Below are 57,671 nucleotides of genomic sequence, written 5' to 3'. Positions count from 1 at the left end.
AAATCCTCGTCACTGTCCTCATCCTCCAGACTGAAGCTGGTGCTGGTTCGGGCTCCTTTGAGATAACTCAGGCTCAGGTCATCTTCGGTATCCGCTTCGACGGCGCTACCTAAGGATGGCATGTCCTCATCATCCTCCATAAAAGAGAACGAGGCGTATTGGCGCTCAGGAGTCGCCGGCGCTGGCGTTTCATCGCTGTTTTCCTCCAGCCAGCTGTCTTCAGTAAGAACCGGAACATCGTCTGAATCCGTACTGTCTGAAGAATCATCAAGGTCATAGGAAAACGCAGCAACGGCGGGGTCTTCCTCGACGGGAAACTCTTCTGAGAAAGTGGGCTCCTGCGCCACAGCAGGATATTCAGTCAGAACAGAGTCCACTTCAAATGTTGGCTGCAGAGCACTGTTTGCCCAGTCATATTCAAACTGGGGACTGCCTTCGGCGTCAGTATCTTCAGCATTTGCCGTCGAAGCTCCCAGGCTTTCCTGCAGCAAGGCATTGGCTGGGTCCTCATCGGCTTGGTAGGCAAAGATACCGCTCTCAGGCATGCTATCGTCAGTCTCTGCAGCTTCATCTGCAGATTCGGCCTGCTGCCATTCAGAATCCTCTTCAGTGGCTGATGCTGTGGGAGAAATGCCGTCTGTAAGAGCTTCTTCGTCTTCTGAAGTCTCAGTAGCCTCAGGGGTTTCCTGAGCAGTGAAAAATGCAGCCGCTGGATCTTCGTCAGCACTGTAGTCAAAGGCACCCGCTTGCTCTTGCTTATCATCAGCTTCGACGACGTCAGAAGTATCGAAAGGCTCCTCTGCCAGTGGAAGCTCCGCTTCGTTGAACCCATCAGACGTTTCGTCATCGAGGGTGGCAGATGCATCTTCTTCAGTAGTCAGAGCATGCAGTGCTGCGATTTCTGGTGCAGGCTGAGCGGGCTCTGAGGGCTCACCTGTCCATTCAAACTCCCACTGTTCATCTTCGCTCGCAGTGGCAGGCTCCTCAGCAAAGGTTGCTGTCAGAGCCGGTGCGTCGGATAACTGAGGCTCTTCCTCTACGGGGTTGGATGTTGAGAGAGCATAAACTTCAGTCAGTTGATCCGGTGTTTCAGCCTCAGTATTCACTGCAGATTCAGCCTCGTACTGTTCTTCTGCCTCGACTGACTCGGCCTCTTCAAAGTCATAGCTGAAGGGGCTGGAAGTGGACTCTTCTTGCGTACTTTCAGTTACTGCACTGGCTATTATTTCTGGTGCCTGGGCTTCTTCATCTGCAGCTGTTGTGCCTGACCATTGGAACGCCAGTTCGTTGTCGTTATCTGCCGCGGCATCGTCTTCTGCAAAAACAGGTTCGTCAGGCATTGCCGCTGAGGTCAGATCACGGCTTTCCTCGTCGAAGGAGGGGGCATCATTAACCTCATCATCAGCCTGTGTAGTCATGCTACTGAGAAAAACATCGCCAGCTTCATCGGAGAAGCTGCTTTGCGAAATCGCGGAGAACGATTCGATAGCCTCGTCTTCCTCCTCGGCGTTTGACTGCTGCCATCCGGAAAAATCGGTCTCTTCCTCACCATAAGCAAAGGGATTCTCTTCCTCGACTTTAGGGAGCTGATAGCTTTCTGGTTCAGAGAACTGTGATTCACTTTCTTCAAAGTGGCTTGAGACCGAAGCCGCAGCGAAACCAGCACTTGCACCAAGAGCCCCCTGACGGGCGAAATTGCCTGCATTCAGAAAATAGCTGGCTGGGACGGCCTGACTCTCCGAGCGGTCATAGACCTGAGGTTCGGCGGATTTCTGCTTGAGTTTGCCAAAGAGACGCTTTTTAGGCTTGGCTTCAGCTGTTGGAGCTATCGCCTCATGGCTTGTTGCCTGAGGGGGGGCATAAGGAGTGGAAGCTGCAATCGGTACTTCCTGAAAATCGACCACGCCGCCGCGACCCACCATACGGCTCAGAATTTCTGCCAGCACATTAGAGGTTTCCAGCTGGTGCGAGCTCAGGTGATGGAATTCCAGATCCACACCAAGACACAGCTCTTCAAGCTCTTGTATCTGGTTATTCTCAGGCAATACCAGAATGCCTTTCAGCTCACCGCTTTCCCCATGAACAATAGCCAAATCAATATAGGCAGGATGCTCAAGCGTCGACGGCCAGGGCGTAAAAGCATACTCAGGAGACAGGGCAGGGATGGCCTTGAAGGGTGGTTTTAATAGTTGATTGGTTTGTTGCCAGAGGAAGAGCTGGCTGGCTTTCAGCGGATAGCGGTTTAGCTCGCTGAGCTGCCTTTTGGGTTTGCGCGAGGATTTATTGCGCTTGAGAAACCAGACAACCAGAAGCAGGGCAACCAGGCCACCGCCAGCGTACATCAGTAAGGTTGGATCAAGCAGGATATCCATAACCAACTCCAGTGTAAAAAACCAATAAAGGGCGGATGACCGCCCTTTATCAATAACGTTGCAGATCAGGGTCTAAAGAGACCATGACTAGGCGTTTGTTTCAATGCTCAAGGATCGAATCCAGTGCTTTAATCAGTGCCTGACATTCTGCATCGGTTCCAATGGAGATGCGAAGGTACTGGTTAATACGCGCCATGGTGAAGTGTCTGACAATCACCGATTGCTCACGCAGGCCGCTGGCAATGGCTTTGGCATCATGCTCAGGGTGGCGAGCAAATACAAAGTTGGTGTGAGAAGGCAGTACCTCAAAGCCGCGCGAGCGAAGGTCGGCAACCAGCTGTTCACGGGTAGCCATCACCTTTTCACGGACTTTCTGGAAGTAGGTTTCGTCTTCATAGGAGGCCACGGAGGCTGCTGAGGCGATACGATCAATGGGGTAGGAATTAAAGCTGTTCTTTACCCGGTTCAGGCCATCTATAAGATCTTCGTGACCAATCGCCAGACCCACGCGCATGCCAGCCAGTGAGCGGGATTTGGATAACGTCTGCGTCACCAGCAGGTTGGGATAGCGTTGCGTCAGGGGGATAACACTTTCTGCACCAAAATCGACGTAGGCCTCATCGATGATGACGATTGAGTCAGGGTGCTGCTGAAGCAGCCATTCGATATCTGACGCTGGAATAGAAATGCCCGTCGGTGCATTCGGGTTGGCGAAAATAATGCCACCGTTAGCTTGGGTGTAATCCTGAACATTCAGCGTGAAATCCTCCCGCAGGGGAACTTCTCGTGCCTCAATTTCGTAAAGGCCACAGTACACCGGATAAAAGCTGTAGCTGATGTCTGGGTACAGAATCGGCAGGTCATGCTTTAGCAGACCCTGAAACACCAGGGCCAACACTTCATCGGAACCATTGCCGATAAAGACGTTATCAGCGCCTACACCATGATAGCTGGCGATGGTCTGACGAAGAGCGCTGCTGGAAGGATCAGGATACAGGCGAAGATGTTCGTTCGCTGCATGATGGATGGCATCAAGTACTTTTGGAGAAGGCGGATAAGGGTTCTCGTTTGTATTCAACTTCACCAGATTAGTGACCTTGGGCTGTTCACCGGGTACATAGGGTGTAAGTTGGGAGACGATGGGGCTCCAGTACTTGCTCATTTTCTACCGATCCAACTGGGGAATGAGAGGGAAGGTAGATGCTACTCGGCGTGCCGGGGGACTGTCCAGCGCGCCGAGCGGTATTGCCAAGTGGGGGAGTTGAAGGAAGCCAAGTCGGCGGGAAAACTCAGGTATTGCCTGAAAAAACAGCCACTTCTTCATCGGTTAAATAGCGCCATTCGCCCGGTTCGAGGTCTTCATCCAGAATGATGTCGCCAATCTGCGCACGATGAAGCGCCTCTACTTTATTGCCCAAGGCAGCGAACATGCGTTTCACCTGATGATAGCGACCTTCATAGATGGTCAGGCGCACATGTTGTTCATCCAGTAGGGTGGCTTCACAGGGCAGGGTTTCCGTCTCTTCGTTGCGAAGCAGAATGCCTTTTCGAAGCTGATCCAGATGATCCTCTGTTACCGGATCGGCCAGCGTCACTTCATAGACTTTGGCTTTTTGGTGCTTCGGTGAGGTGATCCGATGTGACCAGCTGCCATCATCGGTGATCAACAGCATGCCGGTGGAATCCAGATCAAGACGGCCCGCGCAATGCAGTCTTTCAACAAAAGGCTCATCGATAAGATAAATGGCTGAAGGGTGTTCAGAAGCGTCATCCGTACTGACGTAGCCCGCCGGCTTATTCATCATGATGTAGCTAAAACCTGCTTCACCGAATTCATCGCCCATCCAGACGACTTTGTCTTCACGGTGAATATGCATGCCCTGATCTTTAACGACATCACCATTAACCTGCACCGGCTGTTCGCGCAGCGCTTTTCTCAATTGGCTGCGGCTAAGGCCGGTGTGGTGCGCCAAAAATTTATCGAGACGAATAGGGTACTTCATAGATTTCACAGGGTCTCGACAGGTTCTAGGGTTGAAAGCTCAAAGCGGATCATCTGCCAGTCCTGAGGCTGGGTGTCAGGTTCGATCCAGAGCCCCCAGCCGAAGCGATCCCAGTCACCAAGCACAATGCGCTCGGCGTCATTGCTCAGAGGATGGCGTGCCGGGCGATGAGTGTGGCCGTGAATCATCACAGCTGCGTTGTGGCGTGCCAGGGCGTTATCCACTTCTTCAGGCGTCACATCCATGATGTCTTCCGCCTTATTGGAGCTGGCTTCTTTACTCTGCTCACGCAAAGACTGGGCAAGCTTGATGCGCTCAGGTAATGGCATTGCCAGAATCTGGGCTTGCCACTGTGGCGAACGACTCTGTGCGCGGAATGCCATATAGGCTGCATCGCGAGTGCACAGACTGTCACCGTGCATAATCAGCACAGGGACATGGTTAATTTCGGTGGCGTACTCTTCGGGGAGCAATTCCGCCCCAGTCAGCGACGCAAAGCGCTCGCCAATCAGGAAATCCCGATTGCCGTGCTGAAAGTAGACCTGGCAGCCCGCCTCTTTGAGTGCACGCAGGCGCTCAAGCACAGGTTGCTGCCAGGGCTGAATGCCGTCATCCCCGATCCAGTACTCAAACAAGTCTCCCAGAATAAAGAGCTTGCTCAACGACGCCCCCTGAGTATCAAGAAGTCTGAGTAGCGCTTCCGTGAGTTCAGGGCGGTTAGGTTGCAGGTGCAGGTCAGAGATGAACAGCGTAGTCATTAGGCGATCTCAGCAGATTCGATGATGACGTCGTCAACAGGGACGTCCTGATGGCCGCCTTTGAAAGTCGTCGCGACTGCTTTGATTTTGTTAACCACTTCCATGCCTTCGGTCACTTTACCGAATACGCAGTAGCCCCAGCCGTCCATGGTTTTGGCACGATGGTTCAGGAAGGTGTTATCAGAAACGTTAATAAAGAACTGGGCGGAAGCAGAGTGTGGGTCCATGGTACGTGCCATGGCGATGGAGCCAACAGTGTTGGACAAACCGTTATCGGCTTCGTTCTCGATAGGCTTGTTGGTCTCTTTCTGGGTCATGCCTGGCTCAAAACCGCCACCCTGAACCATGAAACCGTCGATGACGCGGTGGAAGATCACACCATTATAGAAGCCGTCTTTAACGTAAGCTTCGAAGTTCGCTGCGGTTTTTGGGGCTTTGTCATGATCCAGAGCGATCGTGATGTCGCCGTGATTGGTATGCAGGATTACAGTGCTCATGCGTCTTACACCTGTCAGATTGTTACTTGTTGCGCCCCGGAGGGGACCAGTGCGGCACTTTATCCCAAGGCCCAAAGTAGTGCAAACCTCGGCAACCTGCGCCAGCCTTGAAGTATAGCCTGCTCTCTATGGATGCTGAGTTGTATGGATTCCAGTGACGCCTTACACTAGGATGCTTCCTATCTGCGTCGGCGAGTGGCGCCGCGCCTCAACGAATTCAATAACTGGTGCTATGAGCAGCAACGAATCCAATGCGCCTAACCATTTCCTGAGACAGATTGTCGATGCGGATTTGGCCTCAGGCAAACATACCAAGATCATTACCCGATTCCCGCCCGAGCCCAATGGCTACCTGCATATCGGTCATGCCAAATCCATCTGCCTGAACTTTGGTTTGGCGCAAGCGACGGGTGGCGAGTGCAACCTGCGCTTTGATGACACCAACCCTGAAAAAGAAAGTCAGGAATATATCGACTCCATTAAAGAAGATATTCACTGGCTGGGTTTTGGCTGGGCAGGCGAGGTGCATTACGCCTCTGACTATTTTGACCAGCTCCATGCCTGGGCAATCGAATTGATCGAGAATGGTAAAGCGTTTGTGTGCCATCTCACTAATGAGCAGATGCGTGAGTACCGCGGCTCTCTGACTGAGCCAGGTAAACCCAGCCCTTATCGTGATCGCCCGATAGAGGAAAGCCTTGCTGAATTCGCCCGCATGCGTGCTGGTGAATATAAAGAAGGTGAAGCGGTTCTGCGTGCCAAGATTGATATGGCATCGCCTAACATCAATATGCGCGATCCGATCATCTATCGTGTGCGTCATATTCATCATCATCAGACCGGTGATAAATGGTGTATCTATCCCACCTATGACTTCACCCACGGTCAGAGTGATGCCATTGAAGGTATTACGCATTCTATTTGCACGCTGGAGTTTGAAGATCACCGCCCGCTGTACGAGTGGTACCTGAACAATATCAGTGCACCTTGCAAGCCACGTCAGTACGAGTTTGCTCGCCTGAACCTGAATTACACAGTGACCTCCAAGCGCAAGCTGAAGCAGCTCGTCGATGAGAAGCATGTTGACGGCTGGGATGACCCGCGGATGCCGACTATCTCTGGTCTGCGTCGTCGTGGATACACGCCGGCTTCTCTGCGTGAGTTCTGTGAGCGTATTGGTGTTACTCGCAGTGATGGTGTGGTGGATGTCGGTACACTGGAATTCTGTATCCGTGATGATCTCGACAGCGCCGCCAAGCGTGCAATGTGTGTCATCGATCCGGTCAAAGTCGTCATCACCAATTTTGATGAGAATACGGTCGAGCAGATCGAGCTGCCTAATCATCCTAAAGATGAAACCATGGGAGTACGTTCTGTTCCGTTAACCCGTGAAATCTTCATCGAGCGCGAAGACTTTGCGATGGAAGCTCCACGCAAGTGGAAGCGTATGGCACCAGAGCAGTATGTTCGTCTGCGTGGTACCTATGTCATCAAGTGTGATGAACAGATTTTTGATGAACAAGGTAATCTGGTTGAGTTGCGCTGCAGCTATGATCCGGACTCAGCGGGTATTAAGCCTGAGTATAAGGTCAATGGTGTTATTCACTGGGTATCTGCCACTCATAACGTGCCTTGTGAAGTGCGTCTCTATGACCGCCTCTTTACTGAGCCTGATCCTGAGGGTGATAAAGAGCGTTCATTCCTGGACGTGATTAATCCCGAGTCGCTGAGCGTCTTCAGTAATGCGGTGGCCGAAGTCACTCTGGCAGATGCTGAGCCAGAGACTCGCTTCCAGTTCGAGCGTCAGGGTTACTTTGTTGTTGATCGTTTTGATCAGAAAGAAGGTCGTAAGGTCTTCAACCGTACCGTTGGCCTTCGTGACTCCTGGGCCAAGGAACAGCAAAAGAACTAAGCAAATGGGCGGCGACGCTCTGGCTAAATAACGAAAGAGGCATGCTTTGCGTGCCTTTTTCGTTAACTGTATTTTGAAACAGCTTTATCTTCGTTCATTTCAGTAGCAGGGGAATTTCGGTGCTGCAGGTATACAACACCCTCACCAATCAGAAAGAAGCCTTTAAACCTATCGAGCCTGGCAAGATCCGCATGTATGTTTGCGGTATCACCGTGTATGACTACTGTCATATTGGTCATGCTCGGGTCATGGTTTCTTTTGATGTGATTACCCGCTACCTGCGTTTTCGTGGTTTTGATGTGACCTATGTGCGCAACATCACGGATGTGGACGATAAAATTATCGTGCGAGCGGCTGAAAACGGTGAAAGCGTTGATGCGCTGACGCAGCGTTTTATCGATGCCATGCATGAAGATGAAGATGCCCTGTCTGTGCTGCGTCCGGATAAGGAACCACGAGCGACCGCTCACATCGAAGATATTGTTGCCATGGTTCAAACCCTGATCGGGAAAGGTTATGCCTACCAGGGAGCTTCTGGTGATGTTTATTACCGTGTCGAAAAGTTTGATGGTTACGGCAAGCTAACGAATCGCAATATTGAAGACATGCGCTCCGGGGCTCGTGTAGAAGTTGCTGAAGATAAAGAAAGTCCTCTGGACTTCGTGCTCTGGAAAATGGCCAAACCTGGTGAGATTAGCTGGTCCTCGCCCTGGGGTGAAGGGCGTCCTGGTTGGCACATTGAGTGCTCTGCCATGTCGACTTGCTGTCTGGGTAACACCTTTGATATTCATGGTGGTGGCCCGGATCTTCCGTTTCCGCATCATGAAAATGAGATTGCCCAGTCTGAGGCCGCGACCGGACAACAGTATGTGAACTATTGGATGCATGCGGGTGCCGTTCGCGTTGACAAGGTGAAAATGTCCAAATCGCTGGGCAACTTCTTTACGATACGCGATGTATTGGCTGCTAATAACCCGGAAATTGTCCGTTATTTACTGACTTCAACCCATTACCGGAGCCAGATCGACTACAGTCCGGACTCTCTCAAAGAAGCGCGCCAGGGACTAGAGCGCTTCTACAATGCCCTTCGTGGTTTGGACTATAACGCTAATGGCGTTGATGTTGAGGCTCAGTATCTGGAGCGGTTTACTGAGGTCATGGACGATGACTTCAATACCCGTGAAGCGTTATCGGTAATGTTTGATATCGTTCGTGAAATCAACCGCTGCCGTAAGGCCGAGGAAAACGAGCGTGCCACTTCACTGGCTGGTCAACTGGTTCGTTTGGGAAGTGTATTGGGGCTGCTTCAACAATCCCCTGAAGCCTTCCTGCAAAGTGGTGCTGAAGAAGGGCTTTCCAGCGACTATATCGAAGAACAGATTCAGGCCCGGGCAGAAGCCAAGAAAGCGAAAGACTTTGCCAAAGCGGACGCCATTCGACAGGCGCTGCTTGAGCAGGGCATTGAGCTAAATGATAGCCGGGAAGGTACGACCTGGCAGCGTGCCTGAGACTATTCCATAGTCCGTAAAGCCCGCGCCCAGCGGGCTTTTTAATAAGGTCGGGTGGCTGGTTTTCGAGATGCTTTCGAACTCAGCGAAGTCATCGTGTAAGGCTATACAGGCTTTGATCCTTTAAGTACCTTGACGTATGTGACGGTATGTCTCGTACTACTGAAAATCTGAGCCAATATGGATCATAATTTGATCTCTTTAATGTGTTCACATAACCAATAACAGGCTTGCAGGCCATGGCAATGAAGTTACTGAAAAGCTGCGTACTCATCGGTTTGACGACTCTTTTTTCCGGGTGTGTCACGGTTATGCAAGGCAATATCAAAACTGTGGCTAATCCTTATGAGCCTATTAAGCCCAATTCGGTATTGGTGCTGGATGCTAATCTGGAAACGAAAGCCTATCTGGAGAATCTCAAGCTGGCTTTCCTGATGCGTGGTTATAAAGCGGCATACCCACGAGAGACGCTGCCAGCTAAGGTTTATCCGGATTATCAGGTCGATGTGGACGCAAAAACCGAGTCCCAGATCATTCAGAGCCAGGAGCCTATTTATGGCAATGTGAATACTGGTGGCTGGGTTCAGGACTGTAGAAAAGAGAAGGGAGCGACCCGATGCATAAGCCGGCCTGAAACGCGGTGGGATGTTGTTGGCTATCGCCCGGTTAATGAGCAGGTCGATAACTATACCCTTACCATGAACTGGTTTCCGTTAAAGTCGGGACAGACTAAAGCTTCTGCCAAGCAGGAGTCAGTGCTGCAGGTTACGGCCCAAACTACACAGAAGGGCTGTGATCCAAATCGGATTTACGCGTTTTTGATCCAGCAGGCGGTAAACCGATTCACCCCGGAAAGAAACAGCGCCAGTAACTTCAAGGTAGAAATGCCAGAGGGCTATTCCTGTCGCTAAAGCCTCTGGCGTCATTAACCAATTCTTACTCGTAATAAAAAGGCTTCCTGATAAGAAAGCCTTTTTATTTCTACCTCTAGCTAATCTAGGCTAAGGCCACCTTCAGCCAGGCGGAAACATCCTCGGTCATTGGGCCCATTTCAGGATGATTCAGTTCCAGTGCATGCAGTTTGGTAATCAGTGCCTGAGGCTGATATTTCTCGCCTTTAAGGGACTCTGCCCAGAGTAGCCAGGGGTCGGGCTGAAGGGTGTCAGTAAATAGTTTGACCTCAGTGATATGACCTTTATTGACGTTGAGATAGAGCTCCACTCCTCCCCAGTTGAAGCGCTCAGAGAGCTCATGGTCGAACTCAAGCGCCTGGCCGAAGTTCCACTCCCAAGAGCTTTGCTGAGCAAAGCGTTCGGCAAAACCTTCAAGTGCGAGGGGGTGATCCGGAGAAATCATCTCCGGTTCGACGCGACTATTGCAATACGCGAAGAAGGCCTCCGTTAGCGCTTCGCAAATCATGTCATGGGTCAGTGCAGGCTTTTTATCAGTCAGGTTACCGACACGGGCACGTACTGAGCTGATGCCTTTGGCCTTCAGCTTCTTAGGATCCGGGGTAAGGTAGTTGGTGAGACGATCCAGGCTGGCATTCACGAGCAGGGTGCCGTGATGAAAACCCCGATCCGGCGTTTCACGGTAAGCCGATCCGGAGATTTTGCGTGGTCCGTCGGCAAGATCGAGCAACAGGTCATTACGCCCTGAGGCATAACTCTCCAGCCCTAAACTATGCAACGCTTTCAGAACAATGCCGGTTGAGGTGTGTCTGTCATATTCAGGCTTGCCTGCCATAAAGGTGAAGTTGGTATTGCCCAGGTCATGAAAGACCGCACCACCACCACTTTGCCGGCGAGCCAGCTTAATATTGTCAGCCTCCATTTGGCGGGTATTACATTCTTTCCAGGCGTTCTGTGCCTTGCCAATGACCACCGTGTCGGCGTTACTCCACAGAAAGAGCACACGCTGCTGAGGCTCCATCAGACGGAAAATGCTCTCTTCAACAGCAAGGTTAAACCAAGGGTCTGTTGAGTCTGAGATCAGCAGGCGTGTGGTTAGTGACATAAGTTAAAGCCTCCGCTCCTCAGCAAGGTAAACTCTGCTGCAATGCAAGCCAATAAAATAAGAACAGTTTCAGTGCTGGCGTTAAGCCTTACTCAAACTTGGCCCAAATAGGGCAGTGGTCCGAAGGCTTCTCCATGCCACGACTTACATAATCGATACCGGTACCGACTAATTTGGCTGCCATAGGGGGCGTTGCCAGAATGTGATCAATACGAAGACCCCGCTTCGGCTCATCCTCAAAGCCCTTGCTGCGATAATCAAACCAGCTGTACCAGCTGTTATCGTCCGGATTTTGCATCCGCCAGGTATCCTGAAAACCCCAGCTCATCAGACGCTGATACCATTCGCGCTCTTCAGGTTGAAAGCTGGTTTTGCCGGTTTTCAGCCAGCGTTTGCGGTTAGGTTCGCCGATGCCGATATCCGTATCCTCAGGGGAAATATTGAAGTCCCCCATGACAATAATGTTCTGATCGGGATGGTGCTGGGTTTCTAGATAGTTCTGCAGCTGCGAATAGAAGGCGCGTTTAGCTGGGAACTTTACCGGATGGTCAACCGCTTCACCCTGCGGAAAGTAGCCATTGAGCACGGTGGCTTCGATGCCGTTGGCATCAACGAAAGTGCCGATGATCATGCGCTTTTGAGCATCTTCCGTATCGTCCGGAAATCCTTTCTGTAAGGATTTGGCGGGAAACCTGCTTAGAAAAGCGACGCCATAGTGGCCTTTCTGGCCATGGTGATAGATGTGATAGCCCAGTTTTTCTACATCACTAAGCGGGAATTGCTCATCCGCAACCTTGATTTCCTGAAGCCCAATCACATCGGGTTGATGAAGCTCAATAATTGCTTCCAGCTGATGCAATCGAGCGCGAATACCGTTGATGTTAAAAGAAATGATATTCATGGAGTCGTTCGGATCCTGAGCTGTTGCTTGCAGACGTTATAGCCTTCGGTAAGCCAGCGGTATTTGGCTTAAGAGAGAAAGAGTCTGCTTCTAATGAATAATATTTACTGTGGCGACTAGTGTAACCGATTCGGATCTCTCTGCCAGAGATGGGGATGATCAGAATGGTTTGCCTATTTATTAGGCGCTGAAGGCTGTTTGGGCGCCATTCTGCACCGAAATAGTGAGTAACGTTCAACTTTGGCAAGGTTTATCGCTTTTCTACCAAGGGTTTTGTTTCAGACCCTTGCAACCGGATAGTAAAGCGTTGAAGATGAGCACGTTTTGTTCGTCTTCCACAGGGATTCGGGAACCGGGTGTCGTCTCTTCAGGTCGTCTTAGTATGAAAAAGAAAATCGCGTTAGTAGTACTCTCAACAATTTTGGCAGGATGCATGGGCACGGGCACCAAAGAAGAGCCCAAAAAGGAAGTGGCTAAAAAGCCTGAGCCTATTCCTGCTGACGAAGTAAGAATGGTCATGGCGGGCGACTATAAAACCGTCTATCGCAAAGTGCTGCCTTTTATGCGCGGCTGCAATACTGGTCGTATCAGCCATCTGGATGCGCTACTGGTTAAAGACTCTGGCGGCTTTGGTCAGATCGTCATTAACGACTCCATCGGACCGGTAGTAACTGCGCGCTTTGAGCAATATGACAAGTCCCAGACGCAGGTTAAGGTCAAATTTGCCAGTTTGAGCTGGGAGCCTGTGGCGAAAACTGTTTTGAAATGGGCGGATGGTACTCAGCCAATTTGTCCAAAAAAGATTAAATAACGGCGAGTTTTCAAACACTCACCGAAAAGTCTTCTGGCGCTGACGTCAGCAAGTCGGTAAAAAAGGGAACATTCTTTGTTCCCTTTTTTATTGGTTCAGGCGTACCAGGAGTTGTAGATGCAAGACCCGTGGGTTTATGAGGCGATTCGTAAAATTGAGGCAGACTTCCAGCGCTCTGCTGACACTCACCTCATCAAACTGGACTTACCCTGGCTGGAACATACTCCTTTATACCTGAAGGATGAAAGTACTCATCCCACAGGCAGTCTGAAGCATCGTCTCGCCCGTTCCCTGTTTCTCTATGGCCTCTGTAATGGCTGGATTCGTGAAGGCACACCAATTATTGAATCCTCCAGTGGTAGCACGGCCATTTCTGAAGCCTACTTCGCCCGATTGTTAGGTCTGCCTTTTATTGCCGTGATTCCGGAAACGACCGCGTCACGAAAGATTCGTCAGATTGAGTTTTATGGTGGCAAGTGTCATCTGGTTTCGGGCCCTAAAATCTATGAAGAGTCACACCGGCTAGCGGCAGAGTTAAAGGGTCATTACATGGATCAGTTTACCTTTGCTGAACGTGCAACTGACTGGCGAGGCAATAACAATATCGCCGAGTCCATCTTCCGCCAGATGGAACAGGAGGAGTTTCCAATCCCGGCTTGTATTGTCATGAGTGCAGGTACAGGAGGCACTTCTGCGACGATTGGTCGTTATCTGCGATATCAGCGGCTTTCAACGCAATTGACGGTTGTCGATCCTAATAACTCCGTCTTCAAAGGCTACTTTGAGACCGGCGATAGCTCGCTGACATCAGCCAAAGGCTCCTGTATTGAGGGTATTGGACGTCCGCGGGTTGAGCCGTCATTTATCCGCACCGTCATTGATGAAATGCGTCATGTCCCGGATGTGGCATCCATCGCGACGATTCGCTGGCTGGAAAAAATCCTTGGCCGCCGGTGTGGTGCCAGTACCGGAACGAATGTATTCGGCGCCTTGGAAGTAGCTCATCGCATGCAGCAGCAGGGACTTAAAGGTTCCATTGTTACCCTGATCTGTGACAGCGGCGAGCGCTATCCCGATACCTATTATGACGATGTCTGGGTGCAGCAGCACATTGGAGACATTGCCCCTGTTCTGACCAGACTTGATGAGTTTGAGCAGACGGGTGAATGGCGTCTCTGACAAGATTATTCACCACACTTCACCAGGGAAGGTAGCCATGAAGTCTTTCGATCCGGAACTGATCAATGCCATGGCAATGCGTACGCCAGCGGTGGTGCTTTATAAAGACGCTAATCTGGTCATTACGCGTGTCAGCGAAAGCTTCCTCGAGCTTTTTAAGTTCCGGGAAGCGGAGGTCATCGGCAAAACTGCTGATGAAATCTTTGAGAATAATGATGCCCGCTATCATGAGGCCGACCTTCGCATTCTGGCCGAAGGTGAAACACTGTTACTTGATGAGCACTTTGTTCACCCTCTGACAGGTAAGGACGTTTGGCTAAGTACCGAGAAATTTCCCGTCTATGATGCAGAGGATGTTTTGGTGGGTATCTGCTCCATTAGTCACGATGTGACGGAGCGTCGTGTTTTTAAGCAGCTGACTCACAGTATCACCCAGGCGGTGTCCCGCCGTTATGGTCAGGATTTCTTTGAACAAATGGCCCTCAACATGCGTGATGCACTGGGGGCTTCTCACGTTTTTATCTCACGTATTAAGCCTGAAGAGTCTGCGGGAATGATGCTGGCGCTCTGTAATCAGCAAGGGCTAATGACTCCCTTTAGCCATCCCATCGCGGGGACACCCTGCGCTGAGACGCTGACCACCAGCTTCTGCGTTTATAAAGATGAAGTTCAGCAGCGCTTTCCAGAAGATGAATCGCTGGGTCGCTATGGCGCACGAGGCTACGTGGCAGCGACCTTGCTGGATCAGCAAGGAGATTATATCGGAGTGATGGGGGCGTTGTTTAATACGGCGTTACCCTCAGAGGACATAGCCACCACCCTGATGGGCTTTTTTGCCGACCGTGTTGCTTCGGAAATGGAACGCTATGAAGCGGTTGATGCACTCAAAGCATTGAATTATGAGCTTGAGCAACGTGTGCAGGAGCGTACCAGCGCCCTCGAAGCTGTTAATAGTGAACTTGAGGCGTTTGCTTATTCGGTTTCCCACGATTTGCGAGCGCCGCTTCGTGCACTGGATGGCTATAGTCATGCGTTACTTGAAGATTATGAGACTCAGCTGGATGACACCGGTCAACTATATTTGCAGCGCCTGAGAAATGCCGCACAGCAAATGGGTGAATTGATAGATGCCTTGTTAGAACTCTCGCGGGTTGCCCGATCGTCCATCCGCCGCGAGCAGGTTAATCTGTCTGAGATGGCACAAGAGTTGGTAACCGATCTGGAGCTGGAAAACCCTGAACTTAAAGTGACTACTCAAATCGAGCAAAACCTGGTGGTAGAGGGAGATCCGGCGCTACTTCGCAGTGTAATGCAGAATCTGCTGACGAACGCCTGGAAGTATTCTTCTAAAAGCAGCCAGCCTGAAATAAAAGTTGGGAAGCGCATCGAAGACGGGGTAACCAACTTTTATGTGGAGGATAACGGGGTAGGTTTTGAACCCTCTCAGGAGCATCGGTTATTTAAGCCTTTCCAACGCCTTCATGACCGACGTGACTTCGATGGAATTGGCATTGGGCTTGCCACAGTAGCCCGGATTATCAGGCGCCACGGCGGACAAATACGGGGTAGGGGATTTCCTGATAAGGGTTGTTGTTTTTCCTTTACATTGTGTAAGGAATCGATTTAGTCTTGATACAAATTTGGACGCTGGCGCTATCTGGCTCAGCGCTGTCAGGATCCGTGGACTAACATGACGGGGCATCCAGGATCAGCCGTGGAAATGGAGCAAGACATACATGTTGCGTGACGGCGTGATTTTACTGGTTGAGGACAACCCTGATGATGAGCTGCTGGCGCATCGCGCTTTTAGTAAGCACCAACTCGAACACAAGGTGATTACTGTCCGTGATGGCCAGGAAGCGCTGGACTATCTCTTCAGAGCGGGTGACTTCAGGCAACGTTCCTTGCTCGATGAACCTGTACTGATTCTGCTGGATCTGAACCTGCCTAAAGTGAATGGACATGAAGTCCTGCGGCGCTTTCGTGAGAAAGTACGAACCTGTCCCGTAGTCATGCTCAGCACCTCGAACGAGCAGGCGGATATCACCGCCTCGTATCAGTTGGGGGCCAATAGTTTTGTCAGAAAGCCCGTAGACTTTGCTGACTTTGCACAATCCCTGGGAGATGTGCTCAGTTATTGGCTGGATACCAATCTCACTCCTTCAGGAGGCTAATGAATATGCAGTCTTTGGCCATTTTGCTGATTGAGGATTCTCTGGATGATGAGCTCCTTTTGGAGCGCTACCTGCGAAAGCAGGGCTACATCACCGAAATACGCCGCGTCTCCCGTTGGGATGATGTGCTCGCCGTTTTTGAGGAAGACTGGCGACCTGATCTGGTGCTGACGGATCACAGCCTGCCGGGCTATCAGTCAGTCGATATCATAAAGCTGGTCAAAACGCGTTGTCCTGATCTGCCCGTCATCGTGATCTCGGGAAGTATTGGTGAGGAGATGGCGGTAGAGACCCTGAAAGCGGGTGCTGATGACTATGTGCTCAAGGATAATCTGACCCGCCTTTCCGCGGCGATTGAGAGAGTATTGCGTGAAGTTGCCAGTAACCGTGCCCGTCGCTCTGCAGAAGAGCGTCTCCATTATATGGCCTACCATGACTCTCTGACCGGGCTCTATAACCGCTTTGCATTTGAGCGCGAGCTTGATCAGCTCAGTAAAAAGCTCAGCCCATCTTCCGTGCATACCCTGGTGTTTATTGATCTGGATGACTTCAAAGTCGTTAATGACTGCTGCGGGCATCTGGCGGGCGATCAGCTGTTGGTTCAGGTAGCGATGCTGCTTGCTCATCACCTTCCTAAAGAATTTCAGCTCTGCCGGGTGGGTGGGGATGAGTTTACTATTCTGATGGAAAACACGGCCCTGATGGACGGGCTTAAATTTGCCAACAAACTTCAGGATGAGATCAAGCAATTCCGCTTTAACTGGGAAAATCGCCTTTTTACCATTGGCGCGAGCATGGGCGCGGTGGAAATAACGGCGCAGCTTGCGGAAAGCCGCTCGATTCTCAGTGCCGCAGATATGGCTTGCTACTCGGCAAAGGATGCTGGCAGAGGACGAGTCCATGTCTATCAGGAACAGGATAGCTCCATTCTGACCATGCGTGAGCAGCTGGGTTGGGTACAGATTATTAATGAGGCACTGGAGCGTGATCAGTTCATGGCCTACTGGCAGCCGATCATTCCAGTGAGTGACTCCAGCACCGAACCCGCGTTCTATGAGTTTCTCCTGCGCCTGGAGCATGAAGGTAAGATTATTCCGCCTGGTGCCTTTATTCCGGCCGCTGAGCGCTATCACCTGATGAACCAGCTGGATCGTCATATGGTGACACTCTGCTTTGGTCATATCTCTGATCATCAGTCACAACGTCATCGCTGTCTGTATTTCATTAATCTCTCAGGGGCTACTCTGAGCGATGAAAATTTCCCGGATTTTGTAGCCGAACAGCTGATTCTTCATAGCGTTCCCGCTGAAAGCCTGTGTTTTGAAATCACAGAAACCGCCGCGATTTCGAACTTTCAGCAAGCCTCTAGGCTGATTGCCAGTCTGCGTGAACTGGGCTGTCATTTTGCGCTGGATGACTTTGGTTCTGGCATGAGCTCTTATGGCTATCTGAAAAACCTGCCGGTGGACTTCATCAAGCTAGATGGCAGTTTTGTCCGCGATATCTGTGAAGATCCCATGAGTGAAGCCATCGTGGACTCCATCAATCGTATCTGCCACGTGGCTGGGCTTAAGACGATTGCAGAGTTTGTTGAGAATCTCGAAATCTATAATCGACTGGCTAAACTGGGCGTGGATTACTGCCAGGGCTACGCCATCGCCAAGCCAGCTCCTATCGATGCGGCGCCTGAGTACCTTTACAAGGTAGCCAATGAACGCTGATCCAGGCATGTGATAAGACAAGGCGCGTGTTTTGTTTTAGTGATTTAGTGCGATACACAGAAGAGCGGCTCAATCGAAGAAATACTGTCTGACAGAATAGAAAAGGGCGGTGATGTTCCGCCCTGAATTAGCCAGATATGAATAATCTGGCTTCGTTGAGATAAGCAGATTGTCTTGGTGAAGTAGCTCTAAATAGTGTTGATATGCATTGCTGGATCACGATGGATGGCCGAAACGCCTCCCAGACCGCTCCAATAGTCTTCACGGCCAGCACGCCATCCTGTCATCCAGTTGGCTCGCTGATCCAGATTGTTCAGCTGACAGTTATCTCGGGACTTGCCCGCAATGCCTGCCTGATAGCCGCGTGAAAAGATGCGGTTGGAGGTGTCGCGTTTTTGTCTTTTCATATCCGTGTGACCTCATTTCATGTTTTCAGCAGAGCGATTTCATCGCGATGCACAACATTGCGTGTGATCAGAAAAGCAGATGATCAACTTTGCATCTGATCGGGCTGAACTGTGACTCAGTCAGTGGCAATGCGTTGAAGACGTCTCCGCAGCACAAAGCCTTAACAACGTTGTCATTGTTTTTTAGCAGTACTGTAAAAGGCTTGTCGAATACTGAAGGGTTATAAAAAAGTCTAAGATGCGAATTATGGGTGCTGAAACCTGGCGTAAATCCAACAAAATCAGGTGGTTATAACGCTCTTTTCAATGTATTGCCTGGCATGCATATATCGAGAAAATTATTCACGTAGTGCATGAAAGCTGCTGAACTCTATTCACCTTCGTTTCCGCAGATTACCCAAGCCCTTGAATCGGGGAAAAATTTCATTCCTTGGTCGAAGCTGCCTGCTTGGGTAGAATACGCGGCTATGACTTTTCTGGCAGCACACTGCCACTGACCCGCAGGTTACCGCGTTTATGTCCGACCTTTCTCGTTACCTTGTTACCTGTCCGAAAGGGCTTGAGTTACTGCTGGAAGCCGAAGTGCAATCCCTGGGCGCGACCAGCGCTCGCCAGACAGTAGCTGGAGTTTTCTGCGAAGGTGATCTGGAAGTCGGCTACCGGTTATGCCTCTGGTCACGTTTTGCGAACCGCGTGCTACTGATTCTGAATGAGTGGGAAGCGGATAATGCCGATGACCTGTATGCCGGCGTGAAAGCCGTCGACTGGATTGAGCATATGTCGGCAGATGGCACTTTGGCGGTCGATTTCCATGGCAAGGCAGCAGACATTCGCCACAGCCACTTTGGTGCTCTGCGCGTTAAGGATGCCATTGTTGACCAGATGCGTGAGCAATTCGGCAAACGTCCCAGTGTGGATGCCAAAACACCGGATCTTCGTATTTCTGCCAGTCTGTTTAAGCAGAAAGCAACGGTGAGTATTGATCTGTCCGGTGACAGTTTGCACCGTCGGGGCTACCGTCAGCAGGCCGGTGCGGCGCCGTTGAAGGAAAACCTGGGCGCGGCAATCCTGCGCCGTGCGAACTGGGAAGAGATCGCCAGCGCTGGCGGTCGGTTGATTGATCCCATGTGCGGCTCCGGTACCTTGCTGATTGAAGCTGCGCTGATGGCAATGGATATCGCACCCGGGCTTGGCCGTTGGCGTTTTGGCTTTAACCAGTGGAAGAAGCATGACGGAGCCCTGTGGCAACAGCTGCGGGAAGAGGCGACTCAGCGTAAGCGGATTGGGCTTGAAAAAGGCTGCGGCGAGATCCGCGGTTACGATGATAACCCTCAGGTGATTCGTACTGCTGAAGCGAACATTCAGCGCGCCGGTCTGGAAAAGTTTGTGCGTGTGAGTGTGAAGGATGTCGCCCATCTGGTGCAGCCGACCCATATTCAGGACGAGGTGCCGGGGCTTGTGATTTGTAACCCACCCTACGGTGAGCGTCTGAGTGATGTGCCCGTGCTGGTTCATCTCTATCGTTCGCTGGGTGAGCGTTTAATTAGCGAGTTTCCGGGCTGGTATGCCGGTATCTTCACCGGTAACCCCGATCTTTGTAAGAAGATGCGCCTGCGCTCCACCAAGCAATATAAGTTCTTTAATGGTGCTCTGCCTTGTGAGCTGGTACTGCTCAACATTTCTGAGCCTTACATTTTTGCAGCTCCGTCAAAAGCACCTGCCGCTCAGTATTCAGAGGAAATTGAGCTACCGGAAGGCGCACTGATGTTTGCCAACCGCGTTAAGAAAAATCTGAAGTCACTGAGCCGTTGGGTGTCGCGCCAGAAGATTGATGCGTATCGCCTTTATGATGCGGATATGCCGGAGTATTCCGTCGCCGTCGATGTGTATCGTGACTGGCTGCATGTTTCCGAGTATGCGCCGCCGAAGACCATTGATCAGGACAAGGCTCGCAAGCGTCTGGAAGAAGTTATGCTCGCGCTGCCAGGTGTTACCGGTATTGCTCCGGAACGTATCGTGCTTAAACAGCGTCAGCGTCAGAGTGGCACAGCGCAGTACGAACGTATTGGTCAGCAGGGTGAGCTGCTTGAGGTGATTGAAGGGGACTGCAAGCTGTTGGTTAACCTGCAGGACTATCTCGATACCGGTCTTTTCCTGGATCACCGTCCCGTGCGTCAGTGGGTGCAAGAGCGTAGTCGTGATCAGCGCTTCCTGAACCTGTTCTGTTATACCGCCACGGCAACGGTACATGCTGCGATGGGCGGTGCGCGCAAAACCACGTCAGTGGATATGAGCAAAACCTATCTGGAATGGGCGCGTAAAAACATGGCCATCAATGGCTTTGGTGAGCGCTTCCACCAGTTTGAGCAGGCGGATTGTCTGGCTTGGCTAAAGACCAATAAAGACGAATTTGATCTGATCTTCATGGACCCGCCATCCTTCTCCAACTCCAAGCGAATGCTGGATGTGCTTGATGTCCAGCGGGATCACGTTGAAATGATCACCCTGGCAATGAAGCGTTTGAGTAAGGACGGTTTGCTACTGTTTTCCAACAACCTTCGTACCTTCAAGATGGATACTGAAGCGCTGGGCCAGTTTGACATCAAGGATGTCACCGGCAAAAGCTTTGATCCGGATTTCAGCCGTAACCAGCGTATCCATCAGTGTTTTGAGATTCGCCACCGTCAGGCTTAAGCCCGCTCCGGGTTCTCAATCCTCAGAAACAAAAAACCACTTCAATTGAAGTGGTTTTTTTATGCCGATGCAGGCTTACGTCTGCCTAGAGTTTAAAACCCCCAACCAACGCATCCAGCTTGCCTGATAATTGCTTGAGCTGATTGCTGGACTGGTTGAGCTGGTTGGCGATATCCGTTGTTTCCAGTGTGAACTGGTTAATATCCTCAATATTGCGACTGATATCTTCCACCACCGAGGACTGCTCTTCGGTCGCGGTCGCCACCTGAATATTCTGATCACTGATTTGGGCGATGTTGTTATCAATCTCCTGTAGTGTGTTGCTGGTGCGCTGCGACTGGCTGACAACACTCTGGCTTTGGCTCAGCCCTTTATTCATCGCTTCAACCGCCCGGCGGGATTCACTCTGCAATGAGTCAATAATCTGCTGAATTTCGCTGGTGGATTGCCCTGAGCGATTAGCCAGCGTACGTACCTCATCGGCTACGACCGCAAATCCACGGCCTTGTTCACCGGCACGCGCAGCCTCAATGGCAGCATTCAGCGCCAGTAAGTTAGTCTGCTCAGAAATACCCCGAATGGTGTCCAGTGTGGTGCTGATACGATCAATCTGGCCAGCCAGTGATCCAATCACCTGACCTGCCTGATCAAGCTCGTGGCTAAGCTCGCCAATTTGTGTGCCGGACTGGCTCACTACTTTTCGGCCTTCTGCGGAGCGTTCGGAAGCGGCTTTGGCAAGTCCTGCGGCCTGCTCAGCATTGCCGGCAATTTCGTTTACAGTCGAGCCCAGCTCATGGATGGCGGTCGCCACCTGTGTCGTACGATCGCGCTGAGAAGTGCAATTGGACTGGGTTAACTGTGCCTTCTCTGCAACGTCATGCGCCATTGAGGAAAGGGCACGCGCATCTTCTGCCAGCTGATCAATCACTTTATGCACCTTGTCGATAAAGCGGTTAAAGCTGCTGGAGATATTCGACAGCTCATCATTGCCGTCCTGAGGTAAGCGAGTTGTCAGGGAGAGAGTATCTGCTGCACCGCCAATAACGGTTTGCATACGGTTAACACGGCGTTTCAGATGAACAATGATCAGGTATGAGAAAACCAGTGAAATCAGCAGGCCCAGCACAATAACGCTGATCATAAAAATCTGACCACTTTTGAAACTCTGGTGGCTAAGGTCATTATGCAACTGGGCCTCTTGTAGCAGCTCATCAAGCAGCTGATTAGCCGCCTTACGCATCTGGCCATAGGTTTTTGCGTACTGGTCGCGGTAAATCAGCATGCCCTGATTCATATCGCCCTGATCGAAGGCATTCAGCATCGGGGTGATTTCATCGTTCACCATGGCTTCAAACTGGTTAAGCAGCGCTTGGGCCTGCTTCCTGAGTTCAGGTTTCACCTGAGCCTTCACGGCCTGCTGCATCGCCTCGCGCATTTCCGGAATATCTTCAGTATTGGCTTCCTTAACCCGGGTCAGCACTCCGCGTTCATCTTTCAGCGTTTCCTGCTGTTGCAACATCATCATGTCGATACCGACGCGCATGCGGGGTATGCGCGAGTTAACCTCGGCCATCGCCCTCAAAGGAGCTGCTGTATTGACGTAAAGCTCATTGGATTCATCCTGCATGGCAGACATGCTGCGCAGGCTGCTAAGTCCTACCAGGACCAACGCAAGCGAGGGAATAAGAACGGCCAGGATCAGGCGTGACTGAAGTGTCATTCGATTGAGCAACATGGGACTTCCTTGACTGCAGACAAGAAGATAAAGACACCATGCTTTGCGTTCAGCGCCGCTGCTTATACACGTAAAGTTGGTGTCTAAAGTCGCTGTTATAAGCAATCCTGTAAGAGAATGACAGTCATTTTTTAACCTTTCGTAAGACTTTTTGATATAAGACGCAGATTTGGGATATTTCGACGTTGTTTGCTATATTGTCGACAATCCTGGGTTGAGTAAGCCTTTTTATATTCATATAGATCAATTTTTCGGATTAGTGTCGACATTGGCGTCATTCACTGATTCGGTCTTTTAGCGAGACTATTTGATGAGTGCACAAACCCCACCTGCGGCAGTAGCAATGGATCTGCCACTGGTTGAGCAGATCAGTCATACCTTGCGCGAGGCCATAGTGGTCGGTGAGATTGCCGCCGGTCAGAAGATCAGCGAGCCAGAACTGGCCCGACGTTTTGAGGTCAGTCGTGCTCCTTTACGGGAAGCATTACGCCAGCTGGAAAGTAAGGGGCTGGTGGTACGCATACCTAATGTCGGGGCGCGAGTGGTGTCGCTATCGTTGGCAGAGCTTGTCGACATTTATGCCGTGCGAGAGGCCATGGAGGGTATGGCTGCGCGGCTGGCCGCCGAGCACATGAGTGATACTGAAATCAGCGAACTCCAACAGCTGATTGATGCTCATGAGCAACAGCAGGCAGTGCAGGAGAATCGGGCTTACTTCCAGCATGAAGGCGATCTCGACTTTCACTACCGCATCATCGTGGGGAGTAAAAACCGAAAGCTGATCAGCCTGCTTCAAGGAGAGCTGTACCACCTGCTGCGTATGTATCGCTATCAATTCAGTACGTCCAGCAGTCGCCCTTTGAAAGCACTTTCTGAGCACCGTCGTATTGCCGAGGCGATCGCTGAGCGCGATGGCGAACTGGCAGAGTTGCTAATGCGTCGACACATTTCCCGCGCCAGAAAGAACCTTCTGGCCCGAGCCGATAGCGAACTTGGGCAAGAGACGTAAAGCCTACGTCAGACAGCATGATTCACGAAGATAACAAGAAAGAGGATAACTCTATGAGCACCCAGAGCGCAGGTCTGCGTTTTCGTCAGGCATTGAAGAACAACCAGCCCCTGCAGATTGTCGGCACTATTAATGCCTACTGCGCCATGATGGCTGAGCGGGTAGGACACCAGGCGATTTATTTGTCCGGTGGCGGAGTGGCCAATGCCTCTTACGGTCTGCCGGATCTGGGTATGACCAGCATGAACGATGTGCTCGAAGACGTTCGCCGTATTACTGCAGCAACACAGTTGCCCTTGCTTGTCGATATCGATACTGGCTGGGGTGGGGCATTTAACATTGGCCGCACTATTAAAGAAATGGAGCGTGCCGGTGCGGCGGCGGTTCATATTGAGGATCAGGTAGCGCAGAAGCGCTGCGGCCATCGCCCTAATAAGGAAATCGTCAGTCAGGAAGAAATGGTTGACCGTATCAAGGCAGCAGCTGATGCACGAACCGACAGTGATTTTTTTATCATGGCCAGAACTGACGCATTTCAGAAGGAAGGGATTGATGCCGCTGTAGAGCGGGCACGCGCCTGTCTTGCCGCAGGTGCCGACGGCATTTTTGCTGAAGCTGTGCACACCCTGGAGGATTATCAGGCGTTCTCCTCGGCCATCGATGGCGCGCCTTTACTGGCGAACATCACCGAGTTTGGAGCAACGCCTCTCTTTAATAAGTCTGAGCTGGCTAATAGTGGTGTCTCTATGGTGCTTTATCCCTTGTCCGCCTTTCGCGCCATGAACAAGGCTGCCCTCAACGTGTATGAGTCCATTCTCTCGAAAGGTGATCAAACGGCTGTCGTGGATACCATGCAGACGCGTATGGAACTCTATGATTTCCTCAACTATCACGCCTTTGAGCAGAAGCTGGATGGCCTGTTCGCTGAAGGCAAGAATAAATAGCAGCCGCTATAAGGCTAAAGAATTGGCTGGAGAACTCTGGATTGTGCTTGTCGGCGCTCTCTGGAGTGACCAGAAATACCCTAAGTAATCCATCAAGTGGAATTGCTCGTCCTGAACGAGCTGCTGTTTTCACTATCATCGCAACAATAATAAGGAGCGGATGATGGCTGATTCCAAAGTTCTGAGTGGCGCGGGTCTTCGCGGGCAGGTCGCTGGCGAGACGGCATTATGCACCGTGGGCAAGTCTGGTGCAGGCCTGACTTATCGCGGCTATGACATCAAGGTTCTGGCTGAGGAAGCAAGCTTTGAGGAAGTCGCCTATCTGTTGTTATACGGCCACTTGCCCAATGAAGCGGAATATCATGAGTACCTGAAGCGGCTGCAAGGTTTGCGACGACTGCCTGATACATTGCTGGCGATCCTGGAGCAAATCCCGGCCAGCGCCCATCCCATGGACGTCATGCGTACCGGGTGTTCGGTGCTGGGTAATCTTGAGCCGGAGCAGGACTTCTCCGAGCAGTTGAATGTCGTCGACCGGATGCTCGCAGCCTTTCCGGGCATCATTAACTACTGGTACCGCTACTCACATGATGGCGTCCGCATTGAGACCCACACCACAGAGCCCAGTCTTGCTGCCCACTTCCTGCATTTACTCCACGACAAAACTCCGGATGCGCTGTCCGTCAGTGTGATGAATGCATCACTCATTCTCTATGCCGAGCATGAGTTCAATGCCTCCACCTTTGCAGCGCGCGTGTGTGCTTCCACCTTATCGGACATGTTTTCATGTATTACCGCTGCTATTGGAACGCTTCGAGGCCCGCTGCATGGTGGTGCCAACGAAGCGGCAATGGCAATGATCAAGGACTGGAAATCTCCGGAGCAGGCTGAACGTGAGCTACTGGGCATGCTGGCACGTAAAGAGAAAGTGATGGGCTTCGGTCACGCGATTTATCGGGAGAGTGATCCGCGTAATGCCATCATCAAGGCATGGTCGGAGAAACTATCGAATGCGGTGGGGGATCAGGTGCTGTACCCGGTGTCGCTTCGCTGTGAAGAGGTGATGTGGCGGGAGAAAAAGCTCTTCTGTAATGCGGATTTCTTTCACGCTTCGGCCTATCACTTTATGGGGATTCCGACACCGCTCTTTACCCCCATCTTTGTCTGCTCGCGCCTGACGGGCTGGGCTGCCCATGTGATGGAGCAGCGCAGTAACAACCGTATTATTCGGCCCAGCGCCGATTACACCGGTCCTGAGACTGCCGCCTGGGTTCCCATGAAAGCCCGCTAACTATTTTTTATTGTCATTCGTTGGTCAAGGTCTGCCTGCCGGGCAGCTAAAAGAATAAGGACAAGTCATGAGTGCCACCTTTGATGTCAGTAACCGCCCTGAGCCTGATGAGTTGCTGGTTCAGATTGCCGATTATGTTGATCAGTTCGAAATCCAGAGTGATGAAGCTTATCGTACCGCACGTCATACCGTGATCGATGCACTGGGATGCGGCTTGCTGGCGCTTCGTTTCCCGGAATGTACCAAGCACCTTGGCCCTGTTGTGCCGGGCACAGTGGTTCCCAATGGTGCACGCGTACCTGGTACTAACTATGTGCTGGACCCGATCAAGGCGGCATTTGATATTGGCTGCATTATCCGTTGGCTGGACTACAACGATACCTGGCTGGCGGCAGAGTGGGGACATCCTTCCGATAACCTTGGAGCAGTACTGGCAGTAGCGGATTACCTGAGCCGTCAGCGTATTGCCAACGGTGAGGCGCCCCTAACGATGAAGGCAGTACTCACCGCGATGATCAAGGCGCATGAAATTCAGGGTGTGCTGGCCCTCGAAAACTCATTCAACCGCGTGGGGCTGGATCATGTGGTGCTGGTGAAAGTCGCCTCGACGGCGGTCGTGACCAAGCTTCTTGGCGGCAGTCGCGAACAAATCATTGATGCGCTATCGCAGGCATGGGTTGATGGTCAGGCTCTTCGTACCTATCGGCATGCACCCAATGCGGGATCGCGAAAATCCTGGGCCGCTGGGGATGCCACTTCCCGGGCGGTCAGGCTGGCGATGATCACGATGAAAGGGGAGATGGGCTTGCCCTCTGTGCTCACGGCGCCGCAGTGGGGTTTTTATGATGTGCTCTTCAGCAAGACCAACAAGGATCAGAAGCTGAAACCAGAGCACGAACGTGCCTTTAGCCTGCCGCAGGCATTTGGCAGCTATGTGATGGAAAACGTGCTCTTCAAGATTTCCTTCCCGGCAGAGTTCCATGCGCAAACCGCTGCAGAAGCGGCCATGACATTGCACCCGCTGGTCAAAGACCGTCTGCACGAGATTGAGAAGATTCAGGTGAGAACTCATGAGTCGGCCATCCGTATCATCTCCAAAGTGGGGCCGATGGCGAACCCCGCTGACCGTGATCATTGCTTGCAGTACATGATTGCCGTGCCCCTGGCGTTGGGAGCATTGAAGGCGGAGCACTATGAAGACAGCTTCCATCAGGCAAATCCCATCATTGATAAGCTGCGTGAGAAGATGGTGATTGTCGAGGATGAGCGGTACAGCCGCGAGTATCTGGAATCAGACAAGCGTTCTATTGCCAATGCCATCACGGTTTTCTTTACGGACGGCACCTCCACGGAGGAGATTGCGGTGGAGTACCCCATCGGTCATCGCCGCCGCCGCGACGAGGGCATTCCTCTGCTTGAGGCCAAGTTCCTGGATAACCTTCGCACTCGATATCCCGAATGGCGTTGTCAGAAAATTCAGCAGCTTTGTCTTGATCAGCATGCCTTTGAGAATACGCCAGTGAATATCTTTACAGAAATGCTATTCGTTGACTAAGCAATGAATTTTGAAAGTCGATTCATCAATCCTGTGTCACTAATTAATTAAGCGAAAGTCTGGGGTAGAATTGGAAATTCGTTGCTTAGGCGATGATTTTTTAAATAAATGCTCGAATAGTTGGAATTGATTATCAATTAAAAAAGCCGGTACGCATTAAGCGACCGGCTTTTTGTTATTCATGGTCGGAGAAACAGGATTCGAACCTGCGACCCCTGCCTCCCGAAGGCAGTGCTCTACCAAACTGAGCTATTCTCCGATAATTCATTTAGCTGTCGTTTATATATTCAGCAGGGCTATTCAGCTACTGAACTAACGTCATGTATTGGCGCCATAGGTAAAAGATGAAGCCGACCGGAGGCTTTGTTGTGTTGTAAAAGTGCCGTTTTACCTACGTTGGGCGTACTCAGGCCTGACCTTAAAAGATGCAGACTTCCACGACTTTGGCCGTACTTTACTTGCTCTTTGAGAACGGCTTATGAAATCCTGTTCCAGTGTATAGCGCTAGGATATTGATTTTTAAAGGGTCTTCTTGAAGGGAATAGTAGATTTTTCTTGCAAGTATAAGGATATTCCTTATAAGCTCTGGCTGGTTAAAGTTTGAGTAGCTGTTTACCTGAGATTGATTATCAAGTTGATTTGTAGGGAAAAGCGCACTCTAACGTCAGAATAGCCATTTAAGATTCCTAACTTCGTGCACAGTCTAGAGTGGACTGTGAACAAATACTATGATCTCTAAGCGCCAGGGAAATCCTTTTATCTATTCGTTAATTGGATGGCGACTAATAAGAACGAAGGCAAATTCTGCCGTCGACAGGGATCGTCGTAGTTATTGACCCTGTAGAAGGATTGAATTGTGCGCCGTAATAAAAAACTCCAGCACTTTGTTGAGATTGCGACCCTTTTAACCGAAGAGGGCATTCTTACCCTTCATGCCTCCCTGGTCATTTCCTATTTGATGGAACAAGAACAGGCGCTGATGCGTGAAATGATTGCGCAAACGGGTTTATCTCGTCGAGGTCTTGAAAAAATTCTGGCGAATCTCTCCAGTAAAGCTCTGGCAGAAAAACTCCAGATCGAAGAAACCGTACCTGAAGGTAACACGTCCGGCCGGGGTGATCGTATCGCCTGGCGTCTGACCGAAGCCTTCAAGTCCAAGGTCGGCTATCGCATCAGCCTGATGAAATAGCGGCGGGTTTCCTCAGCTGTAGCTCGGGGGTATAGTACCCCCGCAACAGCATCTAAAGGTAATCACCGTGGACTCCACTGAAAAAGGCCAGACTAAACAAGGCTTCCTCGCTCTGGTTTCTTCCCTGTGTTTCGGGGATGACGCCTGTCCAATTCGCTTCATGTATAAAACCGTTCCTGCCCACCTGAATGATACCGGGTGGCGTATGTATTCCGGTTATGAAACCCCGGAGCAGCTTGAAGATCCGGAGTTCATGACGGTTTATCCGGTTGCTGCCCTTCGTGCCAATGACAACTCTCTTGAAGCACTGCTGGAATACAATGCCGGCACTGTCTGGGAGCGTCTTCCCGGAGCCGAGTGGGAGCGCGTGCATGATTTTAAAATCCCCAGTGATCATGTTGCCGTATGGGTCTCCAATGATGTGGATGACGCCCAACACCTCAACTCCTGAGTATCCTGCACTTTAGTTCCGTTAACTGTATTTATATACAGTTCTCTGGACAGTCTTTTTTGATGCTGTATATTTGTCCAGTAATTGTCGAGATTACGGGAGGCAACTATGCAGCAATCTCTACTTCCCACTCTGGAACCAGCACTTACTGGCCGTAAAAATACGCGCCCTCGCGTCCGCTCATCGCGGCTTCTTCCTGATGCTGCCTGGATTAAACCTGATCAGTTAACGCTGGCGGTATTCAGCAGTGAGGGCGTTGAAGATGACGGCTCATTACCCGAAGTCCCCTGTAGTGACCTGCTGTGCCGTGACCGGCATGACTTTCTCTACGAAGCCTTTGATCGGGTCCTGCCATCAGGAATCCAGTTTGCCGATACGCTCATTATTAATGGGCGACTACAACCGCAGTCGGGTGATGTGGTCCTAGTTCGACTGGAAGAGGATACATTGCTTCGCCAGTACCATTACGCCAATGGTGAAATCATTCTGACCACTGGGGTAGAGGACAGTGCTGAGCACGCCATCAAGCTTGATCGTGACACCGTATTCCATGTTCTTGGCGTGGTAACCCGGATTATCCGTAGTCTGCGTTAGATCGGCGGACCGGAGTGGGCTTACATGGATGGATAGTTTGGCCCGCCGCCGCCTTCAGGGGTTACCCAGCGAATATTTTGTGATGGGTCTTTGATATCACAGGTTTTGCAGTGCAGGCAGTTTTGCGCATTGATCTGAAAGTGTCTCCCCTCAGCACTTTCTGTTATTTCGTAGACGCCAGCAGGGCAGTAACGCTGAGCGGGTTCATCAAAATCCACCCAGTGTTGTCCCAGAGGCAGGTCTGGGTTATGCAGCTGCAAATGGCACGGCTGATCCTCCTCATGGTTGGTGTTGGAGAGATAAACCGAGGAGAGTTTGTCGAAGCTCAGTCCGCCATCGGGTTTGGGATAGGTAATCGCACTGAATTCCTGTTTGTCCCTGAGGGTGAGGTGGTCTGCTGTAGAGTCTTTGATAGTGAAAGGCAGTTTGCCGTTTAAACGCTGATCCAGCCAGTTAAAGGCGCCACCGAACCATGTGCCGAGCTTATGCAGTGCTGGTCCAAAGTTACGCGCCTGATAAAGCTCCTGACCTGCCCAGCTGGCTTTGAAATCGTCATCAAAAGAGGGCGTTGAATCGAGAGCCGCATTGGTATCGCTCAGCTGGCGGTGCAGTGTTTCTGCAGCCACCATTCCGGATTTCATGGCGGTATGAATGCCCTTAATTTTGGCGAAGTTCAGAGTACCTGCATCACAGCCGATGAGTAAGCCGCCCGGAAACGTTAAGCGTGGCAGGCTGTTCCAGCCTCCTTTGGCAATGGCTCTGGCGCCATAGCAGAGCCGCTGACCGCCGGAGAGGCTTTTACTGATCTGCGGATGATGTTTGAAGCGCTGGAACTCTTCATAGGGATTGAGATAGGGATTGGCATAGTTCAGGTCAGTAATCAGCCCGACGACGACTTGACGGTCATTCACATGGTACATAAAGCCGCCGCCACTGGCGTCATGCTCCTCCAGTGGCCAGCCTGCGCTATGGAGAACGCGTCCGGGCTGATGTTGGCTCTCGGGGATTTCCCAAAGCTCCTTGATGCCTAAGGCGTAATGCTGGGGGCTGGTGTTTTGATCCAGTGAGAAAGTTCGAATGACTTCCTGACCCAGATGACCACGAGCACCTTCAGCCAGCAGGGTGGCGGTAGCACGAATCTCCATCCCCGGGGTAAAGGAGCTTTTGGGCTGCCCGCTATGATCGAGCCCAAAGTCTCCTGTGGTAATGCCACGAACCTGATCATCCTCCAGAATCAAGGCGTGGGCAGGAAAGCCCGGAAACACCTCAACACCCAGCGCCTCAGCCTGCTCGGCCAGCCAGCGCACCCAGATACCCAGGCTTATGAGCAAGTTGCCCTCATTATGCATGGGCTTGGGGATTAGCCAGTGGGGAAGACTGGTACTGGCAGAATCAGAGCGAAACCAGTGCATTTCATCCTGAGTGACAGGTGTAAAGGCAGGAGGTTGTCGCGATTGCCAGTCAGGGAAAAGCTCATTCAAGGCCTTTGGGTCGAGAATGGCCCCTGACAACGTATGGGCACCAATTTCTGAGCCTTTTTCAACGACGCAAACGCTGAACTCAGGCTCAGGGCGTAACTGCTTGAGGCGGCAAGCGGCACCTAACCCGGCAGGCCCGGCGCCAACAATGAGCACATCTACCGTGAGGACTTCTCGTTCCATGGGCAAGCATCCTGATTATTGTTATAGACGTAGTCGCTTTTAATGGAGCAAATGTGAGGCGTGAATGATGATCCTGTTGGGTTAAATCTAGGCGTTGGTACGGCTTCTCTCAATGACCATTTCTGCCTTGGCTGATAACAAAAAAGCTTAAAGCATAGATTTTGCGCAAAAGAGTATTGGCGTCGGTGGTGGATCTTACGTAGGGCGTTAAAGGCGTGGTTTAGCGCGCAACAGAAGGGTTAGATACAAAATGATAAAATCCATAAGTCAACCCTTGACACCGCATTTTATCCACTCGTTTTCAGAGGCGCTGGTTATATCCTGACCGGCATCACAAAAAATACTGGCCACTTGTTCAAAAATGCGGTTGTTCCTCTCTGGAGCAAAAAAAACGTGGCTAAGTTATTGTTTTTACGTTGTTTTAAAATTGATCAAAAAATGATCAATCTGTGAGGGGTAGCAGTATTTAAAGGCTCAGATGACGTATCCATAACCCTTTCCACAAGGTTATCCACACGATTTTTGGATAACGTCCGCAAGGCTAGTAACCATGCGGCCTTGAGCAAATCCTGAGGTTTCGTAAATCTCTGTGAATAAAAAAAGGCCCCAATCTGGGGCCTTAAAAATGCAGAGTGAACCAAGCTTTGTCACGAATATGACAGACGATAACAGGATCAATTTGTCCAGTTGTACGTCTAAAGTCGTAGGTGGTGACTAACCTGACATCTGATCAGTAAGGCGCATTCTAACTATCAGACGTTGCGCCATGCTGGTCGACAGAATGTGCTCAGGCAAACTGGGCTTCCTCGGTTGATCCCTTAAGCGCAGTGACGGAGGAAACGCCCCCCTGAATCACGGTGGTAATATCATCAAAGTAGCCGGTGCCGACCTCCTGCTGGTGAGCAACGAAGGTGTAACCATTGCTGGCCGCTGCAAATTCAGGTTCCTGAACCATATTCACATAGTGTTTCATGCCTTCGCCCTGAGCGTACTGATGTGCCAGGTTGAACATGTTGAACCACATGTTGTGTATACCTGCCAGCGTGATGAACTGGTATTTGTAGCCCATCTCAGACAGTTCTGCCTGGAAGCGCGCAATCGTGGCTTCGTCGAGATTTTTCTTCCAGTTAAAGGAAGGTGAACAGTTGTAGGCCAATAGCTTGCCGGGATACTGGCGATGAATGGCTTCAGCAAAGCGGCGCGCCTCTTCCAGATCAGGCTTCGCAGTTTCACACCAGATCATGTCGGCATAGGGTGCATACGCCAGACCGCGTGCAATGGCCTGATCCAGTCCTGCCTTGGTACGGTAAAAACCTTCAGCTGTCCGCTCTCCGGTGATAAAGGGACGGTCGTACTCATCGCAATCTGACGTTATCAGGTCGGCTGCGTTAGCGTCAGTGCGCGCCAGAATCAGGGTGGGAACACCGCATACATCGGCCGCAAGGCGGGCAGCCACCAGCTTCTGAACCGCTTCCTGTGTAGGCACCAACACCTTGCCACCCATATGACCGCATTTCTTGACGGATGCCAGCTGGTCTTCAAAATGTACGCCTGAAGCACCGGATTCAATCATCGCCTTCATCAGTTCAAACGCATTCAGTACACCGCCAAAACCGGCCTCTGCATCCGCCACGATGGGCGCGAAGTAGTCGATGTAGTCAGGATGACCGGCTTCAATACCGCGCTGCCACTGGATCTGATCGGCGCGACGAAAGCTGTTATTAATGCGGCTGACCACATTGGGTACCGAGTCAACAGGGTAGAGTGACTGGTCAGGGAACATGCCCATATAGGAGTTGTTATCTGCCGCGACCTGCCATCCGGAAAGGTAAATGGCCTCAATACCGGCTTTCACCTGTTGCATGGCCTGTCCGCCGGTCAGAGCGCCGAGGCAGTTAACATAGCCCTTACGCGCTTTACCATTGACGAGTTCCCAGAGTTTTTCTGCACCCTGACGAGCCAGTGTTAGCTCCGGAGTAACAGAACCGCGAAGGCGCACGATATCCTCAGCAGAATAGGTACGGTAGATGCCTTCCCAGCGCGGGTTGGTTTCCCAGTCGTTTTTGATTTGTTGTACTTGTTCCTGGCGATTCGGTTTCATGGCGTTTACCTCATTTTTATCGTTGTTTTCGTCACAACCTTCAGTCAAAGAGTCGCTCAATACAGCTGACCGCAAAGGTTCAGGGCGAAGGTTTTAGGGCGCAGTTTTCTGGCGCATTGCTCCTGGCAATCCGCAAAGGGTCAGGTTCGGGAAGGCTGCACCTGCCGGGATGCAGCCGTTAATCCGGTTTGTTAGTCCAGCAGGACGTAACCGGGCAGGGTCAGGAATTCCACCAGATGGTCATCCGTGGTCAGCTGATCCAGCAGGGTCAGAGCCTTATCGTAAGGCTGACTTTGCCAGGCCATCTCACCGACTTCCTGACGAACAATCGCTGATTCTTCGCGCAGACATTGGCGGAAAAGACTCACGGTAACAGTGCGGCCATCATTGAGCTGGCTTTCATTTTGAATCCACTGCCAGATGGAGGTGCGGCAAATCTCGGCAGTGGCAGCATCCTCCATCAGCCCGTAGATCGGCACGCAGCCATTACCGTTAAGCCAGGAGGCGATGTAGCGCAGGGCCACTCGGATATTGGAGCGAAGGCCACGCTCGGTGCGCTCACCTTCACTGGGCTGCAGCAAATGACGACAGGTGATGGGTTCATCCTTGTCACGCTTCACATGAAGCTGGTTATGATGCTCGCCGAGAGCCTCATCAAAGACCTCACGGACCAGTCCGGCAAGGCCCGGATGAGCAACCCAGGTGCCATCATGACCATTACGGGCTTCGCGCTGCTTGTCCTGACGCACTTTCTCCATGACCTGCTGGTTCACGGCCTCATCCTTATTGGGAATAAAGGCCGACATGCCGCCCATCGCAAAGGCGCCGCGTTGGTGACAGGTACGGATCAACAGGCGTGAGTAAGCATCCAGGAAAGGCTGGCTCATAGTGACGCTTTCACGATCAGGCAGGACACGGTCACCATGGCGGCGAAGGGTCTTGATGTAGCTGAAAATATAGTCCCAGCGTCCGCAATTCAGGCCGACGATATGGTCGCGCATGGCGAAGAGGATCTCATCCATCTGAAACGCCGCAGGCAGTGTTTCAATCAGCACCGTCGCGCGGATGGTGCCGGTAGGCACGCGGTAGTAGTGCTCAGTAAAGTGGAAAATATCACTCCACCAGGCGGCCTCGAGATGGCTTTCGAGTTTGGGCAGGTAATAGTACATACCGGTGCCACGTTCCTGACGAGCCTTGAGGTTGTGATGGAAGTAGAGCGCGAAATCCATCAGGCAGCCGGGAATCGCATGGCCTTTATGGCGCATGTGCTTCTCTGGCAAATGGATGCCGCGAACCCGGGTAATCAGCATCGCGGGCTTGTCTTGCAGGCGATACTCTTTACCGGTTTCAGGATGGGTGTAGCTGATAGTGCCGCGATTGGCATCGCGAAGATTAATCTGGCCTTCGATCATGCCATCCCAGGTGGGAGACTGGGCATCCTCAAAGTCTGCCATGAAAACATTCACGTCAGCATTTAAGGCGTTGATCACCATCTTGCGTTCAACCGGCCCGGTGATTTCAACACGGCGGTCCAGCAGGTCTTCAGGAATCGGCGCCACTTTCCAATAGCTCTCACGGATGTCCTGAGTTTCCTTGTCGAAGTGTGGAAGCACGCCTTCATCGGCCATTCGTTGACGCTGATGACGAAGCTCCATCAGCTCGTTATAGCGTGGCATAAACTCCTGAACCAGCGCGCCAAGAAAAGCCATGGCGTCGCGGTCGAGGATGGTTTCGTAGCCCGTTTTCATAGGGCCTGTCATGGTCAGACTGTGCAGGGGTTGTTGAGCGGTCATAATCAGGACCTCGATTCTTTGTAATTATTGGTCTGCGATGCAGGTGAATCTCGGTTGGGTCTCTATGCGGCCAGGTTAAGTCCGATTCGCTCAGGTGAGTGGGTAGCTTGCCTGAGGCCCTGTCTTCGTGAGATGCGAAGGAGGGCGAACCCGTTGAGGCAATCATGGTGGTGACTGAAAAGACCGTCAAAGTAATTTTCCGCGACGCAGCAAAAGGGTAGGGAGACTACCTTGCCAGAAGATACTTCCTTGTAGTCAGACTACAGATTTGAGCAGGTTTACGTGGCTAAGAATTGAGCACTGGCGTGGCTTATAGCTTGAGTGGGAGTTTGACAAGGTAATATTCAACGGGTTTTTGACGCTATCTTTTTAAGAACTTACAAGGAATATATTCAGACCTTGATAGCAGAAAATGATCTAAAAAACCCATGAACGAATTACTCGCCTCGCTGCACCGCAAAACAGCTGAAGTAAGCCTGCTAAACGCATGATTAGAAAGCGCTTTTGGGAAGGTAGTATTTTTCCCTGAGGAAAAATCAGCGGTTTTGTTTCGTTGCTGCGTAATAGTTCATTGTGCAGTTGCAGCGTACGACTTTAGGCCAAAGTCAGACGTGTTCACGAGTGTAATAAGACTGAGTGTGAGGCATTTCTGGTGTTGTCAGGCAATAAAAAACGCCCGGAAAGCTGCTGCCTTGGGCGTTTTGATCAATACTCAACAGCGCTTAGGCCCTGTTCAGCCGTCCAGATTTTCCAGGTAGAGGGAACCCTGGTTGTACAGAATCTGCAGCATGGCCTGAGCTGCGGGGTCATTCAGTAGTGCAACAAGCTTCGCGCCTTCAAGTTCACGCTGATGGCAAAGCTCTTGTACAAAGCTGACCGCAGCTGGAGGGCAAGGGAAAGAAGCGCCATCGGCAAAGAGTGTGACACCGCCATCACCTACGGCTGTCCAGGCAAAACGGCAGCCTTCGGTACGGCGCAGAACCGCTCCCTCCTGCAGCATTTCAACCAGGGTCTCGGCATCCATTTCTTCTTCAGGAGCCGGATCAATCTCGGCGTACTTAGGCTCTGTCATTGCTTTACCAAACCACTGAGCGAGATTCTCTTCCTTCTCGATAGAAGCAATCAGCTGGGCTTTGAGCTGAGCGATAGCTGCTGCAGAAATCTCGCCGCTGTTGGCCTGAAGTGCCAGATTGGCATCGGCATAGCGCTGTTCGGGAAGCATACGCTCACCCAGATAATCGGTGTAGTCGCGAAGAATTTCCTGCATTGACGGAGCGCGGAAACCTACGGAATAGGTGATGCAGTCATCGCCAACAGCGGTGCCGTTATGGCCGACACGGGGCGGCAGATAAAGAATGTCGCCTGCATTCAGTTCAACCACTTCTTCAGGCGCCCAATCCGCAATAATTTTAACGGGCAGGTCAGGTTTCAGCTCACTGTGGCTATCGAACAGACCGCCGTACTCCCAGCGGCGCGTTCCCTCAGCCTGCACCAGGAAAACATCGTAGTTGTCGTAATGAGCGCCAACACCACCTTCATCAACGGCATAGCTGATCATTAGGTCATCCATGCGCCAGGAAGGCACAAAACGGAATTTATCAAGAAAATCGGCGGCTTCAGGCAGCCAGTGATCCACGGCCTGAACCAGCAACGTCCAGCCTTTTTCCGGCAATGAGCCAAAGGCGTCATCATCGAATGGTCCATGCTTCAGCTGCCAGGAGTGTCCCTGTTGCTCACCGATCAAAAGACGGGATTCCACCTCTTCCTCACAAGCCAGACCTGCTAACTCATCAGCACTCAGTAGTGGCTCAAAATCCGGCAGGGCATTACGGATAACGCAGGGCTTCTTGTGCCAATACTCCTTGAGAAAAGTCTCGATCGGCATATCGCCAAGATGGGTAAGAGGTGCGTGATTCATGAGTTTTATGCATCCGTAACGCTGAAATAGGGACTAACGCAGAAGGCGCCAATAATAACGGCAAAGGCTCCTGAACTCATCCACTACAACGCTTTACGCATTCTCAAGAAGGGCTAACTGAATTTTATTCATGCTTATCAATGTCGAGCATCAAGGATTGTAGCTTTTCCTTGTAGGGATATTCCTAGGGGAAAGTGTTGCAAAACATAGGGATATAGAGGGATGGCGCCATAATTTCACCTTGTTGACGCCAAATTGCTTGTCCTGTTTATTTAATGTTCTTTTGATATATATTGAGTATATCGTGACAATCAAGACAATAATAATTTTTGCAACTTCCATTAGCTCCACTATGTTTAGGGAGTAGCAGGTTTTAAGCGGCGATCAGACGCCTTGTATTAGCAGCTTCTAATGGATGCAAGTCTTAACCGGGTTGAGGCCAGCAGGAAGCAAAACAACATGAGACATTCTCTCCAAGTCGTCTGATCTGGGTCACAGCAAAGTGCAAGGAACCACCATGAGCCATGCTTCAGCACAACTTCCTGAACAGCTGACCATCAGCCATGTGGCTGAAACCTGGTCAGTGCTGATTCCCCTGTTAGAGAACGCTTCCTCTATTGAGATCGATTGCGCATCGGTCGCGATGGTGGATTGCGCTGGCCTGCAATTACTTCTGGGGCTTAAGCATTACTGCGAAGGTTCAGGGAAGACACTGACGCTCAGCGCTGATCATCAGAACGTGATTGGCGATAAGGCACAAATGCTCGGTATTGCAGCATTAGCACACTGACGCAGCCGACTCTGCGGACGTCATCTGACAAGGAAATCGCAGTAAAACTATAAGACAACGACTTTAGCGATTATCACAAACCCACATGCTTTCATCTGGAGAAATCCTATGCCTTCTATCCTCGTAGTCGATGATTCCGCATCCCTTCGAAGCATGGTGAGCTTCACGCTAAAGCAACAAGGCCATACGGTGACCGAAGCCGATAATGGCCGTGATGCACTGTCCAAAATTCAGGGTAATAAGTTCGATCTGGTGCTGACGGATGTGAACATGCCAATCATGGATGGTATTACCCTCTGCGCCGAGCTTCGCAAGCTTCCCGCCTTCAAGTTCACGCCCATTCTGATGCTCACCACAGAAAGCTCATCCGACATGAAGCAAAAGGGGAAAAGCGCCGGTGCCACCGGTTGGCTGGTGAAGCCCTTCAACCCGGATACGCTGATCAGCACCATTAAGCGCGTCGTGGGTTAAGCGCCATGAGTATTGATCTCGAACAGTTCATCCCGACCTTTATCGAGGAAAGCCTGGAAGGCCTTGAACTCATGGAATCTCGCTTGCTCAATCTGGAGCAGAGTGATGATCCGGATGAACTCAATGCCATTTTTCGGGCGGCTCACTCTATTAAAGGAGGTGCCGGAACCTTCGGCTTCAGTGAGATCAGTGATTACACCCATCTGGCAGAAACACTGCTGGATGAGATGCGTGCGGGTATACGGCCCGTAACCTCAGACGTCACCGAAGCACTGCTTCAGTCTGCAGACTGTATCCGCCTCATGCTCGAGTCCCTTGATGGCCTGGGCGATGAAGCGACAGGGAAAATTGAAGCCTCGAAAGCGCGGATGCAGCAGCTTTTGGATGGAGGCGCTGGTTCTGCTCACTCAACGGATGACAACAGCGACACACTGACGCCGGCAATGGAAGGTGGCAGCTCAGAGGGAGATGGCTCAGCCGCTGGCCCTTCAGGTTTTCACATTACTTTTATTCCCGAGCCCCATCTTTTACAGACCGGCAATGACCCTGCTTTTTTAATTGATGCTCTGCGCTCATTGGGTGAACTGCATGTTGATGAGGTCTCGGGTCATTGGCCTGAGAGTCTGGCGGAGTTTGACCCTGAGTCCTGCTATTTGCGCTGGCAAATGCGCTTGTTCAGCGAGTGTGCCGAGTCCGATATTCGCGAGATCTTTGAATGGGTTGAAGATGACTGCGCACTGATTATCACGCCGTTAGACAATACCCACGCTGATGCTGTTGTGGCTGCAGACGACACTTCGGAAGAGGCGAGTCATTCTGCCCCCACTGAGAAGCAAGAGGTTAGCGAAGCGCCTGTGGCAGAGATTACTGACAACTCTGCGTCGGTGCCATCGGCTGCCGTGGCTGTTAATAACACCACACCGGAGACGGTGGTAAAAAGCGATATTGAAGAGGGTAAAGCCCCAGCAGCAGCGGCTACTAAATCGGCTTCACCAGCTAAAGGTAAATCCGCTGAAGCGGCCAGTTCTATTCGGGTCGGGATCGACAAGATTGACGCACTGATTAACCGCGTCGGTGAGCTGGTGATCACCCAGTCCATGCTGGGCCAGGTCAGTTTTGAAATGAGTGATGTCAATCACCCCGCCATGGAAAAGCTGATCGCTAATCTCTCCTTGCTTGAGCGCAATATGCGCGACTTGCAGGAGGAGGTGATGCGCATCCGCATGATGCCGATTGCCTCGATATTCAATCGCTTTCCGCGCCTGGTACACGATGTCAGCAAGCAGTTGGGTAAACAGGTGGAGCTGGTCATTTTCGGTGAACAGACCGAGCTGGATAAAACCGTCCTTGAGAAGATTGGCGATCCTCTGGTTCACCTGATTCGTAACTCGCTGGACCATGGCCTTGAGCCGACCGAAGAGCGTATCGCACTGGGTAAACCTGAGATGGGTACGGTCTCATTATCGGCGAGCCAGCAGGGTGGACACATCCTGATTGAAGTCACCGACGATGGCCGCGGGCTTAATCCACAAAAACTTCGCAGCAAAGCGATTGAAAAAGGGCTGATCAGCGAAGAGCAGAACCTGACGGATGATGATCTTCGCCAGCTGATTTTTATGCCCGGATTCTCCACCGCCGCCAAACTCAGCGACATTTCCGGCCGTGGTGTTGGCATGGATGTGGTGCGTAGAAACATTGAATCACTGGGCGGTGATATCAGTATTCATTCCCAGATTGGCAAGGGCACCACGCTGTCGATTCGCCTGCCACTGACTCTCGCCATTCTTGATGGACAGCTCATTCGTGTTGGCGATCAGATTTACATCATTCCGCTGGTTTCCATTGTTGAGTCTATCCAGCTGCGCCAGGCCGATATCAACAAAATTGCCGGTAGCCGCTGCCTTTATCAGTTCCGCCAGGACTACATCCCTCTCGTTGATATTCAGCGCTTCTTTGGCAACACCGGTATTGAAGAAAGTGCGAAGCCACTGCTGGTGATCGTTGATGCTGGCGGTCGCAAAGTCGGCTTGCTGATTGATGAGCTTCAGAGCCAGCAGCAGGTGGTGGTGAAGAGCCTGGAGGCTAACTTCAAGAAAGTCATCGGCGTTGAGGGCGCGACTATCCTCGGTGATGGCAGCGTTGCCCTGATTATCGATATTACCAGCCTGTGCCGGGAAGCTCTGGCACAGCCTTCACTTAAAGCCGTCAGTTAAGGTCGGAGCAGGAGACAGACCATGTCACAAGTGGCGACATCCTTGGATCGGCAAGATGCCAACGGACTGGGCACAGATCATGAGCAATTTCTCACTTTTCGTCTGGAGGATGAGGAATATGCCGTCGATATCCTGCGGGTACAGGAAATCCGGGTATGGACTCCGGTGACCAAGATCCCTAATTCACCGCGCTATCTGAAGGGGGTGCTGAACCTTCGCGGCACCATTATTCCGATTATCGATCTGCGCACACGGTTTGCACTGATGGAGCGCGACTATGGCCCGCAAACTGTCGTGGTCATCCTCAAGGTGAACAGTGGTGATCAGACCCGTGTGATGGGGATAGTGGTCGACTCTGTTGAAGAAACCTATGCCGTTGACCCTGCGTCAATTCATGCTGCTCCGCACGTCGGGGATGTGATTGATGCCGAGTTTATTCGTGGGCTGATTTCCGTCGATAACAAGATGATTGTGCTGCTTGATGTCGACAAATTGCTGAATTCTGCCGAACTGGCGATTGATGATCTGATTGAGTGATACCGACCGGGGGTTATCTATGACAAACAACAAGACACAAACTCCGGAAGCAAACCGGATGGTAACGAATGAGATCATCGCTCGCCTCGATCTCAAGGGAAATCTGACCTATGTGAATCAGGGCTTTTGTCAGGTGACAGGCTATGACGCCAAATCCCTGATGGGCAACAGCATGGAGCTGGTTCGTCACTCTGATGTTCCGGCCGGATTGTACGAGCAAATTTGGAGCAGCCTGCAAATGGGCCGCCCCTGGGAGGGCGTGACCAAAATTCAGACCAAGTCCGGAGGCGAAGCCTGGCTCAAGGTGAATGTGGTGCCTGCGACGACTAATGGCCGGGTCACGGAGTACATCTATGTGGCCACTATGGCGACGGATGAGCAGATTCGTGGGACAGAAACACGTTTTTCACGAATCCGTCAGGGATCGGCAACCCTGACCAATCCCAAGGATGTGCTCTCCAAAAATCTTATGAAGCAGTGGTATATCAATCTTGCGGCTGTGGTTGTGCTGGCCATTGTTATCACTATTGCCACTGTCGAGTTGCTGCCGCCTGAATGGCTGGAGGCCGTGGTTTTCCTGTCGTTGGGTGTTTTTGCCTTCCGCGTTAATCAGTTGATGACCCGTCAGGTCAAAGGCATCAATGAAATCGCTCAGGCGATGACTGAAGTCGCGGAGGGAGACTACTACCGCGAAATTGACACCATGCAGTCCGGTGAAATTGGTGCACTAAAACGCAGTTTGAAAGCGCTGGGTACGAAACTCGGTTTTGAGATCGCCTATGCGACTGAGCGCAATAATGAGATGACACGTATCAAGCAGTCACTGGATAACGTGACCTCGAACGTGATGCTCGCCAACGAGAACAACATCATCATCTACTGCAACCGTGCTGTGAATACCATGCTGAAGCGTGCCGAGAGCCAGATTCGCAGGGATTTGCCGCATTTCAATGTGGATACACTGGTGGGGGCTAATATCGATGTTTTCCATAAAGATCCTTCCCATCAGCGCCGGATGCTTTCTGCACTGAGTACGACCTTTCGCACCAAAATCGCTGTGGGCGGGCGTAATTTCTCCCTCACGGCCAATCCCGTCAATGATGAAAGCGGTAACCGTCTGGGAACAGTCGTTGAATGGGAAGACGTCACTGAGCAGATGCGCGCCGAACGTCAGATTGAAGACCTGATTGCGCGCGCTTCCCAGGGTGAGCTGGATGAGCGCCTGAAGCCTGAAGAATATGAAGGCTTTATGGGCAATGTCGCCGGGGGCATCAACAAGCTGTTGGATGCGGTGGTCGAGCCCATGAGTGAGGTACGTCGTGTGCTGATCTCCATGTCTCAGGGGGATGTGAATCAGCGGATGGAAGGGGTGTATAAAGGCGACTTCCTTGAAGTCAGTAATGCACTGAACTCCTCCATGGAACGCATCACCCAGCTGGCAATGGATATCAAGGCCGCTGGCGACACCATTACGGCGGGCGCTTCTGAAATTGCTCAAGGTAACGTGACCTTGTCGCAGCGCACTGAGGAACAGGCGGCGAGTATCGAGGAAACCTCTGCCAGTATGGAGGAGATGACCGGCACAGTGCGCCGTAATGCCGATAATGCTCAGGAAGCCAGTCTGCTTGCTGCCGAAGCCAAAAAACTGGCAGAAGAGGGTGGCGGCATTTCTTCTAAAGCCGTGGTTTCCATGGGGTCAATTAGCCAGTCATCCTCGCGCATTTCCGACATCATCGGTGTTATCGATGAGATTGCCTTCCAGACCAATCTGCTGGCCTTGAACGCAGCCGTTGAGGCTGCCCGCGCCGGTGAGCAAGGCCGAGGTTTTGCGGTGGTGGCTTCAGAGGTGCGCAGCCTGGCACAGCGCAGTGCTACAGCCGCCAAAGAGATCAAGCAGCTCATCAATGAAAGCGTGAAAACCGTGGCCGAAGGGGCTTCCTATGTGGATGAGTCCGGTAAGTCATTACAGCGGATCATTGATTCGGTGGAGCGCGTGAGCCAAATCATCAGCGAAATCGCCATTGCCTCCCAGGAGCAGGCGACCGGTATTTCTCAGGTCAATGTCGCTATCACACAGATGGATGAGGGCACCCAGCAAAATGCGGCATTGGTGGAGGAAGTCGCGGCGGCATCAGAGTCCATGGCTTCTCAGGCCCAGGGGCTGCAGACGCTGGTTAGCTTCTTCAAACTTGGGGAGATGGACGATGACTTGATGCACGCCCCACATGTTCCCGCTGCCAGAAAGGCGAGTACGCTGAGTGCTTCGCCCAAGTATGAAAAGCCCAAAGCAGCCAAGCCTGCTGTCACCGAGAAGCCCGTCGAGCGGCCTAAAATGAAAGTGGAAGCCCATGATGAATGGGAAGAGTTCTGATCTTGGCTACTGCCATTTCCCAAGCGGTAGGAGCAAGCATGACAGATCAGCAGCCCCCTGCTGGCAAGGGACAGCCGCCTTCAGCTCATGGGCCTCGTGCCCATGAGTTTGCCCTTGAGCGCAGCGATTTTGATGAGCTGCGCCGGTTGCTCTATGACCATGCCGGTATCCAGCTGGCAGATTACAAAATGGATATGGTCTACAGCCGGCTGGCCAGAAGGTTAAGAGACAGAAAACTGGGCTCTTTCAAAGCCTACGTTGCCTTGCTGCGAGTGGATGCGGATGAGTTTGTTCAGTTCATCAATGCGATGACGACCAATCTCACGGCCTTCTTTCGTGAGAAGCATCATTTTGACTACCTGCAACAGCACACGATTCCCCAGTTTCATGCGCGGGGGCGTCATCAGATTCGTGCCTGGTCGGCGGGTTGCTCCTTTGGTGCTGAGCCTTACACGCTAGCCATGACTTTGCGAAGCCATCCGCGGATTGATACCCGACAGTGGGATATACGCATCACTGCATCTGACATTGATACCCGGGTGCTGAAAAGTGCTGAAGACGGTGTCTACGATGAAATGCAGGTGTTGGACTTACCGGCGGATTTGCGCCAGCGCTGGTTCTGGCGTGGGAAAGGCGGGCAATCCGGCAAGGTGAAGGTGAAGGATGAGTTGCGTCATCTTATCGACTTTCGCGCTATCAATCTCATCAAGCATTGGGATCTTGGCGCGACGATGCACTTTATCTTTTGCCGGAATGTGATGATCTACTTCGATAACGCAACACAAGAGCGTTTGCTCAACCATATGGCTGACAGTCTGGAAGACGGTGGTCTGCTCTTTGTCGGACATTCGGAAGCACCGGGGAGGCTAACCGACCGCTTTGAACTGATTGGCAAGACGATATACCGCAAACGCTATTAAAAGCCCTGTATCCGCTCAGATGTGAGAAAGCGCCCATGGCCAAGATCAGAGTAATGGTGATTGATGACTCGACAGCAATTCGAGGCTTGCTGAAAAGCATCATTCAGGAAGACCCCGAGCTTGAGTGGGTCGCGGAAGCCGCCGACCCCTATGAAGCTCGTGAGCTGATCAAGTTTTACAATCCGGACGTCCTGACCCTGGATGTCGAAATGCCGAAAATGGACGGCCTGACTTTTCTGCGAAACCTGATGCGCCTGCGGCCCATGCCGGTGATCATGTTATCGACACTGACAACCGAAGGTGCTGATGTCGCCATGAAAGCACTGGAAATCGGTGCTATTGATTGTCTGGCCAAACCCCGGATGAGCCATCCCAGTTTTCTTGAGCGCTTCACTCTGGAGCTGAACTCCAAGCTTAAGGTGGCGGCCAGCTCCAAGCGCCATGTGCTGCGTAATAAAAAACTGGCGGAGACAGCGCTTTATCGCTGGGAATGTCCTGAACAGCTGCAGAATACCCAGCTACTGGCGATCGGTGCCTCGACCGGCGGCACAGAAGCTATCAAGGATGTTCTGATGGCGCTGCCTGAGAGTTCTCCTCCTATCGTGATCACCCAGCACATTCCTGCGATATTCAGCGCACGCTTTGCCAATCGCCTCGATAAGTGCTGCCGTATTCGCGTGCATGAGGCAAAGAATAATCAGTTGGTGGAGCCGGGGAATGCCTATATTGCCCCGGGGGATTTTCACCTGCGTATTGAGCGCCAGGGCGGGAAGCTGTGGTGCCGGGTCGTTCAGTCCGAGCCCGTCAACCTGCATCGGCCATCGGTGGATGTCATGTTTCAGTCGCTGTTAGCACTGGACGTGACCCGAATCAGTGCCATGCTTCTCACAGGTATGGGGCGAGACGGGGCAGAAGGTTTGCTTGAGCTTCGTAAGAAAGGCGCCTTTACCCTCGCTCAGGATGAAGGTTCCAGCATGGTCTGGGGAATGCCCGGGGCTGCCGTCAAAATTGGCGCTGCAACGCGGGTGGTATCGCTGGAAGAAATGGCCAAAGCCGTGGTCTCGCACTGGCAGGGAATTAAAGCAGGCTAGGCCCTGGAAGGTACTGGCTTTCTGATATTGAAAGAGGAGAGGTTATGAAGGTTCGCGCTGCTGCATTAGTGTCTGCCATTTTATTGGTGGCATCTTTAGCCGTCATGAACCTCGCTGTTCCTGGCTGGATAAGCCAGGCCTGTGTGGGGCTGGCGTTAATCATTTCTCTTGTCATGCTGTTTATCGGGCCAGTGACGGGTGACGCAGAGACTGTACGCGAAAAAGCTGAGGACAAGCGTCCGAAAGAACAGTCTGGCAAAGAGAAAGCCTCTGGCATCAAAGCGGGTGATAAACCCGCATCAGCAGCCTCTGCTGCCAATGAGCTCAGTACCTTCTCGCCGCTTTTTACCGCTCAGGCCTCACTGATTGGCCAGGAGGTAACGCGTGTTAAAAGCCTGATTGGTGATGCGGTGCATACCCTTAATAGCAGCTTTCATCAACTTAATGAGCTGACCTCCCATCAGCGTGAAGTGCTGCAAACCGCGCTTTCCGCCAGTGGTCAGGGGCAGGGCGGCAGCATCGGCAGCTTTACTCATCAGGTTGCGGCGGTGTTTGAGGATCTGACCACTGCGTTGTCGCATATCGCTGAACACAGCCAGATGACGGTCAAGAATATCGACGAAATGATGGGCAAACTCGATGGAATCTTCCAGCTGCTGGAGAACGTCGAGAAGCTGGCAGAGCAGACTAACCTTTTGGCACTGAACGCCAGTATTGAGGCAGCGCGTGCCGGTGAGGCAGGGCGTGGTTTCGCGGTGGTTGCCGATGAAGTGCGTTCGTTGTCAGTCAGTTCGGCCAAGCTAAACAGCGAGATTCGCCAACGAGTGAATGACACCCGGACAACCATAGCGACGCTGCGAAGCAACGTTGAGCGGATGTCCAGCAGTGATACCACCGTGGCGCTGGAGAAGCAGGACTCCATGAGCAAAATGCTGCAGGATATTCGTCTTCTTAATGAGCAGATGAATACCCATCTTCAACGGGTGGCGGGTATTGAGGGCAGTATTTCCGATGCGGTGGATGCCGCGGTTCGATCCTTGCAGTTTGAGGATATCGCGACCCAGACATTGGGTGTGGCTGAAACCCATGTGGCCAATCTGAGTCAGATGGGTGGCGCACTGGCTGGCAAGAACAAGCCAAGCGCAGACATTCTTGTGGAGTGTCAGGAGTATCACAGTCAGTCCAAAGAGCGGGATAAGTATCGGCCTGTGAGCCAGCAAAATATGGAAGAGGGTGATGTAGAACTTTTCTAGATGCTCCACACCCTGAAAAAGACCGCCTCACTGGCGGTTTTTTTGTTTTAGGGGAGAGTAATTAATCCAGAGCATCAGACTGATGTTAACGCTACCATTGTTCTGATTGTTAACATGTGTTACCAATAACGCCCGCCGGTGATCCCGGCGTTCAATGACTGATTTCGACCAACAGGACGTTACAGGTGCTATCGAAGATCCGGGCTGCACTTGAACTGTCGAACCAGCCTCGCGTATCCCGCGTTTGCAACGCTACTCATTCAAAAAATGACAACAAGAATGGCTGGCCAGATCATTGTTTTGACTGGAATCCAGCACGAATGGACCTATTCCTGATCTACGGAGTCAATTCATGATCCTTCAGCTTTTCCCCTTATGGGCAATCCTGCTCTCATTGCTGGCCTTTTTTATGCCGGGTCTTTTTATTGACCTTAAGGCTCAGATCGTCCCACTACTCACTGTAATTATGCTGGCGATGGGCCTTACCCTTAGTCCACGTGACTTCATCAATGTCGCTAAAAATGGCAAGGCGTTGGGTGTGGGTGTCCTTCTGCAATTTATCGTCATGCCAGTAGCTGCCTGGCTGGTTGCTCACCTGATGGGCTTTGATACGGAGCTTACTGTTGGCATGCTGCTCGTCGGCAGTGTCGCTGGCGGAACGGCATCCAATGTCATGTGCTATCTGGCGAAAGGTGATGTCGCACTGTCGATCTCCATGACAGCCCTTAGCACCCTGATTGGTGTGGTGCTGACGCCAGTGCTTGTCAGCGCCATGATTGGACAGTCAGTGGATGTGCCGGTGATGGGCATGCTGATGAGCCTGATTAAAATTGTGTTTGTGCCGGTGGCTCTGGGGGTGGTGGTCAATGCACTGTCTCCACGCTGGATTCATAAGGCACTGCCGGCTTTGCCCTATGTTTCCATGATCGCTATCGTTCTGATTATCGCGACCGTGGTTGCTCTGAGCGCTGACAAGCTGGCAGACATCGGCCTGCCTGTCGCGGTCGCAGTTATCCTGCATAACTCTATCGGCTTGTTGCTTGGCTATTGGGTAACGCGCCTGCTTGGCTTTGATACCAAAGTCTGCCGCACTATCGCCTTCGAGGTTGGCCTGCAGAACTCAGGTCTTGCAACGGCGCTGGCAGTGAAGTTTTTCACTCCTATGGCGGCGTTGCCCGGAACGCTGTTTAGCGTCTGGCATAACGTTTCTGGTTCGCTGCTTGCCAGCTACTGGAGCAAACGCCCACTTCAGGATATGACTAAAATCGAGGATGAGGCCGCGCAGCAAGGCCCGGCAGTAGGCTGACCTGAAACGGTATCGCCAATCCCCTCAGTTGAGAAAAATAAAAAACCACCTTCGGGTGGTTTTTTATTGGGAGAGAAAAACTGAGTTATCGCTAAGCCTCAGGATTTAGGCAAGGGCGTTCCCGGTGGGTACTGTTCATTGATTTGCTTCACAATATTCTGGGCATCTTCATCGCCGTTCTTGGCGGCCAACCGGTAAAGCTCGATAGCCTTGGCGATATCACGCTTAGTGCCCTGACCATTCTGATAAAGAATCGCCAGATTCAGCTGAGCCCGGGCAAAGCCCTGCTGAGATGCCAGACTGTACCACTTAAAGGCTTCTTCATAGTTCTGCTCAGTGCCTTCGCCTTTCGCTGTCATCCAGCCGATATTGTACTGAGCGGCGGGCATTCCCTGATCGGCAGCCATCTTGTACCAGCGATATTCTTGCTCAGGGTCTTTACGTACCTGTGTACCAGAGCCGTACATTTGTCCCAGGGTAAATTGCGCATCGGCGATACCACGCTCGGCAGCCCGAGAGATCCAGCTCACCGCTTCTTCGGTATCCTGATCAACGATTTCGCCCTGCAGATAGAGTTGCCCCAGCCGGTATTGAGCAGGTGCGATGTTGTTCTTGGCTAATGCCTTCAGGGTCTTAAGAGCCTTTTCGGGCTGCTTGAGCGTACCGCTGCCTGTGATCTGCATTTCCACCAGCTGCATCGCGGCATCCACGTTGCCGAGATTGGCCCCTCGTTGATACAGGGCGTAAGCCGTTGCCGGGTTCTTCTTAACACCTACACCGTGCATATACAGAGAGGCCAGATTCATGATGGCGCCTTCATGCTTCTGCTCTGCGGCGGCCTTAAACCAGGTCGCTGCCTGCTGAGGGTTTGGCTTGGTGCCCACGCCCTGTAATGCCATAACGGCCGCATTAAACTGGGCGCTGGTGATGCCCTTATCAGCAGCTTTAGAGAAGTGCTTAAACGCTTGAGTGAAGTTTTTCTGCTGGTAGTAAAGCATACCAAGAGCATAATCAGCCTTGATAACGCCTTGTTTGCTGGATGAAAGAAAGAGTTTTTCTGCTTTATCAACACTAGCGGGAGTCGAAATGCCATTTTGGTACATCAAGCCAAGATTGAACTCGGCTTTGGCATTGCCGGTGGCGGCAGACTGGGAAAACCAGCGAAATGCGGCGTCAGGATCCTTTTTCGTTCCAAACCCAAAAAGTAAAATCTCACCAAGGTCAGCCTGTGCTTTGGCAACACCCCCGGTGGCTGCACGTTGAAGCCATGGCAGGGCGTTGGCGTAGTCCGGAGCATCCTTCGTCTTGGTTAGATACCAGTCCGCCATTCGTGCCTCAGCCTGAGGATCGCCCAGTGTGGCGGCTTCCTGATAGATAGACAGGGCTGTCTGAAAATCCTTACGGGCCAAAGCAAAATCACCCGCACTGACTTTATCTTTTGCCTGTTGCTGCTCTTTGGTAAGAGGCTTGGCAGGGGCGTCTGCAGCCTGCGCTGCCAGAAATGGACTGCTACTAAGTAGTGCTGCAAGAAATAGGGGAGCCGTCTTCATGAGGTTCCTGTCGTGTTCTGAATGCTTGAAATGTCCTTATGGGGTCTAACTATATCATTGATAAAGAGGGCTAATTTCACCAAAGGCATTTTTCCATGCAGAATGTTGGAACTTTTGTCTCAGGGTGTCGGGTGCTTGAGTGAGTGGTGATGCTGATTCATCGCTTGTATCAGTGAGAGCCGAGCCTTAAGAACTGGCCAGAAATTCGGTAAAAGGAGAGCAATGTGAGTAACTTTGATTATGACCTGTTTGTGATTGGCGCTGGCTCCGGTGGTGTACGTGCCTCGCGTATGGCTGCAGGTCTCGGCGCTCGCGTTGCTGTCTGTGAAGACCGTTACATGGGAGGCACTTGTGTGAACGTAGGCTGTGTTCCCAAGAAGCTTTACTCCTATGCGGCCCATTTCTCCCATGATTTTGAAGATGCTGCAGGCTTCGGCTGGCAGGTCGCAGAGCCCCACTTTCACTGGCCAACCCTGCGTGACAACAAGAAGAAAGAAATCAGTCGTCTCAATGGCATCTATCGCAAGATGCTTGGCAATGCCGGCGTTGAACTGATCGATGGTCGTGGCCAGGTCACCGGCCCAAACTCAGTGGAAGTGAACGGCCAGAGCTACACTGCAGAGCGTATTCTGATTGCGACGGGCGGCTGGCCTTTTGTGCCGGACGTTCCGGGCAAAGAGCTGGCACTGACCTCCAACGAGATTTTTGATATCGAATCCTTCCCCAGCCGGATCGTAATTGTCGGTGGTGGTTATATTGCCGTTGAGTTTGCCAGCATCTTTGCGGGCCTGGGTGCTGAAACGCATTTGTTGTATCGCGGCGATCTTTTCCTTCGAGGTTTTGATCAGGAAATCCGTGAGTACCTTGCGACTGAAATGAAAAAGAAAGGGGTGCAAATCCACTTCAATACCGATGTGGAGGCCTTGAGTGGCTCGCCCGGCAAAATCACGCTGAGTTTGGATAATGGTCAGGAAATGTCGGCTTCTCATGTGCTCTATGCCACAGGCCGAGTACCTAACACGGCCAAACTGGGCCTTGAGTCAGCAGGTGTTGAGCTGGACGACAAGGGCGCAATCAAGATTAATGACTGCTTCCAGACTAATGTCCCCTCCATCTATGCCTTGGGCGATGTGGTCGATCGGATTCAGCTGACACCGGTGGCACTCGCGGAAGGGACTTTCCTTGCTCATCATCTTTACGGTGAAGGACGTCCTGTGCCTGATTACACCAACGTGGCATCGGCAGTTTTCAGCCATCCGAATATTGGTACTGTAGGGCTGACAGAAGAGCAGGCTCGTGAGAAGTATGCTGATATCAGCGTTTTTGTCTCTGAATTTAAACCTATGAAGCACACCCTGAGCGGCAGCGATGAGCGTTGCCTGATGAAGCTCATTGTTGATAAGGCTACTGACAAGGTGGTGGGTGCTCATATGATCGGTGCCGATGCTGGCGAGCTGATTCAAGGAATTGCCATCGCTCTTAAAGCCGGGGCAACCAAAGCTGTCTTCGACAGTACGATTGGTATTCACCCCACCTCTGCAGAAGAGTTTGTGACCATGCGAACGGCCACACGCTAATCTGCAAATGAAGACTAGGGCTGCTTATCAAGCAGCCTTTTTTGTTGATATGGCTTTGAGTCAGTACGTTGGAGTATGCACGGTGGAACATGCGTTTTGGCATGACAAGTGGGATAAGAACCAGATCGGCTTTCACAATGAAGCAGTAAATCCTCTGCTGGTTCAGCATTTTGATCAGCTGGGTCTGGCCGAGGGGCAAACGGTATTGGTGCCCTTGTGTGGCAAGAGTGTCGATCTTCTTTGGCTGCTTACACGTGGGCTAAATGTGGTCGGTGTTGAACTCAGTGATATTGCGGTTCAGGCGTTTTTTCAGGAGCACATGTTAGATCCCGAAGTGCAACAGGTGGATCATCATACGCTTTACCGCTCAGGCAGCCTGAGTATCTGGCAAGGGGATCTCTTTTCGCTAACGTCTGCGCGTATTGGTCCCATCGATGCGGTTTATGATCGCGCGGCCTGTGTGGCCATGCCTGATGCCATGCGACCCCGTTACGTGGAACAGGTCCGTCAGCTGAGTGAAAAAGCGTCGCAACTTCTCATTACGTATGAATATGACCAGCAACTCATTCCTGGGCCACCCTTTGCTGTTCATCCTTCCATGGTTGACGCGCTTTACGGGGCGGATTTCCTGTTAACGGAGTTGGCAGCAGTGGAGGTGGAAGGAGGTCTCAAAGGCAAAGTGCCGTCACTCGAGCGGGTATGGAAACTGATCCCTTCTCGCTGAAATACAGTGTTGAGTGAAATCCAGCCCTGTTGCCCTTATGTCAGAACGAGGCAATAAAAACTGTTTGATGAAACCATCAGGACTGGGAGGTCTAATGAGTAAGGTATTTGTTATCGGCGCCACAGGGGGGGTGGGCTCTCGTCTGGTGCCTCGATTAATTGCTAACGGGCATCAGGTGAGCGGTACCAGCCGCTCATCAGAAAAAGCGCAGCAGCTTCAGAGCCAAGGCGCTCATGCGGTTGAGATGGATCTGATGGCTGTCACCACCGAATCAATGATAGAGGCCGTTACCGGGCATGAGGTGATTGTATTTTCTGCTGGTGCCGCAGGCAGCGGCGCCGACCGTACCACTGGTATTGATGGCAAAGCTTTAGCGACAGCCGTGAAAGCGGCAGAAGTGGCAGGTTGTAAACGCTTCTATCTGGTTTCAGCTTTTATGGATGCGGGGCGAGACAAGCCGCGCAAAGAGGGTTTCGAGCATTACATGGCGACTAAGCGTCAGGCTGATACAGTGCTTGCCGCTTCCTCTCTGGATTGGGTCATCGTGCGTCCGGGGACTTTAGTTTCCGAAGAGGGAAATGGTGCCGTTAATGCCGGGATGGCTATCCCTTATGGCAGTGTGGCCCGAGGAAATGTCGCAGGTTTTCTCGCCTCATTAATTGATAACCCGGAGATCACACGCGAAGTTATTGAACTTACCGACGGCGAAACCCCCGTCCACGAGGCGGTAAAGCGCTTTAAGCGCTAGTCACTGATCAGCGCTGCCAAGTGGAAAATAAACTGCTGGCAGTGCCGTCCTTGCAAAGTTAACAAAGTCACCAAAGGCTCATTTGGCCGGGAGGTGTGAACTGTGAGGTATCCAAGGCTAATCTCTGCTGATTTAAACCAAACCGGCGAGTCGCGAGTCGAAAACGCTTGGCTATCAACTCTGCAAATTGCCCATGACCTTTCATACGCTCTCCAAAACGTGAGTCATAGTCCTGCCCATGTCGGCTTTGCTGGACAAGGCTCATTACATGCTGAGCTTTGCCGGGATAATGACTTGCCAGCCAGTCCCTGAAGAGCGGGCTGACTTCATGAGGTAGCCTGAGTAGTACATAGCCAGCACTTTTGGCTCCGGCATCGGCGGCGGCTTTAAGCGTGAGCTCTAGTTCTGCATCGTTGAGGGCAGGGATGACCGGAGCAAACATTACTCCTGTGAAGATTCCTGCACTGGATAGCCGCTCGAGCGCCTTGAGTCGCGCGGTTACAGTGCTGCCTCGGGGCTCCATGCGTTTGCGAAGGTCATCATCCAGCGTGGTGATGCTGATAAAGACAGAACACAGCCGGTCTTTCCCCATCGCTTCCAGAATATCGAGATCCCGCAAAATGAGTGCACTTTTGGTCACTATGGAAAAAGGGTGGCGATAGCGCTGCAGTACTTCCAACAGCTGACGAGTGATACCGTGCTGACTTTCGATAGGCTGATAGGCATCAGTATTGGCGCCAAGAGCGATGCTTTTGCACTCATATCCCGGTTTACGGAAAGTCTCTTCCAGCAACTGCGCCGCATTGGGCTTGGCGATCAGTCGTGTTTCAAAATCCAGGCCGGGCGACATATCCCAATAAGCGTGGCTGGGTCTGGCGAAACAATAGATGCAGCCGTGCTCACACCCCCGGTAGGGGTTAATGCTCTGACTGAAAGGAATATCGGGGGATGTGTTTTTGGAAATAATACTTTTGGCATTCTCCAGCATTACCTGTGTGGCGATGCCTGGGCGCTCTTCCTCTTGCCACCAGCCATCATCAATTGCCTCAGCTTGCTGTATTGCAAAACGGTTCTGAGGATTATAGGTCGCACCGCGATGCTTGATCTGGCGATGGTCTGAGCTGAGCTGTGCATGAGTTTGGCGAAAGAAGACATCAGCCATGGGAAAATCACCTGATACTGTTTATATGTACAGTATCAGGTGGTTCGTAGGCTGACAAGCTGAGGCAATTTTTGATGAAGTCAGTCGCGGCGTAGCCGGTCCGGAATGGCAATCGGGCATTGGAAGTTGAATGCCACAATGTAGGAAGAGAGCAGAAAGGTGAGTATGGCGGTTGCCTGAATCACATGGGACGCCTCAATCCCAATCATTTTCAGATCAGTGGTGAGATAGGCAATCAGCAGGGAAAACTCACTGACTTGCCCCAGGCGAAAGCCGATCTCCCAGGCGGTGGTCTTGTCCTGACTGATTCGCCCAAGCAATCCCCGGAAAATAACTGGCTTGAGTAGCAGAACTGCTGCTGCCATAACAAGCGACGGCAGGATAATGACCGGCAGGAGCCCAAGGTTAAAACTGGCACCAATCGAGAAGAAAAACAGTATCAGGAAGAAGTCGCGCAGGGGTTTGAGGCTCGTGGCAATGTACTGAGAAATTGGGCTTGTCGCCAATGCAACGCCCGCTGTAAATGCACCCATTTCAGCCGATAGCCCCATGAACTGAGCGCCTTCAGCCATGCCAAGGCACCAGCCAATGGCGACCAGAAAAATATACTCATGGAAGCGGTCAAACTTCTGAATCAGTTTGAGCAATACAAAGCGAACGAAGCCATAGGCAAAGGCAATCATCACCGGTAAAGCGATGAGTGGTTGCAAGTACTGCCAGGTCGTTGAGCCACCTTGCTTGTTATCCAGCGCATAAATGGCGAGCAGTACGATAATAGCAATAACGTCCTGAAGCAGTAGCAAGCCAACGACGAGTTCACCCGTATGCTTGTGGTGCAGAACGGTGGTAGGTAAAAGTTTGATGCCGATAATGGTGCTGGAAAACATCATGGCAAGCCCAATAATGATGGCTTCCTGCGTGGTAAACCCAAAGGCCATCGATACTGAGTAGCCCAGAAGAGCGAAGGCAAATGAACTCAATATGGCGACAAGCGTTGCTTTTTTGAGCATATGCAGCAGGTGCGAGGGCTGCATATCCAGCCCCAGCAGAAATAGCAGAAATATGATGCCGATATGGCTTATTTCATCGAGCAGCTGGATGTCGGCAACCCAGCCAAACCCATAAGGGCCAAAAGCGGCGCCTAGGGCAATGTAGGCCACGAGTAAAGGTTGTCGGGTATAAAGTGCTACTGAAGCCAGTACCGCGGCGCCAGCGAAGATCAGAAAAAACGAGTAAACCAGGTGCTGTTCCATCAGGGAAACTTCCTTAGCCTGATTGACGGGTTAGTTCAGGAAAAAGAACGCCGGTGCTGACGCTTCCAGATCCAGAGATAAAGACTCGAGTTTAAACCTCGCTGCAGAAACTGTACCACCCAGATGCCGAGGAGTCCTCCGCCCAGAATAGGGCCAGCAAACCACGCCAAAGGCAGTAGAAAGCCCCATTGGGTAGTGATGGCGATCCACATTGATAATTGTCCGATTCCGGCGCCATAAAGCGAATGGTTCAATACCAGTGAAGCTGAATCCGCGACCATCATCAAGGCGGTCAGAACCAGCAGTGGAGCAGCAATAGCGATTAATTCCGGACTATCCAGAAAAAGATCCAGAATGCGTTCGGGGAAGCAGATCAAGGGCAGGGCAAGTACCAGTAAAATTATGGAAGCCAGCTTGACCGACTGTTTGCCCCAACGATAAGCGTCTTTGATTTCTCCCTGACCAATAGCCTGACCGACCAGTGTCGTGCTCGCCATTCCCAGACCCACACCCGGAAGAATCAAAAGCAGGGAGAGGTTGATCAATACGTGTGCGATTGCCTGATCGGCATTCCCCAATGTTCCGATGATAGTAAAGAAAACAGCCAGAGACAGAGAGAGTGAAAGTTGCTGCAGGCTCTGGGGTATCCAGTATTTTGCCAGCTGCCAAAAAAGTTTCAGGTTAAGCCACTCGTTTACCTTGGGGAGAGGATGTAATAAGTGCTTTGACTGGCTAATGAATAGCCCGGCAGCGCTAAAGTAAACAGCAAGAGTGGTTCCTAGTCCCGCACCTTCAACCCCCAGCGCGGGCATTCCTGCTTTGCCATAGATAAGCGTCCAACTTAGTAAAGCGTTTAACAGATGGGAGAGAGCCAGCCAGAACAAAAAAACCGTTGGCTTCTGCGTTCCATGAAGCACACCTCGAACCGCCAGACTGATGACGACTCCCGGCAGCCCGATCAGGCGCCAGAAAAGATAGGGTTCCGTGGCATGAGCAACTTCAGAGGATGCCGCTACCCACTGACTCAGGCTGGCTGCACAGAAAATAAATGTTGTGCTTATCAGAATGGCAACAAGGAGACCCAGAAGCAGGGAGCTTGCGAAAATACGTGGAAAAAGATGGCTATCACCAGCGCCTTTATGTTGGGCAATGTTCGCTTGTACAGCTGAAGTAAGGCCCATAATGAAGGCCGTTGCCAGGAATTGCAGGTAGCTGCCAGTCCCCACGGCTGCCAGAGGGATCTCGCCAAGATGGCCCACCAGCGCGCTGTCAACCAGATTCATCAGACTCTGAGAGAGCATGCCAGCCATGATAGGAAGCCCCAAACCCAAGAGGGTTTTATAGCGTTTAATGGCTCGGGGAGAGATCACATGCCTGCGGCGTGGAGATGGCATTACTGAAGGATCCGCACGGGGTGGGCGGCTAGTCTAACAGAGTCATATCAGAGACGAAAAAAGATAAAACCTGAGTTTTGTAGTAGGGTTTATAAATCGACTTTGGTGCCTTAAGATATGCACCATAACCTCATCCGGTATTTAAGGTGATTGTATGTTGACCGTGACCGAAAGCGCACAGGAATACCTGGCCAGCCTTCTCGAAAAACAAGCTGTTGAAGGAATGGCAGTGCGCATTTTCGTAACTCAGCCGGGTACTCCTTATGCGGAGACTTGTCTGGCGTACTGCCGTCCGGAGGAAGTCATTCCTACTGACGAAGTCACTGAGTACAGTCTGTTCCGCCTTTATGTGGAGCCAAACAGTCTGCCTTACCTCGAAGAAGCCATGGTGGATTACGCTAAAGACCGCATGGGTGGTCAGCTCACCATTAAGGCACCTAATGCCAAAATGCCTAAAGTGGGTCCTGATAGCCCGCTGGAAGATCAGATCAATTACATTCTGTACTCAGAAATTAACCCCGGTCTGGCAAGTCACGGTGGTGAAGTGAGTCTGGTTCGTATCGAAGATCAGTCTGAAGGTAAAGTTGCCATTCTTCGTTTTGGCGGTGGCTGCCAGGGCTGTAGCGCTGTTGATCTGACCTTGAAAGAGGGCGTTGAAAAAACGCTGGTGGAGAAGGTTGCCGGTCTCGCCGCTGTTCGTGATGTGACTGATCACAGTGTGAAGGAAAATGCTTACTACCAGTGAGTTTCACTGAGTCGGATAGCAAACAAAAAAGCAGCATATAGCTGCTTTTTTAATGCCTGATTGGTGCGTTTGGTTATTCGTGAATCGCAACAGCACTGATGGCACGGCTATCATCAATTTGCTGGCCGCTCAAATCACGGGCCGGGAAGGTCGGTGGATCGAACGCCTTGTCACCATCTGCACGAGGGGTGCCATCGGCTTTCAGGGAGCTGAAGTCAAACAGACTGGTATCTGTCATATGTGAAGGAACAATATTTCCCATGGCGGTGAAAATGGTTTCGATACGACCGGGATGCTCCTTGTCCCATTTTTGTAGCATCTCCTTGACTGACTTGCGCTGCAGGTTTTCCTGAGAGCCACAGAGGTTGCATG

Annotated in this window: 47 protein-coding genes and 1 tRNA gene (2 of these 48 cut by a window edge); 29 read left to right on the top strand and 19 right to left on the bottom strand. The window is 51.7% G+C overall.

Annotation, left to right across the window (positions count from 1 at the left end; translation table 11 throughout):
- From ACKC9G_RS01805 to ACKC9G_RS01785, 5 genes are all read right to left on the bottom strand, one after another.
- A protein-coding gene (locus ACKC9G_RS01805) for a hypothetical protein (protein ID WP_411403220.1) crosses the window boundary here: on the bottom strand, nucleotides 1-2,372 show its 5' portion. Its footprint begins 154 nt before the window's first position; 2,372 of the gene's 2,526 nt are visible here — the first part of the coding sequence; it begins with the start codon at nucleotides 2,370-2,372; the stop codon falls past the left edge of the window.
- Nucleotides 2,373-2,472: 100 nt separating this feature from the next.
- The gene (gene hisC, locus ACKC9G_RS01800; RefSeq protein WP_411403219.1) at nucleotides 2,473-3,534 is read right to left on the bottom strand and encodes a histidinol-phosphate transaminase; all 1,062 of its coding nucleotides are present in this window, start codon (nucleotides 3,532-3,534) and stop codon (nucleotides 2,473-2,475) included.
- A 127-nt stretch (nucleotides 3,535-3,661) separates the two neighbouring features.
- Nucleotides 3,662-4,375 (bottom strand): 16S rRNA pseudouridine(516) synthase RsuA, encoded by a 714-nt coding sequence (gene rsuA / locus ACKC9G_RS01795; protein WP_411403218.1) that lies wholly within the window; start codon nucleotides 4,373-4,375, stop codon nucleotides 3,662-3,664.
- A 5-nt stretch (nucleotides 4,376-4,380) separates the two neighbouring features.
- Nucleotides 4,381-5,133, bottom strand: coding sequence for a UDP-2,3-diacylglucosamine diphosphatase (locus tag ACKC9G_RS01790; RefSeq protein ID WP_411403217.1), 753 nt, complete (start codon nucleotides 5,131-5,133; stop codon nucleotides 4,381-4,383).
- Nucleotides 5,133-5,630, bottom strand: a complete 498-nt coding sequence (locus tag ACKC9G_RS01785) for a peptidylprolyl isomerase (protein WP_411403216.1) — start codon at nucleotides 5,628-5,630, stop codon at nucleotides 5,133-5,135. The genes ACKC9G_RS01790 and ACKC9G_RS01785 overlap by 1 nt, the downstream gene beginning before the upstream one ends.
- Before the next feature lie 232 nt (nucleotides 5,631-5,862).
- Between ACKC9G_RS01785 and ACKC9G_RS01780 the strand changes: the two genes are divergently transcribed.
- The 3 genes from ACKC9G_RS01780 to ACKC9G_RS01770 all read left to right on the top strand — a co-directional run bounded on the left by ACKC9G_RS01780 (nucleotide 5,863) and on the right by ACKC9G_RS01770 (nucleotide 9,961).
- On the top strand, nucleotides 5,863-7,542 hold the full coding sequence (locus ACKC9G_RS01780) for a glutamine--tRNA ligase/YqeY domain fusion protein (protein WP_411403215.1): 1,680 nt from the start codon (nucleotides 5,863-5,865) through the stop codon (nucleotides 7,540-7,542).
- Between the two features lie 122 nt (nucleotides 7,543-7,664).
- The gene (gene cysS, locus ACKC9G_RS01775) at nucleotides 7,665-9,050 is read left to right on the top strand and encodes a cysteine--tRNA ligase (protein WP_411403300.1); all 1,386 of its coding nucleotides are present in this window, start codon (nucleotides 7,665-7,667) and stop codon (nucleotides 9,048-9,050) included.
- Nucleotides 9,051-9,361: 311 nt separating this feature from the next.
- A complete protein-coding gene (locus tag ACKC9G_RS01770) occupies nucleotides 9,362-9,961 on the top strand; it encodes a hypothetical protein (protein ID WP_411403214.1) in 600 nt (199 codons plus the stop codon).
- 85 nt (nucleotides 9,962-10,046) lie between these two features.
- On the opposite strand, the gene ACKC9G_RS01765 is transcribed toward ACKC9G_RS01770, so the two are convergent.
- Nucleotides 10,047-11,066 (bottom strand): lipoate--protein ligase, encoded by a 1,020-nt coding sequence (locus ACKC9G_RS01765; RefSeq protein WP_411403213.1) that lies wholly within the window; start codon nucleotides 11,064-11,066, stop codon nucleotides 10,047-10,049.
- A gap of 88 nt (nucleotides 11,067-11,154) precedes the next feature.
- Complete coding sequence (xthA, locus tag ACKC9G_RS01760; RefSeq protein ID WP_411403212.1) at nucleotides 11,155-11,967, bottom strand: exodeoxyribonuclease III; 813 nt, start codon at nucleotides 11,965-11,967, stop codon at nucleotides 11,155-11,157.
- Nucleotides 11,968-12,190: 223 nt separating this feature from the next.
- Here xthA and ACKC9G_RS01755 point away from each other — a divergent pair, with 223 nt between their 5' ends.
- The 5 genes from ACKC9G_RS01755 to ACKC9G_RS01735 all read left to right on the top strand — a co-directional run bounded on the left by ACKC9G_RS01755 (nucleotide 12,191) and on the right by ACKC9G_RS01735 (nucleotide 17,852).
- Nucleotides 12,191-12,778, top strand: coding sequence for a hypothetical protein (locus tag ACKC9G_RS01755; RefSeq protein ID WP_411403211.1), 588 nt, complete (start codon nucleotides 12,191-12,193; stop codon nucleotides 12,776-12,778).
- Between the two features lie 117 nt (nucleotides 12,779-12,895).
- Nucleotides 12,896-13,957, top strand: coding sequence for a PLP-dependent cysteine synthase family protein (locus ACKC9G_RS01750; RefSeq protein WP_411403210.1), 1,062 nt, complete (start codon nucleotides 12,896-12,898; stop codon nucleotides 13,955-13,957).
- 37 nt (nucleotides 13,958-13,994) lie between these two features.
- On the top strand, nucleotides 13,995-15,584 hold the full coding sequence (locus ACKC9G_RS01745) for a sensor histidine kinase (RefSeq protein ID WP_411403209.1): 1,590 nt from the start codon (nucleotides 13,995-13,997) through the stop codon (nucleotides 15,582-15,584).
- Nucleotides 15,585-15,693: 109 nt separating this feature from the next.
- Entirely contained in the window at nucleotides 15,694-16,131 is a 438-nt protein-coding gene (locus ACKC9G_RS01740) for a response regulator (protein ID WP_411403208.1), read from the top strand.
- Nucleotides 16,131-17,852 (top strand): putative bifunctional diguanylate cyclase/phosphodiesterase, encoded by a 1,722-nt coding sequence (locus ACKC9G_RS01735; protein WP_411403207.1) that lies wholly within the window; start codon nucleotides 16,131-16,133, stop codon nucleotides 17,850-17,852. Before ACKC9G_RS01740 ends, ACKC9G_RS01735 begins: the two co-directional genes overlap by 1 nt.
- Nucleotides 17,853-18,040: 188 nt before the next feature.
- Here ACKC9G_RS01735 and rmf read toward each other — a convergent pair whose 3' ends face one another.
- Complete coding sequence (gene rmf / locus ACKC9G_RS01730) at nucleotides 18,041-18,259, bottom strand: ribosome modulation factor (protein ID WP_411403206.1); 219 nt, start codon at nucleotides 18,257-18,259, stop codon at nucleotides 18,041-18,043.
- A gap of 516 nt (nucleotides 18,260-18,775) precedes the next feature.
- Between rmf and rlmKL the strand changes: the two genes are divergently transcribed.
- Complete coding sequence (gene rlmKL, locus ACKC9G_RS01725) at nucleotides 18,776-20,953, top strand: bifunctional 23S rRNA (guanine(2069)-N(7))-methyltransferase RlmK/23S rRNA (guanine(2445)-N(2))-methyltransferase RlmL (RefSeq protein ID WP_411403205.1); 2,178 nt, start codon at nucleotides 18,776-18,778, stop codon at nucleotides 20,951-20,953.
- 85 nt (nucleotides 20,954-21,038) lie between these two features.
- Here the strand turns inward: rlmKL and ACKC9G_RS01720 are convergent, their stop codons facing one another.
- Complete coding sequence (locus ACKC9G_RS01720; protein WP_411403204.1) at nucleotides 21,039-22,688, bottom strand: methyl-accepting chemotaxis protein; 1,650 nt, start codon at nucleotides 22,686-22,688, stop codon at nucleotides 21,039-21,041.
- A 310-nt stretch (nucleotides 22,689-22,998) separates the two neighbouring features.
- On the opposite strand from ACKC9G_RS01720, the gene ACKC9G_RS01715 reads away from it, so the two are divergent.
- From ACKC9G_RS01715 to ACKC9G_RS01700, 4 genes are all read left to right on the top strand, one after another.
- Nucleotides 22,999-23,697 (top strand): GntR family transcriptional regulator, encoded by a 699-nt coding sequence (locus tag ACKC9G_RS01715; RefSeq protein ID WP_411403203.1) that lies wholly within the window; start codon nucleotides 22,999-23,001, stop codon nucleotides 23,695-23,697.
- Between the two features lie 53 nt (nucleotides 23,698-23,750).
- Nucleotides 23,751-24,641 carry a methylisocitrate lyase gene (prpB, locus tag ACKC9G_RS01710; protein WP_411403202.1) on the top strand — a complete coding sequence of 297 codons (891 nt, stop codon included), beginning with the start codon at nucleotides 23,751-23,753 and terminating at the stop codon, nucleotides 24,639-24,641.
- Between the two features lie 163 nt (nucleotides 24,642-24,804).
- A complete protein-coding gene (gene prpC, locus ACKC9G_RS01705) occupies nucleotides 24,805-25,932 on the top strand; it encodes a 2-methylcitrate synthase (protein ID WP_411403201.1) in 1,128 nt (375 codons plus the stop codon).
- 67 nt (nucleotides 25,933-25,999) lie between these two features.
- Nucleotides 26,000-27,487 carry a bifunctional 2-methylcitrate dehydratase/aconitate hydratase gene (locus tag ACKC9G_RS01700; RefSeq protein WP_411403200.1) on the top strand — a complete coding sequence of 496 codons (1,488 nt, stop codon included), beginning with the start codon at nucleotides 26,000-26,002 and terminating at the stop codon, nucleotides 27,485-27,487.
- A 182-nt stretch (nucleotides 27,488-27,669) separates the two neighbouring features.
- On the opposite strand, the gene ACKC9G_RS01695 is transcribed toward ACKC9G_RS01700, so the two are convergent.
- Nucleotides 27,670-27,746, bottom strand: a tRNA-Pro gene (locus tag ACKC9G_RS01695).
- A 597-nt stretch (nucleotides 27,747-28,343) separates the two neighbouring features.
- Here ACKC9G_RS01695 and ACKC9G_RS01690 point away from each other — a divergent pair.
- The 3 genes from ACKC9G_RS01690 (at nucleotide 28,344) to ACKC9G_RS01680 (ending at nucleotide 29,721) form a co-directional block, all read left to right on the top strand.
- Nucleotides 28,344-28,676, top strand: a complete 333-nt coding sequence (locus ACKC9G_RS01690; RefSeq protein ID WP_411403199.1) for a hypothetical protein — start codon at nucleotides 28,344-28,346, stop codon at nucleotides 28,674-28,676.
- A 67-nt stretch (nucleotides 28,677-28,743) separates the two neighbouring features.
- A complete protein-coding gene (locus tag ACKC9G_RS01685; protein ID WP_411403198.1) occupies nucleotides 28,744-29,127 on the top strand; it encodes a DUF2185 domain-containing protein in 384 nt (127 codons plus the stop codon).
- A 108-nt stretch (nucleotides 29,128-29,235) separates the two neighbouring features.
- Nucleotides 29,236-29,721: a LexA family protein gene (locus ACKC9G_RS01680; RefSeq protein ID WP_411403197.1), complete on the top strand. Its 486-nt coding sequence runs from the start codon at nucleotides 29,236-29,238 to the stop codon at nucleotides 29,719-29,721.
- Nucleotides 29,722-29,741: 20 nt separating this feature from the next.
- Here the strand turns inward: ACKC9G_RS01680 and ACKC9G_RS01675 are convergent, their stop codons facing one another.
- The 4 genes from ACKC9G_RS01675 to ACKC9G_RS01660 all read right to left on the bottom strand — a co-directional run bounded on the left by ACKC9G_RS01675 (nucleotide 29,742) and on the right by ACKC9G_RS01660 (nucleotide 37,194).
- Complete coding sequence (locus ACKC9G_RS01675; protein ID WP_411403196.1) at nucleotides 29,742-31,382, bottom strand: electron transfer flavoprotein-ubiquinone oxidoreductase; 1,641 nt, start codon at nucleotides 31,380-31,382, stop codon at nucleotides 29,742-29,744.
- A gap of 787 nt (nucleotides 31,383-32,169) precedes the next feature.
- Nucleotides 32,170-33,483 (bottom strand): isocitrate lyase, encoded by a 1,314-nt coding sequence (gene aceA / locus ACKC9G_RS01670; RefSeq protein WP_411403195.1) that lies wholly within the window; start codon nucleotides 33,481-33,483, stop codon nucleotides 32,170-32,172.
- Between the two features lie 191 nt (nucleotides 33,484-33,674).
- Nucleotides 33,675-35,276, bottom strand: coding sequence for a malate synthase A (gene aceB, locus ACKC9G_RS01665; protein WP_411403194.1), 1,602 nt, complete (start codon nucleotides 35,274-35,276; stop codon nucleotides 33,675-33,677).
- A 733-nt stretch (nucleotides 35,277-36,009) separates the two neighbouring features.
- The gene (locus ACKC9G_RS01660) at nucleotides 36,010-37,194 is read right to left on the bottom strand and encodes a JmjC domain-containing protein (RefSeq protein WP_411403193.1); all 1,185 of its coding nucleotides are present in this window, start codon (nucleotides 37,192-37,194) and stop codon (nucleotides 36,010-36,012) included.
- A 517-nt stretch (nucleotides 37,195-37,711) separates the two neighbouring features.
- Here ACKC9G_RS01660 and ACKC9G_RS01655 point away from each other — a divergent pair.
- The 9 genes from ACKC9G_RS01655 (at nucleotide 37,712) to ACKC9G_RS01615 (ending at nucleotide 48,146) form a co-directional block, all read left to right on the top strand.
- Complete coding sequence (locus ACKC9G_RS01655; protein WP_411403192.1) at nucleotides 37,712-37,984, top strand: lipid asymmetry maintenance protein MlaB; 273 nt, start codon at nucleotides 37,712-37,714, stop codon at nucleotides 37,982-37,984.
- Nucleotides 37,985-38,092: 108 nt separating this feature from the next.
- Complete coding sequence (locus ACKC9G_RS01650; RefSeq protein ID WP_411403191.1) at nucleotides 38,093-38,455, top strand: response regulator; 363 nt, start codon at nucleotides 38,093-38,095, stop codon at nucleotides 38,453-38,455.
- Between the two features lie 5 nt (nucleotides 38,456-38,460).
- Nucleotides 38,461-40,668, top strand: a complete 2,208-nt coding sequence (locus ACKC9G_RS01645) for a chemotaxis protein CheA (protein WP_411403190.1) — start codon at nucleotides 38,461-38,463, stop codon at nucleotides 40,666-40,668.
- A gap of 21 nt (nucleotides 40,669-40,689) precedes the next feature.
- On the top strand, nucleotides 40,690-41,205 hold the full coding sequence (locus tag ACKC9G_RS01640) for a chemotaxis protein CheW (protein WP_411403189.1): 516 nt from the start codon (nucleotides 40,690-40,692) through the stop codon (nucleotides 41,203-41,205).
- A 58-nt stretch (nucleotides 41,206-41,263) separates the two neighbouring features.
- Complete coding sequence (locus tag ACKC9G_RS01635) at nucleotides 41,264-43,576, top strand: methyl-accepting chemotaxis protein (protein WP_411403188.1); 2,313 nt, start codon at nucleotides 41,264-41,266, stop codon at nucleotides 43,574-43,576.
- 38 nt (nucleotides 43,577-43,614) lie between these two features.
- The gene (locus ACKC9G_RS01630) at nucleotides 43,615-44,496 is read left to right on the top strand and encodes a CheR family methyltransferase (protein WP_411403187.1); all 882 of its coding nucleotides are present in this window, start codon (nucleotides 43,615-43,617) and stop codon (nucleotides 44,494-44,496) included.
- 35 nt (nucleotides 44,497-44,531) lie between these two features.
- Complete coding sequence (locus tag ACKC9G_RS01625; protein WP_411403186.1) at nucleotides 44,532-45,587, top strand: protein-glutamate methylesterase/protein-glutamine glutaminase; 1,056 nt, start codon at nucleotides 44,532-44,534, stop codon at nucleotides 45,585-45,587.
- A gap of 44 nt (nucleotides 45,588-45,631) precedes the next feature.
- Entirely contained in the window at nucleotides 45,632-46,840 is a 1,209-nt protein-coding gene (locus ACKC9G_RS01620; RefSeq protein ID WP_411403185.1) for a methyl-accepting chemotaxis protein, read from the top strand.
- A 352-nt stretch (nucleotides 46,841-47,192) separates the two neighbouring features.
- Nucleotides 47,193-48,146: a bile acid:sodium symporter family protein gene (locus ACKC9G_RS01615; RefSeq protein WP_411403184.1), complete on the top strand. Its 954-nt coding sequence runs from the start codon at nucleotides 47,193-47,195 to the stop codon at nucleotides 48,144-48,146.
- A gap of 98 nt (nucleotides 48,147-48,244) precedes the next feature.
- On the opposite strand, the gene ACKC9G_RS01610 is transcribed toward ACKC9G_RS01615, so the two are convergent.
- Nucleotides 48,245-49,696, bottom strand: a complete 1,452-nt coding sequence (locus tag ACKC9G_RS01610) for a tetratricopeptide repeat protein (RefSeq protein WP_411403183.1) — start codon at nucleotides 49,694-49,696, stop codon at nucleotides 48,245-48,247.
- A 224-nt stretch (nucleotides 49,697-49,920) separates the two neighbouring features.
- On the opposite strand from ACKC9G_RS01610, the gene gor reads away from it, so the two are divergent.
- The 3 genes from gor (at nucleotide 49,921) to ACKC9G_RS01595 (ending at nucleotide 52,745) form a co-directional block, all read left to right on the top strand.
- Nucleotides 49,921-51,273: a glutathione-disulfide reductase gene (gene gor / locus ACKC9G_RS01605; protein ID WP_411403182.1), complete on the top strand. Its 1,353-nt coding sequence runs from the start codon at nucleotides 49,921-49,923 to the stop codon at nucleotides 51,271-51,273.
- Nucleotides 51,274-51,355: 82 nt separating this feature from the next.
- Nucleotides 51,356-51,997 carry a thiopurine S-methyltransferase gene (gene tmpT, locus ACKC9G_RS01600; RefSeq protein ID WP_411403181.1) on the top strand — a complete coding sequence of 214 codons (642 nt, stop codon included), beginning with the start codon at nucleotides 51,356-51,358 and terminating at the stop codon, nucleotides 51,995-51,997.
- 94 nt (nucleotides 51,998-52,091) lie between these two features.
- The gene (locus ACKC9G_RS01595) at nucleotides 52,092-52,745 is read left to right on the top strand and encodes an NAD(P)H-binding protein (protein ID WP_411403180.1); all 654 of its coding nucleotides are present in this window, start codon (nucleotides 52,092-52,094) and stop codon (nucleotides 52,743-52,745) included.
- Between the two features lie 67 nt (nucleotides 52,746-52,812).
- On the opposite strand, the gene ACKC9G_RS01590 is transcribed toward ACKC9G_RS01595, so the two are convergent.
- From ACKC9G_RS01590 to ACKC9G_RS01580, 3 genes are all read right to left on the bottom strand, one after another.
- On the bottom strand, nucleotides 52,813-53,907 hold the full coding sequence (locus ACKC9G_RS01590; protein ID WP_411403179.1) for a PA0069 family radical SAM protein: 1,095 nt from the start codon (nucleotides 53,905-53,907) through the stop codon (nucleotides 52,813-52,815).
- Between the two features lie 80 nt (nucleotides 53,908-53,987).
- Nucleotides 53,988-55,160, bottom strand: a complete 1,173-nt coding sequence (locus tag ACKC9G_RS01585) for a cation:proton antiporter (RefSeq protein WP_411403178.1) — start codon at nucleotides 55,158-55,160, stop codon at nucleotides 53,988-53,990.
- A gap of 35 nt (nucleotides 55,161-55,195) precedes the next feature.
- Entirely contained in the window at nucleotides 55,196-56,554 is a 1,359-nt protein-coding gene (locus ACKC9G_RS01580; RefSeq protein WP_411403177.1) for an MATE family efflux transporter, read from the bottom strand.
- A gap of 154 nt (nucleotides 56,555-56,708) precedes the next feature.
- Here ACKC9G_RS01580 and nfuA point away from each other — a divergent pair, with 154 nt between their 5' ends.
- The gene (gene nfuA / locus ACKC9G_RS01575) at nucleotides 56,709-57,299 is read left to right on the top strand and encodes a Fe-S biogenesis protein NfuA (RefSeq protein ID WP_411403176.1); all 591 of its coding nucleotides are present in this window, start codon (nucleotides 56,709-56,711) and stop codon (nucleotides 57,297-57,299) included.
- A 73-nt stretch (nucleotides 57,300-57,372) separates the two neighbouring features.
- On the opposite strand, the gene ttcA is transcribed toward nfuA, so the two are convergent.
- A protein-coding gene (gene ttcA, locus ACKC9G_RS01570) for a tRNA 2-thiocytidine(32) synthetase TtcA (protein ID WP_411403175.1) crosses the window boundary here: on the bottom strand, nucleotides 57,373-57,671 show its end. The gene runs 613 nt beyond the window's last position; 299 of the gene's 912 nt are visible here — the last part of the coding sequence; the start codon falls outside the window, past its right edge — the gene reads right to left on this strand; it ends in the stop codon at nucleotides 57,373-57,375.

The organism is Pokkaliibacter sp. CJK22405 (assembly GCF_046614695.1).
GTDB lineage: Bacteria > Pseudomonadota > Gammaproteobacteria > Pseudomonadales > Balneatricaceae > Pokkaliibacter.
Note: the sequence above shows the minus strand (reverse complement) of the source record. Positions and strands in the feature narration are given on the sequence as shown.

What these genes read in the sequence shown, in the direction of transcription:
- prpB (WP_411403202.1), top strand. Translation starts at nt 23,751, where the DNA reads ATGAGCACCCAGAGCGCAGGTCTGCGTTTTCGTCAGGCATTGAAGAAC.
- ACKC9G_RS01585 (WP_411403178.1), bottom strand. Translation starts at nt 55,160, where the DNA reads ATGGAACAGCACCTGGTTTACTCGTTTTTTCTGATCTTCGCTGGCGCC.
- aceB (WP_411403194.1), bottom strand. Translation starts at nt 35,276, where the DNA reads ATGACCGCTCAACAACCCCTGCACAGTCTGACCATGACAGGCCCTATG.
- ACKC9G_RS01610 (WP_411403183.1), bottom strand. Translation starts at nt 49,696, where the DNA reads ATGAAGACGGCTCCCCTATTTCTTGCAGCACTACTTAGTAGCAGTCCA.
- ACKC9G_RS01700 (WP_411403200.1), top strand. Translation starts at nt 26,000, where the DNA reads ATGAGTGCCACCTTTGATGTCAGTAACCGCCCTGAGCCTGATGAGTTG.
- hisC (WP_411403219.1), bottom strand. Translation starts at nt 3,534, where the DNA reads ATGAGCAAGTACTGGAGCCCCATCGTCTCCCAACTTACACCCTATGTA.
- ACKC9G_RS01680 (WP_411403197.1), top strand. Translation starts at nt 29,236, where the DNA reads ATGCAGCAATCTCTACTTCCCACTCTGGAACCAGCACTTACTGGCCGT.
- ACKC9G_RS01590 (WP_411403179.1), bottom strand. Translation starts at nt 53,907, where the DNA reads ATGGCTGATGTCTTCTTTCGCCAAACTCATGCACAGCTCAGCTCAGAC.
- ACKC9G_RS01720 (WP_411403204.1), bottom strand. Translation starts at nt 22,688, where the DNA reads ATGTTGCTCAATCGAATGACACTTCAGTCACGCCTGATCCTGGCCGTT.
- xthA (WP_411403212.1), bottom strand. Translation starts at nt 11,967, where the DNA reads ATGAATATCATTTCTTTTAACATCAACGGTATTCGCGCTCGATTGCAT.
- rmf (WP_411403206.1), bottom strand. Translation starts at nt 18,259, where the DNA reads ATGAAAAGACAAAAACGCGACACCTCCAACCGCATCTTTTCACGCGGC.
- aceA (WP_411403195.1), bottom strand. Translation starts at nt 33,483, where the DNA reads ATGAAACCGAATCGCCAGGAACAAGTACAACAAATCAAAAACGACTGG.
- ACKC9G_RS01645 (WP_411403190.1), top strand. Translation starts at nt 38,461, where the DNA reads ATGAGTATTGATCTCGAACAGTTCATCCCGACCTTTATCGAGGAAAGC.
- ACKC9G_RS01780 (WP_411403215.1), top strand. Translation starts at nt 5,863, where the DNA reads ATGAGCAGCAACGAATCCAATGCGCCTAACCATTTCCTGAGACAGATT.
- ACKC9G_RS01650 (WP_411403191.1), top strand. Translation starts at nt 38,093, where the DNA reads ATGCCTTCTATCCTCGTAGTCGATGATTCCGCATCCCTTCGAAGCATG.
- ACKC9G_RS01770 (WP_411403214.1), top strand. Translation starts at nt 9,362, where the DNA reads ATGCAAGGCAATATCAAAACTGTGGCTAATCCTTATGAGCCTATTAAG.
- ACKC9G_RS01635 (WP_411403188.1), top strand. Translation starts at nt 41,264, where the DNA reads ATGGTAACGAATGAGATCATCGCTCGCCTCGATCTCAAGGGAAATCTG.
- rsuA (WP_411403218.1), bottom strand. Translation starts at nt 4,375, where the DNA reads ATGAAGTACCCTATTCGTCTCGATAAATTTTTGGCGCACCACACCGGC.
- ACKC9G_RS01615 (WP_411403184.1), top strand. Translation starts at nt 47,193, where the DNA reads ATGATCCTTCAGCTTTTCCCCTTATGGGCAATCCTGCTCTCATTGCTG.
- ACKC9G_RS01580 (WP_411403177.1), bottom strand. Translation starts at nt 56,554, where the DNA reads ATGCCATCTCCACGCCGCAGGCATGTGATCTCTCCCCGAGCCATTAAA.
- prpC (WP_411403201.1), top strand. Translation starts at nt 24,805, where the DNA reads ATGGCTGATTCCAAAGTTCTGAGTGGCGCGGGTCTTCGCGGGCAGGTC.
- ACKC9G_RS01785 (WP_411403216.1), bottom strand. Translation starts at nt 5,630, where the DNA reads ATGAGCACTGTAATCCTGCATACCAATCACGGCGACATCACGATCGCT.
- ACKC9G_RS01630 (WP_411403187.1), top strand. Translation starts at nt 43,615, where the DNA reads ATGACAGATCAGCAGCCCCCTGCTGGCAAGGGACAGCCGCCTTCAGCT.
- ACKC9G_RS01745 (WP_411403209.1), top strand. Translation starts at nt 13,995, where the DNA reads ATGAAGTCTTTCGATCCGGAACTGATCAATGCCATGGCAATGCGTACG.
- ACKC9G_RS01715 (WP_411403203.1), top strand. Translation starts at nt 22,999, where the DNA reads ATGAGTGCACAAACCCCACCTGCGGCAGTAGCAATGGATCTGCCACTG.
- ACKC9G_RS01790 (WP_411403217.1), bottom strand. Translation starts at nt 5,133, where the DNA reads ATGACTACGCTGTTCATCTCTGACCTGCACCTGCAACCTAACCGCCCT.
- ACKC9G_RS01595 (WP_411403180.1), top strand. Translation starts at nt 52,092, where the DNA reads ATGAGTAAGGTATTTGTTATCGGCGCCACAGGGGGGGTGGGCTCTCGT.
- ACKC9G_RS01765 (WP_411403213.1), bottom strand. Translation starts at nt 11,066, where the DNA reads ATGTCACTAACCACACGCCTGCTGATCTCAGACTCAACAGACCCTTGG.
- ACKC9G_RS01675 (WP_411403196.1), bottom strand. Translation starts at nt 31,382, where the DNA reads ATGGAACGAGAAGTCCTCACGGTAGATGTGCTCATTGTTGGCGCCGGG.
- ACKC9G_RS01625 (WP_411403186.1), top strand. Translation starts at nt 44,532, where the DNA reads ATGGCCAAGATCAGAGTAATGGTGATTGATGACTCGACAGCAATTCGA.
- ACKC9G_RS01740 (WP_411403208.1), top strand. Translation starts at nt 15,694, where the DNA reads ATGTTGCGTGACGGCGTGATTTTACTGGTTGAGGACAACCCTGATGAT.
- ACKC9G_RS01620 (WP_411403185.1), top strand. Translation starts at nt 45,632, where the DNA reads ATGAAGGTTCGCGCTGCTGCATTAGTGTCTGCCATTTTATTGGTGGCA.
- ACKC9G_RS01750 (WP_411403210.1), top strand. Translation starts at nt 12,896, where the DNA reads ATGCAAGACCCGTGGGTTTATGAGGCGATTCGTAAAATTGAGGCAGAC.
- nfuA (WP_411403176.1), top strand. Translation starts at nt 56,709, where the DNA reads ATGTTGACCGTGACCGAAAGCGCACAGGAATACCTGGCCAGCCTTCTC.
- ACKC9G_RS01660 (WP_411403193.1), bottom strand. Translation starts at nt 37,194, where the DNA reads ATGAATCACGCACCTCTTACCCATCTTGGCGATATGCCGATCGAGACT.
- ACKC9G_RS01655 (WP_411403192.1), top strand. Translation starts at nt 37,712, where the DNA reads ATGAGCCATGCTTCAGCACAACTTCCTGAACAGCTGACCATCAGCCAT.
- rlmKL (WP_411403205.1), top strand. Translation starts at nt 18,776, where the DNA reads ATGTCCGACCTTTCTCGTTACCTTGTTACCTGTCCGAAAGGGCTTGAG.
- ACKC9G_RS01735 (WP_411403207.1), top strand. Translation starts at nt 16,131, where the DNA reads ATGAATATGCAGTCTTTGGCCATTTTGCTGATTGAGGATTCTCTGGAT.
- ACKC9G_RS01640 (WP_411403189.1), top strand. Translation starts at nt 40,690, where the DNA reads ATGTCACAAGTGGCGACATCCTTGGATCGGCAAGATGCCAACGGACTG.